The organism is Novosphingobium gossypii, assembly GCF_050433305.1.
GTDB lineage: Bacteria > Pseudomonadota > Alphaproteobacteria > Sphingomonadales > Sphingomonadaceae > Novosphingobium > Novosphingobium gossypii.
The window spans coordinates 1-44,805 of the sequence record NZ_JBNPXM010000019.1 but is presented as its reverse complement, the minus strand read 5'-3'; the positions used below and the strand labels follow the sequence as shown (position 1 = coordinate 44,805).

The following is a 44,805-nucleotide window of genomic DNA, read 5'->3' as shown; positions in this document are numbered from 1 at the left end:
CCGCTTTCTTGCGTCAGGGGGAAACCAGCTGTCCGTCCATTCAGGCGACCGCTGCAGAAGCGTGCTTCGCTGCGGTGAAACGGCCTCTAAGCGCCACAACCGAGTCGGTCAAACACTAATTTCAAAAATGTTTTCAACAGGGCGGCAAGGCACGCGATTCCGCGGATTTTGCGCTGGACGGAATGCGCAATGCATGGATCGGGGTTCTTTCATAACCGAATCAGATGGCGATTTCCTGTCGCCAAGGCGCGCGCACCGGGTCACAACACCCTTTCTTTACTCTGGAAAGCTAGGCCATGCTCGCAAGCAGGCCGCGCTTCGGCCCCAAAGACAGGAATTGAGCACCTACATGCCGTCACCGGCAATCAGCGTCGCGATGAGCGTCTACAATGGCGAACGGTTTCTCGCGTCCGCAATCGAAAGCGTGCTGTCACAGAGCTTCCGAGATTTCGAGCTCCTCATCGTCGATGACGGGTCGGTGGACAAATCCGCCTCCATCATAAGGCAGTATGCGCAGGCGGATTCCCGGGTCCGCCCGATCATCCGCGAAAACCGCGGACTCGTCGCCAGTCTGAACCAGATGCTTGATGAGGCCCAGGCACCCATTGTGGCCCGCATGGATGCCGACGACATTTGCCATCCGGATCGCTTCGCCAGGCAGTTCGACTTCCTCACCGCGCACCCCGACTATGGCGTCGTCGGGAGCTGGAGCGAAGACATCGGCGAGGATGGCGAGAACCTGATCCGGTCGGGAGCAGACCATCCCGAAACCCATGAAGACCTCATGGAAGCCATCGCCGTCGGTGGACAACTCATCTGCCATCCCGCAGCCATGTACCGCCGCGACGTTGTGCGCGGGGTCGGCGGCTATCATGCGGCGTTTCGTCATTGCGAGGATCTGGACCTGTGGCTGCGCCTCTCCAGCGTAACGCGCCTTGGCAACATTCCCGAGCGGCTTTTGCGATACCGACGATATTCCGGACAGGTCTCCTCGCGACATGCGACCGAACAGCAGATCGGGACCGCTGTGGCGCAAGTCGCCTGGCGTGAACGTGCCGCGGGGCGTCCTGATCCCACCGCCGGTCTGCAATCGCTACCACCGATCTCAGAGCTTGACCGCCTGTTCGGCAGGCAAGGCATTTCGACTGCCGTACGCGAGCAAGTGGCGATGGGCCTGCTCTATTCTGCCAGCGCCATGCGCGACGAGGGGTTCGATCTTCTCATGAGCCACGTCCGCGAAGGCGGACGACGCGATGGTATGTGGCGGACCGTGGTGCGACTGCTTCGCTTCGGGGAGCCGATGCGCGCGCTGCGCCTTGCCGGCGCGCTTGCATTTTCGCGTGCCGGTTGACGCGAATGGCTTCGGAAAATCCATCTCCCGCCGACCATCCTGCTCCCGATAAGGGGCGCGGAAGCGGCAGTGTGAAGTCCGCCGCCCTGTGGGCGGCCGCTAGCCAGTATACCCAGTTCGTGTTGCAGTTCGCGACGTCGGTGATCGTTTCGCGGTTCTTCCTCAAGCCGGAAGAGATCGGGCTGTTCTCCGTCGCCTTGGCCGCCGCGATGATCCTGTCGGTCATCCAGGATTTCGGCCTGACACGCTATCTTGGTCGTCATCCTACCGCGGACGAAGATACGGTGCGCCACTGCACGGTGATCGCCGCAGCGTTTTCGTTCCTGCTGGCCGGCTTGATCCTGGCGCTCGCATGGCCGGTGGCGCAGTTCTACGGCGAGCCGAGGCTGTTCCCCATTCTGGGGCTGATCGCCGCGTCGTACCTGCTCAATCCCTGGAGCATCGTACCGGTCGCACTCCTTTCGCGGCGGCTTGATTTTCGAGGGACTTTCATCGTTAACGCTGCCGGAGCGGTGACCAACAGCACATGCGCGCTGATGCTGGCAGCCCTGGGCTTTTCCGCCGAATCGCTGGCATGGGCAATGATTGCGCAAGCGGCCGCCCGTGCAGTGGCTGCTCAGGTGCTGCGTCCAACGCCGCCCAGCGGGCAGTTCCGCTTTGCACGGGCGAAAGAGATCATCGGCTTCGGTTCAGGCAGCGCCCTGCTCTACCTGTCTGGCGGGATCGGCATGCGTACGCCCGACCTGATCGTCGGCCGCATGCAGGGCATGAGCGCAGCGGGCCTGTTCAGCCGGGGCGTCGCCCTTGCTTCCCAGTTGCACTATCTGGTCGCCGGCGCCGTAGGGTCCATCTATTATCCCACGTTTGCCCGGCTGCGCGATGAGGGGAAGGATCTTGGCCCCTACTATGAGCGCGTGGTCGCCGCCCATGGTGCCATCGTGTGGCCGGCCATGGCGCTGCTGGCGGTTCTCAGCGAGCCGGTCATCCTGCTCCTTTACGGTGAGGGCTGGGCCGCCGCTGCGCCCCTGCTGGCCTTTGTCGCCGTTGCCGAATGCTGCTTCGTTGCGCTTCCACTGCACATGGATTTGCCGATCCTTTTGGGGCGGTTACGCACGCTGCTGTGGTTCAACCTTGCGGATACGGCGCTTTCGGTAGGAACGCTGGCCGCAGGAGCCGCTATCGGCGTAGAGGCGGCGGCGGCTTCGCGGCTGGTCTATGGCGTTGGCTGGTTCTTCCTCTACGCGATCTGGCTGCAGCGTATGATCGGCTTCCGCTGGCCTGCTGCATTGCGCATCTATCTGTCGAGCGCCGGTGTGGCGTTGATCACCATCGTCCCGGCGGTTCTCGCCGTCGGCGTATGGCGCACGCCGGCCACCCTGGGTTTTCTGGGGCTGGTGGCAAGCGGCCTGGCATCGGGCGTGGCATGGATCGGTGCGATCGCCCTGCTGCGTCATCCCGCGCGTGAAGACCTTGCAGGCATGGCCACGCACATTCTGGCGCCAATTGCCGCTCGTTTCAAAAAGACCGCCGCAACCTGACCGCGCATTGTTCCACGTAGCGTTCCACGCACATTCCTGCTATCTTTGACTTCCGCAATAAGGGCAGGGCGCGAACCTTGCCAGGAGGATGCGATGTCGGGAATGGGCATGGCGCTGGCGATGTTGATCGCCAATCCGGTAATCCTTGGCGCAACGCCGCCGCCGTTGTCTCAAGGAGTGCCTCATCCGCCTCCGGGCGCGCCGGATGACATCCTCCAGGGCAGCAGTGACCAGCACGCGCGTATGACGATCGACGTGGCCGTTCATGGCATTGGCCCCTATCGCTTCGTGATCGACACGGGATCGCAGCGCACCGTGGTTTCCACCGCGTTGGCCGGCACGCTGGGATTGGCGCAGGGGCCGCAGGTGCGCGTGATGGGCATCGCCGGCGCCCATGACGTGGCGACCGCCAGAATCGAAAGCATCGTCGTCGGCCCGCGCGCGTTCCATGACCTCACCGTCCCGTTGCTTGAGCGCGTGAACATGGGCGCAGACGGGATACTGGGCACCGACAGCCTGCAGCACCAGCGCGTCTTGCTGGACTTCGCCCGCAACACCATCGCCATCGGCGATCCTGCGGAAACCGGCGGTCGCCGGGGGTTCGAGATCGTCGTGCGAGCCAAGCACCGTTCTGGCCGGCTGATCCTGACGAATGCGCTGATCGATAGGGTGCGGACCGACGTTGTGATCGACACCGGCGCCAGCGGCACCATCGGCAACCGCGCGCTGCAACAGGCATTGGCGCGCAGCCACCGCGCAGGACGACTCAAGGGGTCGGTATCCAGCGTAACCGGGCAGGAACTGGTCGTCGATCTGGCCGTGGCGGACAAGCTGGAACTGGGCGGCATCGGCGTCGCCAACGTGCTCATTGCCTATGCCGATTCGCCCGCGTTCGCCGAACTCAGGCTTGATCGCAAGCCGGCGATCTTCCTCGGCATGCGTGAATTGCGCGCCTTCAAGCGCGTCGCCATCGACTTTTCGAGCCGCAAGGTGCTGTTCGACCTGCCGGTGAGCAGATAGCGGATCATTGGCGGATTGCGTCGCGGCGGGTTCGCCCTAAATAGCGGCCATGCCACCCGATACCGCCGTACGAGACCCTCAGGCCCGCCACGATGGCTGGCATACGCTCCTGCGTTTCATGCCCTACCTGTGGCCGCGCAATAATGCTGCCCTGCGCTGGCGGATCGTCTGGGCCTGCGTGTTCATCCTGCTGTCGACCGCCGCCCAGCTGGTGCTGCCCTACCTTTTGAAGTGGGCAGTGGACCTGATGGGTACCACCGGTCCCAAGCTGATACGGCTGGCGATGCTGATGGTGCTGGGGTACGCGGCGGGCCGCGTGGCGCAGACCGGCTTCGACAACCTGCGCAACATCGTGTTCGAGAAGGTTGGGCAGGATGCTACCCGCGAACTGGCGGAGAACGTGTTCGGCCAGCTGCATCGCCTGTCCCTGCGCTTTCATCTGGCGCGGCGGACCGGCGAGGTCACCAAGACGATAGAGCGCGGCACCAAGAGCATCGACACGATGCTCTACTTCATGCTCTTCAACATCGCCCCCACGATCCTGCAGCTGGCGGTCGTGGCCGTGATCTTCTGGATCAACTTCGGCCCCGGACTTGTGGTGGCGACCGGCGTGGCGATCACGGCGTACATCTGGGTCACGCGCGTCATCACCGAATGGCGCACCAAACTGCGCGAACAGATGAACCGGCTGGACGGACAGGCTTTGGCGCGCGCCGTCGATTCGCTGCTGAACTATGAGACGGTGAAGTATTTTTCCGCCGAACGGCGCGAACAGGAACGCTACGCCCAAGCTACGCGCGCCTACGCCGTGGCGGCGGTGAAGAGCGAAAATTCGCTTGGCCTCCTCAACATCGCACAGGGCATCGTGGTGAACCTGCTCATGGCGGGCGCGCTGGCGTGGACCGTGTACGGCTGGTGGCGCGGCAACTACACGGCGGGCCAGCTTGTCTTCGTCCAGACGTACCTGACGCAGCTGTTCCGGCCGCTGGACATGCTGGGCATGGTCTATCGCACCATCCGGCAGGGACTGATCGACATGGCGGAGATGTTCCGCCTGCTCGACACACCGGTCGAGGTGCCCGATGCGCCCGGAGCACCCGCGCTGGTAATCCGCCACCCATCGATCGTGTTCGATAACGTCGTGTTCGGCTACGAACCGGACCGGACCATCCTGCACGGCCTGTCGTTCGAGGTTCCCGCCGGAGATGCCTTCGCCATCGTCGGCCCGTCAGGCGCGGGCAAGTCCACGATCGCGCGCCTGCTGTACCGCTTCTACGATCCGCTTTCAGGCCGCATCCTCATCGACGGGCAGGATATCCGGCAGGTCACGCAAACCTCACTGCGCAGCGCTATCGGCATCGTCCCTCAGGACTCCGTGCTCTTCAACGATACCATCGGCTACAACATCGGCTATGGCCGTGCCGATGCCACGCGGGACGAGATCGAAAATGCCGCGCGCGGCGCAGCATTGTCCAGCCTGATCGACCGTCTTCCGCAGGGCTTCGAGACCGAGGTGGGCGAACGCGGGCTGAAGCTGTCCGGCGGTGAAAAGCAGCGCGTCGCCATCGCCCGCACGCTGGTCAAGAACCCGCCGATCCTGATCCTCGACGAAGCGACCAGCGCGCTGGACACCCGGACCGAGCAGGATATTCTGGCGACGCTGCACCGCGTGGCCGAACATCGCACGTCGCTGTCCATCGCGCATCGCCTGTCGACGATCGCCGACGCCGACCGCATCCTCGTGCTGAACGAAGGGCGCCTTGCCGAAAGCGGCAGCCATGCCGAACTGCTGCGGCGCGACGGCCTTTATGCAGAAATGTGGGCGCGCCAGGCTGCCGAGGCCGAAGCCATGCACGACGCGGCAGAGTGACGGTTCAGTAGCCGGACGCTTTGCACATGGCCTCCAGTTTCTGGACCTGCGGATCGTCCTCTCCGTACTGGCGGCGATAGACGGGGCGGTTGTCGCACGCCTGCTTATGGAATTCGGGCGTGCCCGGCTCCGGGTGAGCGGACGCCATCGGCGTGGGAGACGCCCCCGCATCCGGCTGGGCAGACGAATCGCCTTCGCGCGGACGGCGCGCGTCCGTCTCGGAGCGGGAGCGGCTGAAGATGCCTTCGGCAGCCTGCCCCGGCGAGATGATCGGGATGATCGTCTGGGCCGCGACCGGAGCCGGCGCGGCGAGGAGTGTCAGCGCCAGCGGGCCGACCGTCTTGAGGACCATGTCGTTCTCCGAACAGCTTCGGGCGGAATGACTTCCAAACATCCCCGTCACAGCCGGACGGGGCAACCGTAAAACCCTTGGATTGTGCCTCAATCGCGGTGAAGTCAGGCCCGCTGGAACAAGATCCCCCTTGCGCAGTTCTCCAAGGCACAGTTTTCAGGAGCATTGGTTCGATGAAGCCGTCTTTCGCGGGTCTGGGCGTTCTCATGCTGGCGGCCACGCCGTTGGCCGCCATCCCGCTGGCACTTTCGGGCACCGCTGCCCAGGCACAGGATGAAGGCACGGCAACCCCGCCCGTGCATGCCAAGAGCACGCCGATGCTTGCCGAGCGCCCAAAGCACGCCTGATAATCGGCAAGCCTGGGTTTACTTTATCACGTCAGCTTCGTGCCAGACGACGGCCTGTGCTGCCTTCATGCGGTTTTCCGCCGTATCCCACGCCAGCGACGGCGAACCATAAAGACGCCAGCCCTGCGCCAACGCCTCGGAAACGCGTTCGCAAAAAGCGCGGTCGTCCGCGCCGGTGAGCAGACGGTAAACGGGGCGGTCTTCCGGTGTCTGGTACATCTTGGGCAATCTCGCTCTGCTTGAGCCGTAAAGCGTAACGCGCCCTGCCCGGCTGGCAAGTCAATCCTTGTGCGACTGGCGAGGGACGCCGCGCAGGATCAACCCGGATAACGGTCGAAGTGCGGCAGATCGTGCGCTCCGGCCATCCAGCCGACTTGTTCCGCCACCTGAATATGCACCTGCGGCGCAAGCGCGTCGGGATCATCCAGCGTCGCCACCTGAATATCGACCAGCCCGGGCAGAACCGCTTCGTTGACGTAGTACAAACCTGAACCACAGTTCTGGCAGAAGTGCCGCACGGCATCGCCATTGGAACTGTAGCTTGCCGGCGCTCCCGCCTTCAACGCGAAATGGCTGCCCGCAAACGCCGCCCATGCGGTGACGGGGGCGCCCGATGCCTTGCGGCAATCGGAGCAGTGGCACAGCGCCACGTGTTCGGGTTCCCCCTGCACGCCGTAGCGGACCGCGCCGCACAAACATCCACCTTCGAGCGTCATCGCGAATCTCCTTGGCGCGTAGACTATCGCATCGGCAGGAACATTCAAGGAACAAAAAGGGCGGCCACCGGGGCCGCCCTTCGATGTCTGCAAAGACGCTACTGGATCAGAGAATATACTTCGACAGGTCCGCGTTTCCGGCGAGCCCTTCGAGCTTGGCGCGCACATAGGCCTGGTCGATCGTCACCGTCTCGCCGCGGCGGTCCTCGGCTTCGAAGCTGAGTTCCTCCAGCAGCTTTTCCATGACCGTCTGCAGGCGGCGGGCACCGATGTTCTCGACGCTTTCGTTGACCTGCGCGGCGATCTTCGCGACTTCGCCGATGGCATCGGGCGTCACCTCTACGGTGACCTGTTCGGTGCCGAGCAGCGCCTTGTACTGGGCGATGAGGTTGGCGCGCGTTTCCGAAAGGATCCGCACGAAATCCTCTTCGGTCAGCGCCTTCAGCTCCACCCGGATCGGCAGGCGGCCCTGCAGTTCGGGCAGCATGTCGCTGGGCTTCGCGACGTGGAACGCGCCGCTGGCGATGAACAGTACGTGGTCCGTCTTCATCGGGCCGTACTTGGTGGCGACGGTGGTGCCTTCGATCAGCGGCAGCAGATCGCGCTGCACGCCTTCGCGGGACACCGAGCCGCCGCGCACGTCGGACACGGCGATCTTGTCGATCTCATCCAGGAAAACGATGCCGTTATGCTCCGCATTGGCGAGCGCCGTGCGGGCGACGTCGTCCTGGTCCAGCCGCTTTTCCGATTCCTCGTCTACCAGCTTGTCCCAGGCGTCGGGCACCTTCATCTTGCGGCGCTTCATCTTCGGGCCACCCAGCTTGCCCATGATGTCGCCCAGATTGATCATGCCGACCGAACCGCCCATGCCGGGGATTTCCATTGGCCCGCCCGGAGCATCCTCCACCTCGATCTCGACTTCGGTGTCGTTCATCGCGTTTTCGGTGATGCGCTGATGGAAGGCGGCGCGCGTCGCTTCCGAGGCACCTTCGCCCACCAGCGCGTTGAGCAGCCGGTCCATGGCCGCCTTGCTTGCCGCCTCGCGCACCGATTCGCGGCGGCGTTCCTTTTCCAGGCGGATCGCTTCCTCGACGAGGTCGCGGGCGATCTGCTCCACATCGCGGCCGACATAGCCGACTTCGGTGAACTTGGTCGCTTCCACCTTCACGAAGGGCGCGTCGGCCAGCTTGGCCAGGCGGCGGCTGATCTCGGTCTTGCCGCAGCCCGTCGGGCCGATCATCAGGATGTTCTTGGGAGTCACCTCGTCGCGCAGATCGGCATCCAGATGCTGGCGGCGCCAGCGGTTGCGCAGCGCAACGGCGACCGCCTTCTTGGCTTCGGACTGGCCGATGATATGCGCGTCGAGCGCGGCGACGATCGCCTTGGGCGTCAGATTGTCGTTCATGGTTGTTCTTCCGCTCAGACGGTCTCGACCGTCACGCGGTCGTTGGTGAAGACGCAGATATCGGCAGCGACCTGCATGGCCTTGCGCGCGATGGTTTCTGCGTCGCTTTCATAGGCGTCGATCGCGCGGGCGGCGGCAAGGGCATAGTTCCCGCCCGAACCAATCGCGGTGATCTGGCTGTCGCCGCTGGACGATCCGGGGCCGGCGCCCTCGGGCTCAAGCACGTCGCCGTTGCCGGTCAGCACCAGCAGTGTGTCGGCATCTGCCACGATCATCAGCGCTTCGAGATTGCGCAGGTATTTGTCGGTGCGCCAGTCCTTGGCAAGTTCCACCGCGGCGCGCATCAGCTGGCCGCGATATTGCTCCAGCTTGCGCTCAAGTCGCTCGAACAGGGTGAAGGCGTCGGCGGTGGCGCCAGCGAACCCGGCAATCACCTTGCCGCCTTCCCCGATGCGCCGCACCTTGCGGGCGTTCGGCTTCATCACCGTGTTACCCATGGAAACCTGACCATCGCCGGCGATGACGGTCCTGCCGCCTTTGCGTACACCGATGATGGTCGTTCCGTGCCACTGAATGAGGCCGTGGCTCGCCCCGTCGTTGTTCATGAGCGCGGATATATGCCACGCGCATCACGGTTCAAGGTCGCCGGACGCCCCACGGTGAATGAAGCCCCGGATCAACCGCGCGATCAGCTGCCGTTCGGGCCCGGGCCGGTCGGAGCCTGGCCCATGCCACCGGCACCGACAGCACCGATGTTGCCGAACAGATCTTCGAGCAGGCTGCGCTGGCGGCCCAGCGTCGGCGTGGTGTGACCATCGGCGTCGATGCGCGCAACCTGTTCCATGCCGCGCTTGTCGATTCCGACCACGTTGTTGGCGGCATCGAAGCGGACGCGCAGCACCGTCTGGTCCGCCGTGCGGGGCCTGCGGAAGGGCGGGGTCTTCACCGTCTGCGAAACGTAGTACCAGTCCTTCTGGCCGAACTGGCTTTCGAAAGTGGGACGGCCCAGGGTCTTTTCCACCGAAAGGCGGTTGTCGACGCCCGGCTGCACCGAATCGAGTAGCGCCTGGTCGATCAGGTAGCCGCGATGGTCGCGGATCGACGTGCAGCCGCCGACCAGCCCGGCAACCGCCAGCGCCAGCCCTGCCGCTGCGACCTTGAGACCCACCTTGCGCATTTCAACACTCCAAACCGGGGGTAGCGCCCGCGTCGACCATTGCCAGCCGCTGCATTACCCATATATCGCCAGACGGCCTTAAGGCCCCGATAGCGCCCGCGCAATGGGCGTTGGGGCGTGCGGCTTGAATTGCTCCTGAACAACGGCTCCGTCACCGGAAGAAAGGCCCGTCGCCATCGTGTCCCTGATTTCCCGCCTTCTGGGCAAAAGCGACCATCGCGATGCCGTGCGCCCGCTGTGGCACCGGGTGGTGGAGATCGCGCGCGAAAAGCCCTGGTATGCCGAATGCGGCGTGGCTGATACGGTGCCGGGGCGCTTCGATGCCGTCACCATGGTCATGGCGCTGGTGATCCTGCGCATGGAGCGTGACCGGGACACCGACGACAGCCTCATCAACCCCGCCGCTCACCTGACCGAACTGTTCGTTGAGGACATGGACGGCCAGCTGCGCCAGTCCGGCGTCGGCGACCTTGTGGTGGGCAAGCGCATGGGCAAGCTGATGGGCGTGCTGGGAGGCCGGATCGGCGCCCTGCGCGATGCGCTTTCCCAAGACGACGCTGCGCTGGTGCCGGTGGTAGAGCGCAACATGACACTGGTGGAAGGTGCCGATCCCGCCCCCCTCGCCGCCCGCGTGCGCGACCTTCATGCCTCGCTGGGCGCCCTTTCCAACGAAGACCTGCTTGCCGCAAGGATTGCCCGATGACCCCTGAACTGTCCCGCCTGCTCGACGTCCGCCAAGTCGAAGGCAAGCACGTCCGCATCGTCCCCAACGAAGCCGAATGCGCGGCGCTGGCCCGGCGCTTCGGGCTGGTGCGCATCGACAGCTTCGTTGCCGAACTGGACCTTTCGACCTCGGAACGCGATGGCGGCTTCCACGTCGAGGCGCGCGGCATGCTGGACGCCAGCATCGTCCAGCCCTGCGCGGTGTCGGCCGAAGACCTGCCGGTGGAGATCCACGAACAGGTCTTCTTCCGCTTCATCCCCGAAAAGGAGGACCGAGTGGAGGACGAGGAGATCGAGCTGTCCGCCGAAGACCTCGACGACATCGAATACCGGGGCACCGACGTGGACCTTGGCGAAGCCGTGGCGCAAAGCCTGGCGCTCGCCATCGACCCGTTCCTTGTCGGCCCGGACGCGGACGCCGCAAGAAAGGCGGCGGGCATCGGCACGCCCGAGGATCAGGGACCGTTCGCCGCGCTCAAGGGCCTGAAGCTGGGCGGCGACTGACATGCGGGACCACGGCGGTTGCCTATGGGCGCAGCCGCTGTAATAGGCGCCGTCCCTTTCCAAACGCAGGAACCCTTCATGCCCATCCGCAGCGCCGGGATCGACTTTGGAACGACCAACTCGGTCGTGGCGCTATCCGGGGAACAGCCCGGCGATGCACGCATGATCGAATTCGCCGCGCCCGGCGGGGACAGTTCGGTGTTCCGCTCGGCGCTGTGCTTCTGGCAGGACGAAGGGCCGCGCGGCGCGCTGGCCCACGAAGCCGGGCCATGGGCCATCGCGGAGTTCCTCGAATTCCCGCAGGGCAGCCGCTTCCTTCAGTCGTTCAAGTCGGTCGCCGCGAACCCGCTGTTCGAAAGCGCGCCGCTATTCGAAAAGCGGATGCGTTTCGAGGAACTGGGGCAGGTGTTCCTGCGCCATCTGGTGCGACATGCAGGCAAGGCGCTGGCCGACATGCCCGAGCGCGTGGTGGTCGGCCGCCCGGTGCGCTACGTCGGCGCGCGCCCTGACGCGGCGCTGGCGCGCACCCGCTACGACGCGATGTTCGCGCTGCTGGAGCGCGAGGTTCACTACGTCTACGAGCCCATCGGCGCGGCCTACAGCTTCGCCTCAAGGCTCAGCAAGCCGGCGACGCTGCTGGTGGCGGACTTCGGCGGCGGCACCAGCGACTTCTCGCTCGTGCGCGTGCAGGAACCGGGCGCGGCGCAGCGGTGCGTGCCGCTGGGTTCGGCGGGCATCGGCATCGCGGGGGACCGCTTCGACTTCCGCATCATGGACAAGCTGGTCCTGCCGATGCTGGGCAAGGGCGGCACGTATCGCTCGTTCGACAAGGTGCTGGAAATCCCCGACGGCCACTTCACCGATTTCGGCGACTGGTCGCGTCTGGCGCTGATGCGCAATCGCAGGACGCTGGAGGAACTGGCGCGGCTTCAGCGCAGCGCCACCGATCCCTCGGCCATCGCGCGGATGATCGCGGTGGTGGAGAACGAACTGGGCTATCCGCTTTACGATGCGGTCGGCGGCCTCAAGCGCGCGCTGTCCACCGAAGAGGGCGCGACGTTCCGCTTCGAAAGCGACGACCTGACGATCGCAACCGACGTGACCCGCGCCGAGTTCGCAGAATGGATCGCGCCCGATCTTGCCCGCATCGCCGAGACGGTGGACACCGCCCTCACCCGGGCCGGGCTGGAGGCGCACGAGGTGGATCATGTGTTCCTGACCGGCGGCTCCTCGCTGATCCCCGCCGTGCGCGCGCTGTTCGTCGACCGCTTTGGCGAGGGCCGGATAGACAGCGGCGGCGAACTGACCTCCATCGCCCACGGTCTTGCGCTGATCGGGCAGGAAGCCGACCTGTCGCAGTGGACCGCCGAAGAACCGGCGGAAGCGTAAGCGCCTACGCGGCGGGAAGGCTGGCCTGCGTCATCCGCGCGGGAACGGCATGATCCGCCTGCGCCACCGCCTCGCCGATCAGGATCAGGGTGGGGCGATCCTGCGCGAATCCCCGGGCAACCAGCGGCAGCAGGTCCAGCCGCGTTCGCAGGCGCTGTTCCTGCGGCAGCGACGCGTCGCAGGTGATGAGGACGGGCGTCGCCCCCGGCAGGCCCGCCGCCATCAGCGACGTGCTGAGTTCCGGCGCCGCGTCGCGGCCCATGTAGACGGCCAGCGTACAGGCCGGATCGGCCAGCGCCGCCCAGTCGAGGTCCAGCCCCCTGCCCTGCCGGCTATGCGCAGTGATGAACTGCACGCGCCGGGCGATGCCCCGCAGCGACAGCGACAGCCCCGCCGATGCCGCGACCGCGCTGGCGGCGGTGATGCCGGGGCAGACCTGCACGGATGCGCCGACGGCACGCAGCGCGGTGATCTCCTCCGTCGCCCGCGCGAACATCGCCGGATCGCCGCCTTTCAGCCGCACCACGCGCCTGCCCGCCAGCGCCGCCGCCACCAGCATCTGGTCAATCGTGCCCTGATCGCGCGAGTGGCGACCGGACCGCTTGCCGACGCAGACCCGCTCCACACCATCGGGAATAAGGTCGAGCACGCCCGGCCCCACCAGCGCGTCGTAGAACACGACGTCGGCGGCGCGGATCAGCTTTTCCGCCTTGCGCGTCAGCAGGTCCGGATCGCCCGGCCCCGCGCCCACCAGCCACACTTCGCCGGGGGCGATAAGATCATGGGTACCATCATTCAGCGGCATCGAGGGCCTCCTCGTTGGTCTGGGTGAGTATTCGGGCAAGCGCCGGACGGCACGATCCGCAATTGGTGCCCGCGCCCAGCGCCGTGCCGATGGCGGGCACGTCCACTAGCGCCTGTTCACGGATCGCGGCAACGATCTGGTTCAGGCCGATGTCGAAGCAGACGCAGACCGTTGCACCCTTGTCGGGCTGGCTTCCCGGTCCGCGTGCTGCCAGTACGGCGGCACCGACATCCTCGGCCTGGAGCTGGTCGATCAGCCAGTCGCGCGAGGGCAGCAGGCCGCTGCGGGTGACGAACAGCACGCCCGCCAGCTTCCCCTGCGCGATCACCGCGACGCGTCGGGTGCCGCGCGTGGCATCGATGGCTTCGACGCGCTCGCCACGCGGCAGGCAGCTTTCCAGCCGCGCCGCATCGCCATTCCCCGCCACTTCGTACAGCGCGCCGCCCGGCACCGCCACCCGCGTCGCCCACAGGCAGGGGACACGCACCGGTTCCTCTGCGCGCACGATGAGGAAGCCCCTCCACTCGGTCTCTACCTTCGCCAGCGCGGCGGGCGTGGACTTGAACCCCGGCTGGCCCGAATGCGGATCGACCAGCGGGCGGGGCAGCAGGCCGGTCCGCCCGCCGGTGGACGTGCGGTCGGTCCAGTGGATGGGCGTGAAGATCTCTCCCACCCGCTGGCCTTCGCTCAGCATGACGCGGAAGGTGCTGTTGCCCTGCGGCGTGGAAACGCGGGCAAGGTCGCGATCGTTAAGGCCCAGCGCGGCGGCGTCGGCAGGGTGGACCTCGACCAGCGGCTCTTCCCGGTGGCGCGCCAGCTTCGAGGCAAGCCCGGTGCGCGTCATGGTGTGCCACTGGTCGCGATAGCGCCCGGTGTTCAGCGTCAGCGGCCAGTCGGCCAGCGGGGCCTGCAGGTCCATCTGCCCGACCTTCACCATCCGCGCCCGCCCGCTGGGCGTCGGGAAGCGTCCGTCCGCGAACGGGGTGCCGCCCCACCGGAACGGCTCCATCGCCTCATAGGCGCCGTTGCCGATGGCGGCGTGGGCGGCAAGGTTCAGTACGCGCGCGCCCTCATTCTGGTAGGCGGTCAGCCGGGCGTGTTCGCGCCAGATATCGGCGGGATGGTCGTAGGCGAACTCTCCCGACCAGCCCATGCGTCGGGCAACTTCCTTGACGATCCACCAGTCCGGCTTCGCCTCTCCCGGCAGGGCCATGAACGGCCGCTGGCGGCTGATCGTGCGTTCGGAATTGGTGACGGTGCCGTCCTTCTCCCCCCAGGCGGCGGCGGGCAGGCGCACGTCGGCATAAGCGGTGGTGTCGGTGTCGGCGATGACGTCGGACACGACCACGAACGGGCACTTCTCCAGCGCCGCGCGCACGTTTCCGGCATCGGGCAGCGAAACGGCGGGGTTGGTCGCCATGACCCACAGCGCCTTGATCCGCCCTTCGCCCATGGCGCGGAACAGGTCCACCGCCTTGAGGCCGGGCCGGGTCGCCATCCTTGGCGCGGCCCAGAAGCGGCCCACGCGCGCGACGTTCTCGGGCGCGAAGTCCATGTGTGCGGCCAGCGTGGAGGCCAGCCCGCCCACCTCGCGCCCGCCCATCGCGTTGGGCTGCCCGGTGATGGAGAACGGCGCGGCGCCCGGCTGGCAGATGCGGCCCGTGGCAAGGTGGACGTTGATGATCGCGTTGACCTGATCAGTGCCCCGGATCGACTGGTTGATCCCCTGGCTGAACAGCGTGACCGTGCGCGGATGGGCGGCGAACATCTCGTAGAATCGCAGCAACACCGCCGGGTCCAGATCGCAGGTCTGCGCCGTAGTCCACAAGTCGTGGCCCGTCGCCAGATGCTCCCAGAAACCGTCCGGCACTTCGACGTGGCTGTCCACGAACGCCCTGTCGACCATGCCCTTGTCGGCCAGCCACGCCAGCAGTCCGTTCATCAGTGCCACGTCGCTGCCGGGCCGCAGCGGCAGGTGAAGATCGGCGCCTTCGCATGTCTCGGTCCGGCGCGGGTCGATGACGACCAGCTTCGTGCCCCGTGCAGTGCGTGCCGCCTGTATCCGCTGGTAGACGATCGGATGGCACCATGCGGTGTTGGTGCCGACCAGCACGACCAGATCGGCCTTGTCCAGATCCTGATAGCTGGCGGGCACCACGTCCTCGCCGAAGGCACGGTTGTGGCCGGCTACCGCGCTCGACATGCACAGGCGCGAATTGGTGTCGATGTTGGCCGAACCGATGAAGCCCTTCATCAGCTTGTTGGCGACGTAATAGTCCTCGGTCAGCAACTGGCCCGAGACGTAGAACGCCACGCTGTCCGGGCCGTAGCGCGCGATGGTGTCTCGGAAGCGCTTCGCCACAAGGTCCAGCGCCTTGTCCCAGCGCACCTGTCTGTCGCCGATCATGGGGTGGAGAAGACGCCCGGCCAGCCCCACCGTCTCGCCCAGATGCGTGCCCTTGGAACAGAGGCGCCCCGCGTTCGCCGGGTGCGCCTCGTCCCCCCGGATCGTCACCACGCGCGGGCCGGTGGGCGTGGCCGATATGCCGCAGCCGACACCGCAATAGGCGCAGGTGGTGCGGACCGCCGCTGCCATCAGGCCGCGTCCTTCATCGCTTCCGGGCGCGCCAGCAGGATGCGCCCGTTCTCCTCGCGCACGGCAATGGTCGGGGTACAGCCGCTGTCCGATCCTTGCGCCTCGCCGCTGGCAAGGGCGATGTTCCAGTTGTGCAGCGGGCAGGTCACCGAATGGCCGTGGACGATGCCCTGACTGAGCGGCCCCTTCTTGTGCGGGCATTCGTTGACGAGCGCGAAGATCCTGTCGTCGCCGGTGCGGAAAACGGCGATCTCCGGCTCCCCTTCAAGGCGCACGGTGCGCGCGCCGCGCTGGGGAATGTCTGCAAGGGTTCCGATGTCGATCCAGTCGGTCATGGTGTTCACTCCGCCGCTTCAAGGGCCTGGGGTTGGATGTGCTGGTGAAGATCGGCGCGGTCGCCGTCGGCGCGCTCCGCCCACGGATCGTCCTGACTGAAGCTTTGCGAATAGTGGAACCGTTCGGCCAACGCCTTGCGGCCCGCTTCGTCCTCGACCACGCGAGCCTTGGCGTAGTCCACGCCGACCCGCTCGATCCACGGCGCGGTGCGTTCGAGATAGCGCGCTTCCTCGCGGTAGAGCTGAATGAAGGCAGCGCAGTATTCCAGCGCCTCTTCCTCGGTCGCGACCTTGCACAGGAAGTCGGTGGCGCGCACCTTGATGCCGCCGTTGCCGCCCACGCTCAGTTCGTAGCCCGAATCCACGCAGACGATGCCGAAGTCCTTGATCGTCGCCTCGGCGCAGTTGCGCGGGCAGCCCGAGACGGCAATCTTGAACTTGTGCGGCATCCAGCTGCCCCAGGTCATCCGCTCCGTCCTGACGCCAAGGCCGGTGGAATCCTGCGTGCCGAAGCGGCACCACTCCGACCCCACGCAGGTCTTCACCGTGCGCAGCGACTTGCCGTAAGCGTGGCCCGACACCATCCCGGCGGCGTTCAGATCGGCCCAGACTGCGGGCAAATCCTCCTTTTTGATGCCGAAGATGTCCAGCCGCTGCCCGCCCGTCACCTTGACCATGGGCGCATCATACTTCTCCACCACGTCGGCGATGGCGCGCAGTTCGCGGGGGTTGGTCAACCCGCCCCACATGCGCGGGACGACGGAATAGGTGCCGTCCTTCTGGATATTCGCGTGCATGCGTTCGTTGACGAAGCGGCTCTGCTGGTCATCCACGTATTCGCCGGGCAGCGCGCAGAGCAGGTAGTAGTTCAGCGCAGGGCGGCAGGACGAGCAGCCATCGGGCGTCGACCAGTGCAGCCTGTGCATCACTTCGGGGATCGATCGCATGTCCTGCGCCACAATTTCCCGGCGCACGTCGTCATGCGTGAAGCTGGTGCACTTGCACATCGTCTTAGGGCCGGATTCCACCTCGTCGCCCAGCCTGAGCATCAGCAGGCTCTCGACCAGGCCGGTGCACTGACCGCAGCTGGCAGAGGCCTTGCAGGTGGCCCGCACCGCGTCGAGGCTGCACGCGCCCGCATCGATGCAGCCCATGACCTGGCCCTTGGAAACGCCGTTGCAGCCGCAGATCTCGGCATCGTCCGAGAGCGCCGCAACGGCTGCCTTAGGGTCCGTCAGCCCACCTCCGGAGGCATAGGCTTGGCCGAAGATCAGCAGGTCGCGGACGTCCGAAACGTCCTCGCTCTTCTTCAGAAGGTCGAAGTACCAGCCCCCGTCCGCCGTATCGCCGTAAAGCACGGCGCCGACGATGCGGTCGTCCTTCACCACCACGCGCTTGTAGACGCCGCGCGCGGCATCGCGCAGCACGATGTCCTCGCACCCTGCCCCGCCCGAGAAATCGCCGGCGGAGAACACGTCCAGTCCCGCGACCTTCAGCTTGGTGGACGTGACCGAACCGCGGTAGCCGGTGTGCCGGTCGGTCAGGCCGTCGGCCAGGCTGCGGCACATGTCCCACAGCGGCGCGACAAGGCCATAGACATTGCCGTCATGCTCCACGCATTCGCCCACGGCCAGCACGGCGGGGTCGCTGGTGACCATGTGGTCGTCCACCCGGATGCCGCGATTGACCTCCAGCCCCGCATCGCGCGCCAGCGCCACGGATGGGCGGATGCCCACCGCCATGACCACAAGGCTGGCCGGGATCTCGCGCCCGTCCTTCAGGCGCACGCCCTCGACCTTGCCGTCACCATAGATCTCGGCGGTGTCGGCACCGGTCAGGATGGTCTGGCCCCGGCCTTCCAGCGCGGACTTGAGCAGCCAGCCAGCCGCTTCGTCCAGCTGACGCTCCATCAGCGTGTTCATGAGGTGGATGACGGTGACCTTCATGCCGCGCAGGGTCAGGCCATGCGCCGCCTCAAGCCCCAGCAGGCCGCCGCCGATCACCACGGCAGAGCCGCCGCCGGCAGCCTGCCCCGCTTGTGCCGCCGCCAGCATGGCGTCCACGTCGTTCATGTCACGGAACGAGATCACACCGGGCAGATCCTTGCCGGGCACCGGGATGATGAACGGATCGGACCCGGTGGCGATCAGCAGCCGGTCGTAGTGCACCGTCCGTCCCGAACGCGACGTGACGGCCTTTGCCGCGCGGTCGATCGCGGTCACCGGATCGGCGGTGATGAGGTCGATGCCGTTCTCGTCGTACCATTCGCGGGTGTTGATGACGATCTGGTCGAACGTCTTCTCACCCGCAAGCACTGGCGAGAGCATGATGCGGTTGTAGTTCACATGCGGCTCTGCGCCGAAGATCGTCACGCGGTAACGGTCCGCGTCGCGCGCCAGCAGCTCCTCAACCGCGCGGCAGCCCGCCATGCCGTTGCCGACGACCACCAGATGCTCGCGCACATCGTCCGTAGGCACGATCAGCGTGGCGTCGTAGTCGTCGGCAAGGGATGTTTGCGGTTCGATCCCGTCCTGAAAGTCCATGTGCGAAACTCCGGAAATGATTGGGCGGAAAAACAGAAAAAGGCCGCCATCCGGACCTCTGGAATGAACCAGAAGTCTGGATGGCGGCCTTGCCATCGTTCGGTGCCTACATGCCCCGTCAGTGGGGCGTTTCGGCGATTTTGAAGGACAACGCTGTCCCTTGCACTGCAACATAAAGGGAATCGCCGGAACGCTCAAGCGATTCCGTCAGGAATTTTCAGATCGCCCAGTCCAGCTGGATCCAGACCTTGTCGGTGTCGGTCGCCATCGTCCCGGCCTTATAGTGGGCATAACGCAGCGCTATCGTCGTCCTGCGCAGCCTGGCCGATGCGAGAAGATCGATCTCGTCACCGTAATGCTGGCCCAGCCGGTCACTGTCGAACCGGTGCCAGGTGGCCTGCAAGGCGATAGCCGACAGCGCGCCCCACTTTGCAACGCCATATCCGCCTCCAAGGTAGAGATCGCGCACCCCGTTCGCGGGCGTTGTCAGGAACTTGTCCGCCCAGCCCTGGAACTTGAAATTGGTCCCCAGCGGCGTCTGGAAGCTGGTGAAGGGCACCCCCGCGTCCGCGCCCAGCACTTCGTAGCCGCCATTTATCTTCCACCCCCGCACGTCCAGCGTCGCGTCGGCCAGCCAGTAGTCGGCGCGGTATGTGTTGGGATTGCGACGCCACTCGGACTGGCGGGCGTAGCTGGCCTGCCATGCCAGCGTCACGGCCGGAGCGAAGGCATGCGATCCGACCAGCCGCGCGCCATAGGTCTGGCTAGACAGGCGGAAAGCCTGCACTGCCGCTTCGTCCTGATCGACAAGGTAGGCAAAGCCCATCACCGTGCCGAGCGGCGTCTTCCACGACAGATTGGTCAGCATGGTGTCGCCGCCAATCGCCTGCTGGCGCACGCCGTTGCCGTCGATGCCCCAGATCGTCCGCACGCTCCAGACGTAGGAGACGTCCAGCTTGAGGCCCACTGCCGGGGTCAATTCGGCGCGTACCGCATCGAAGGTCTGCGCATTGTTGCGAAATGCGACGTTGCCGACGAAGCGTTCGTCGTCCAGCGCGATCTTCTGCCGCCCGGCGGTCAGCGTTACGCCCTTCGCCTTGTAGCGCAGTTGCGCGATGTAGAGCGCGACGTTCTGCGGATCGGCCACAAGAGGGCGGGTGGCGGAGCCGTTAAGGCCATCGTAGTAATCGTCCACCACCGCGAGATTGCCCTGCCCGATCACGGTGGCGCTGAGCGCGCCGCCGGTCGCCTCCGCCCCGCCGCGCGCCCGCATGGTCAGCGCGTCGGCGGCGGCGTCGAGGCCGTCCTGATCGACATGCTCGTAGCGTACCCGCGCTTCGGCGATCGGCTTTACGGTGATTTCCTGGGCCTGCGCGGATGTGGCGCAAGCGATCCAGCCAACGGCCAGCACGGCCGCCGCCCGTGTATTCATGGTCATGGAAAAGACGCCCCCCTCAGGACGATGGGTGAAAAGGGATGGCGCCCCCCGATGCTGCCATCCCCAGTCGGTTCAAATGCGCGCGCCGGTCTTCCAGGTCGCGCGCCAGCGGGCCTTCACCCCCGCCACGCAAGCCAGAGCCGCGACGGCAAGTCCGGCGAAGATCAGGAAGCCGGGCGCGAAGCTGCCGGTGAACTGGCGGGCAAGCCCCAGCGAGCTGGCAAGGTAAAACCCGCCGATGCCGCCCGCCATGCCGACAAGCCCGGTCATCACACCGATTTCGGCCTGAAACCGCTGGGGCACCAGCTGGAACACCGATCCGTTGCCCGTCCCCAGCGCCAGCATCGCGACCACGAACAGCGCCAGCGCGGCCGGCAGCCCGGACGCCTGCGACACCCCCACCAGCGCCACCGCGGCGACGGCATAGACCATCGTCAGCGCCTTCACGCCGCCGATCCTGTCGGCCAGCGCACCGCCCATGGGGCGCACCAGCGACCCGGCGAAGACGCAGCCCGCCGTGCAGTAACCCGCAACCACGGTGCTGAGACCGAACTGGTCGGTGAAATAGATCGGCAGCGAGGCGGCAAGGCCCACGAACCCGCCGAAGGTGACGGCATAGAAAGCCATCAGCCACCAGGCGTCGGTCTGCTTCAGAAGGGCGGCGTAGTCCATCATGCGGCGCGGAGCAGGCTGGCTGGGCGCGTCCTTCGCCAGCATGAGATACACCGCCAGCACGATCGTCAGCGGGATGCAGGCAAGGCCCAGCACCGCGTTCCAGCCGAAAAGCTTGGCCAGCGTGGGCGCGAACAGGGCGGCGAACACCGTACCCGAATTGCCCATGCCGGCCAGACCCATCGCCTTGCCCTGATGTTCGGGCGGATACCAGCGGCTGGCGAGCGGCAGGGCGACGGCGAAGCTCGCGCCTGCAAAGCCCAGTACGACGCCCAGCGCCAGCGTTCCGGCAAAGCTGCCAACGCCCATGGACCACGCCGTGAACAGGCCCAGGATCACGATCACCTGGTTGATCGCGCCGGAACGCTTGGGTCCGATACGATCCACCAGCACCCCGTTGACGACCCGCAGCAGCGCGCCAGCCAGCGTCGGAACTGCCACCATCAGGCCCTTCTGCGCGGGGGTGAGCCCCAGCGTCTTCGCGATTTCCGGCGCAAGCGGCCCCAGCAGAACCCAGACCATGAAGGCAAGGTCGAAATAGAGGAACGCGGCGATCAGCGTCGGCGGATGCCCTGCCTTCCAGAAGCTGGTAGCGGGGGCGTCCTGGGCGGGAAGCCCGGTGATGTCTTCGTCAGGTCGCAAGTATGCGGTGGCCATTGTACGTCCCCCATGAATCAGGAAAGCGGACACGAAAAAAGCCGCAGGCCGAACGTCGCTCAAGGCGAGTCCGGTCAGCGGCTTTGCTGCGAATTTTCGATGAGGATGGCATCCCGCCTTTGGGACGGCCTATCCGGTATGGTCGCGCTTCATCGAGCGACGCCTACATAGTCACGCAATCCGCGAAATCTGGCAAGACACAAAATTCGTAAAGATTACAAGGCGAAGGTGCCTGCACCAGCAGCTCAATGCTGCGGTGCAAAACCGGCAAGGTAATCCTCGATCCGTTCGGGATCGAAGATTCGTCCGTCGAAGAACCGGTCTGGCCCCAATGTCAGGTCGCCCTTGCGCGATCCGACGCCCAGCGGCGCCTCCACCGCGCCTTCCAGCTTCATGCTGGCGCCGGGCATCGGCAGGTCGCTGCCCGCCAGCGCCCGCCGGTAGATATCGGGACGGAACACCGCCGCTGCCTTTGCCGCCGTCTCGATAGAGGGATCGACCATGTTCCAGCGCACCAGCTGCGAATAGATCCACAGCGCCTGGCTGCGCCACGGAAACGGCGTCGCCTCACGCGAAAAGAGCAGGAAGTCGGGGGACGGCACTGCGTTCTCGCCCGCTCGCGGCACGATCTGGCCACGCAGCGCGCGCGCGATCAACTCGGTCGGCTGACCCACATAACGCTCTTCCGCCAGCATCTCGGCAAGTGCATCGTGGTTTTCCGGGGCATCGCACCAGACGGCGGACCGGGCCAGCGCGCGCAGCAGGCGGTCGGTGACCTCGGGGTTTTCGTCCAGCCAGCTTTCCCGGAACGCCAGCACCTTCTCCACCCCGCGCCGCCAGATCCGCTCGCCGATGGCGACGGCTTCGGCGCAGCCCGATTCGATGGCAGCGCTGCCCCACGGTTCCCCGGCGATGAAACCGTCGATCTCACCGGCGTGAAGCGCCTCTCCGGTCAGCGACGGCGGCAGCACGCGCAGGACCACGTCGCGGTCCGGATCGACGCCCGCGCTTGCCAGCCAGTACCGCAGCATCAGCGCATGGCTGGAAAAGCGATGGACGACGCCGATCACCGGCTTGCGACGCCACAGCCCGATCGCAGCGGCAAAATCGTGCGCGGTGCCCAGCGGGTCCGCCAGCCGCGCCACCGGATCGGGCGCCAGCGCCGCCGCAAACTCCGTGGCCATGACCAGCATGTTGCCGTTGACGCCCAGCTTGAACGGAGCCGCCAACGCGGCGGGCTGCTGGCTCAACCCCAGCGTCACCGCTACCGCCAGCGGCGCCAGCATGTGCGCGGCCTGCACCTGCCCGTAGATCAGCCGATCGCGCAGGGTGGCCCAACTGGTCGTCCGCACGAGGTCGAGCGAGAGGCCCTCCTCCTCGGCAAAGCCCCGCTCGCGCGCGGCGGCAAGCACCGCGACATCGTCGAGGGGAAGGAAGGCGATGCGAAGGTTCGTCGTCATAAGGCCCCTCCCAGCAGGTCGCTGGCAGTGATGAGCGCCTGCGCCACGTCCACGATCCTGCGCCCCTGGTTCATCGCGCTGCTACGAAGGAGGGCGTAGGCATCCTGTTCGGACAGGCCGCGCTGGTTCATCAGGATCGACTTCGCGCGGTCTATCACCTTGCGGTCGGCAAGCGCGGTGCGCGCCTCCTCCAGTTCCGACTGCATGCGCGAAAAGGCGTTGAAGCGGCGCACCGCCAGTTCCAGCACGGGCTTCACCCGCTCCTTGCGCAGGCCATCGACGACATAGGCGGAAACGCCCGCGTCGATCGCGGCGCCGATCATCGCCTCGTCCGACTGGTCGACGAACATCGCAATGGGCCGGGCCAGTGCGCGGCTGACGGTCAGCATTTCCTCAAGCGTGTCGCGGCTGGGGCTGCCAAGGTCCATGAGCACGACGTCCGGCGCCATGCGTTCCAGCCGGGCGACGAAGGCCCCACGCGGCGGCACGATGTGAATGTCATCGTACCCCGCGTCGCGCAGCCCTTCCTCAAGCACTGTCGCGCGCAGGCCGCTGTCGTCGATGATGACAATTCGCATGGAGGCCCCTTCGGTCGCACCCCTTGCCGCAGTTGCCCCGGCCTCGTCAATGGCGGCTGACGGGCTGCTACAACAGCTATCGGCGATATGGCGAAATGCGTGCAATCCATGCGCGCCCGATGATAATGCATGGCGCTTCACACACGATCATGCGGGACGTCTGCAACATCATGCCCAATGCTCTGGATGCCATCGACCGATCGATCCTGCGACTGCTGCGCCTCAATGGTAGACGCCCCAATTCCGAGATCGCTGAAGACATAGGGCTTTCGCCCTCGGCCTGCCTGCGCCGCATCCGCATGCTGGAGGATAGCGGCGTCATTCGCGGATACACCGTGCTGACCGGCCCGGAAGACGATGACGAACGGGGCGTGGACGTGGTCGTGCAGGTCACGCTGGACCGCCAGACAGGGGATTACCTCAACCGGTTCGAGCAGGCCGTGCGTCAGTGCCCCGAAGTGCGCGAATGCTTTCTGATGACGGGCGACGTCGATTACTGGCTGCGCCTGCGCACCGAAAGCGTGGCCGCCTACGAGGCGATCCATGGCGAAGTGCTGTCGCGCCTGCCCGGTGTCACCCGTATCAACTCCAGCTTCGCCATGCGCGATGCCATGCACCCCCGTAAAGCGCGAAAACAGGGCGGCTAACATACGGAAATCTGCGTGGGAATGCGTTCAAATCGGAGCGGGTCTTAACCAATAAATAGGCATAACAGGGTATGTGCGCGGCATGGTCCGTTCCGAATCAATACCTACCGCAGAGTCGGGAGGGCGCCTTCTCGACTATTTGCCCGCAGCCGCCCTGCTGTTCTGCGGCCTTGCCGCGCTGGCCGTCAGTTGGCTGCTGTCCGGCGCGGCCTCCGGACAGTATCTGGTCATGACGCGGCCCGGCTTCACTCTGGCGCAGAGCATCGATCTGGTCACCACCGATCGCGGGCGCATCGCGGCCACCACCCGTTTCGAGAACGTCGTGATCGCAGGGTCCGACGACGCTCACTTCACCGCTTCCATGCGCATGGCGGGCGCATGGCTGGCCATCCCCGTGCCCGCGGTTGCCGGCTGCGGTAATTCATCAAGTCAGGAGCAGTCGCTGTGACCGTCGAACTGGATCAGTTGCGCCATCAGACAGGGCGCCTTCTCACGGTGCTGTTCTGGATCCATGTGCCCCTGTTCGCCGCAGCCGCGTTGCTGGCGGGCAAGCCGCCGCTCGCCGCCGCGCTGGCCGGCGCGGTGGTCGCGGGCAGCTATCACCTGATGTGGTGGCGCAGCGGCACCGTTCCTGCCACGCGCTACCTGTCCGCCGTGGCGCTGATGGCGGAACCGGCCATCCTGCTGGTCATCCTGCGCGGCCATGCGTGGCAGATGGACATGCACATGTACTTCTTCGCCATGCTGACCCTGACCATCGGCTGGTGCGACCGGCGTGTGGTGCTGGTGGCGGCGACGGCGGTGGCGCTGCATCACCTGCTGCTGCTGTACCTGCTGCCCTCCGCCGTGTTCACGGGCAAGGGCAATCTTGAGCGCGTGATCCTGCACGCCGCCATCGTCATCTTCCAGGCTACGGTGCTGGTATGGTTGAGCGACCGGCTTGTGGAATCCTTCGCCCTGCGCGAACGCACCCGCGAGGCGGAGGAAGCCAACCGCGCCAAGAGCATGTTCCTGGCCAACATGAGCCATGAGATCCGCACGCCGATGAACGCGATCCTGGGCTTCTGCCACCTGATCGCGCGCACCGACCTCGACCCCCGGCAGAAGGACTATGTCGGCAAGATCAACCAGGCCGGCGTTTCGTTGCTGCGACTCATCAACGACATCCTCGACTTTTCCAAGAACGAGGCCGGCAAGCTGACGCTGGAAGCGAACCCGTTCGACTTGCGCAACGCCATCGCCAACCAGCTTCAGCTGGTGGCCAACGATGCCGATGCGCGCAAGGTGCGCGTCATCTCCAACATCGCGCCGGATCTTCCGCACCGGCTGCATGGCGACGAACTGCGCTTCAATCAGGTCGTGCTCAACCTTGTCAGCAATGCCGTGAAGTTCTCCGAAAACGGCACCGTCACCGTCGGCCTCGCCCCGGTTTCCGAGGAAGACGGCAAGGTCGAGATCGAGCTGACCGTTCGCGACACCGGCATCGGCATGACGGCCGAGCAGCAGGCGTCGCTGTTCCAGTCCTTTACCCAGGCGGACAGTTCCACCACCCGCCGGTTCGGCGGCACCGGCCTCGGCCTCGCAATCTGCCGCCAGATCGTGGAGCAGATGGACGGCTCCATCGCGGTCGAAAGCGCCCCCGGTCAGGGCAGCACCTTCGTCGCCCGCATGACGATGGCCCACGAAGAAGATGAAAGCGTCCTCGACGCCGTGCTGCCGCCGCGCATCCGCGCCTTGCGCGTCCTTGCCGCCGACGACAACGCCGCATCGCGCCAGGTGCTGCAGGGTATCTTCGCCGGCTGGCAGATCACGCTGGACCTTGTGGCGTCGGGTGACGAGGCGCTCAGCGCCATTACCGCCGCCGATCAGGGCGGGCGCACCTACGACCTGGTGCTGCTTGATTGGAAGATGCCCGGCATGAACGGCATGCAGACGATCGAGGCGATGCAGTCGCTCGACCACGACGCGCCGCTGCCCCGCACGCTGATCGTAACCGCCTATGGCGCGGACAGCCTGACCCCTAACGGCACGCCTGCCAATGTGTCGGGCGTGCTGACCAAACCGATCGCGCCCCGTGCCCTGCTGGACACCATCGTCGAGCTGTTCTCGCACGAGGTCGAGCCGGGCCGTCCGGTCCTGCCCGAAGCCACGCCGATGGTCGCGGATCGCCTGCGCGGCGCGCGCGTTCTGCTGGTGGAAGACAACGAGATCAACCGCGAGATCGCGCTCGAACTGCTCACGCAGGCGGGTCTTGTGGTGGACTATGCCGAGAATGGCCGTGTCGGCTGCGATCTGGTCCATGCCGCCAACGGCACTTATGCGGCGGTGCTGATGGACGTGCAGATGCCGGTGATGGACGGCATTGCCGCCACCCGCCTGCTGCGGGAAACGTGGTCCGCCAACGTCCTGCCGATCATCGCGATGACCGCCCACGCGCATGAGGAGGAACGGCAGCGCTGCTTCCGCGCCGGGATGAACGACCATATCTCCAAGCCGGTCGAACCTGCCGCACTGGTGCAGACGCTGGAGCGCTGGCTGCGACCCGATCGCACGGCGGCTTCGGCAGCCATCGCCGTCACACCGCAAGCGGCCACTGCTCCAGCGCTCGCCGTGCCTGCGGCGCCGGCAGCGGCCACAAATGCCGACCTGCCTGACAGCCTGCCACCCTTCGACCTTTCCGCGGCGCTGCGGCGGGTCAACGGCAAGGCATCGCTGCTGCGCAAGCTGATCGTCACCTTCGCGGAGACGTATGCCAACGTCGGGCAGGATCTGCGCACGCAGCTTGCCGGCGGGCTGACCGCCGATGCCCGCCGCCTTGCCCATAGCCTGAAAGGGGTGGCAGGATCGCTGGAACTGTCGGCAATCCATCGTGCCGCAGCCGATCTGGAACGCATGCTGGCGGCGGATGAGACGGAACAGGCCTCTGCCGCAATCGCGGACCTCGAAGCCGTTGTTGCGCCGGCCGTCGCTGCCGCGCGGAGCCTGACTTCCGGCTCGGCCGGAACTGCCCCTGCGGTGCAGGCAAGCGCCGACATCGACGCGACCGTAGCGGCACGCACCGAACTGCGCGACCTCGTCCGCAGGCGCAGCCTGGGCGCGCGGGCGGGCTTTGGCCGCTATGCGCGGACCATCGGCCTTGGCGATGACGAACGCGCCGCCCATCCTATCAATCACGCGCTGGAACGGCTGGACTACGACACGGCGCTTGCCCTGATCGATGCCGAGGCGAGCGCCACCAGCGACACCGCAGGAGCCGCAGCATGACCAGGGCCACGATCCTGATCGTCGATGACGAAATCTCCAACATCGAAATCATGAACGCCGTGCTGGAGGACGACTACGAGATCTGCTTCTCGCTGTCCGGCCAGCAGGCGCTGGACACCGCGCGCGCAGCGCCGCCAGACCTTATCCTGCTGGACGTGCTGATGCCTGGCATCGACGGCTTCGAGGTCTGCCGCCAGCTGAAGGAAGACCCGGTGCTGGCCGATATCCCGGTCATCTTCACCACGGGCCTTGGCGATACGGAAGACGAAATCCGCGGCCTGTCGCTGGGCGCGATCGACTATGTGACCAAGCCGATCCAGCCCGCCGTCCTGCAGGCCCGGGTCAGCAACCATGTGGAACTGAAACGCCTGCGCGACCAGCTTGCCAGCATGGCGGTGACGGACGCGCTGACCGGCCTCAGCAACCGCCGCCAGATGGAGCGCGCGCTGAAATCGGAAGTCGGCCGCCTGGCCCGCACCGGCGACTGGCTCACCGTCGTCATGATCGACATCGACTTCTTCAAGCAGTTCAACGACACGTATGGCCACCCGGCGGGCGACCGCTGCATCACCATGGTCGCGGCGGCGCTGACCCGCGCGGTCAAGCGTGCCTCGGACCTTCCCGCGCGCTACGGCGGCGAGGAATTCGCCTGCATCCTGCCTGGCGCGGACCCGGCCGGCGCGGCGCTGGTGGCGCAGGAGATCGGCCTGCATGTCCAGTCGCTCAACATCCCCCACGAACAGTCGCAGATCAGCCCGTTCATCACCGTCAGCATCGGCGTGGCCAGCGCCCGGTGCCTGCCCGACATGACGCCCGACCTGTGGATCCAGCAGGCCGACCTGCAGCTGTACAAGAGCAAGCAGGAAGGCCGGAACCGCACGACCTTCATCCAGTTCGGCGCATCCGAAGGGCTGGTGGAGGGCTGACGGTCAAGCCCCGGATGCTTGAACGGTACGACCGTGGTCGCAAACGGGCGCGGATGACTCTCGATTGAGGGCAAGGGCTGGAGCGCTCTTCATCCGGTATTGCTGCGCCTTGCCCTTTCCCTTGCGGCCGTCTCGCTCTAGACAGCGGGCATGAACCGAGTTCGTCTATTGAGCGCCTGCGCGCTGGCGGCGCTGCCAGCCTTCGCAGCCAGTCCCGCCCTTGCCGCCCCATCCTCTGCTGCAACGTCCCCTGCCGCCGCAATCACGCCCGACCGGAGCCTTCCCACGATGTCCGAAGCCGCCCGCACCCTCTCGTTCGAGCGCGTCTTCGCCAGCCCCTCGCTGGATGGGCCCCAGCCGCGCGCGGTCAAGGTGTCGCCTGACGGGCGCTACATCACCCTGCTGCGCAACCGCACCGACGATCGGGAGCGCTACGACCTGTGGGCGTTCGACCGCCGCAGCGGCAAGTGGCGGATGCTGGTCGATTCACTCAAGCTGGGTTCGGGCCGCGCGCTGAGCGAGGCGGAGAAGATGCAGCGCGAACGCCAGCGCGTGGGCAGCCTGAAAGGCATCATATCCTACGACTGGACGGAGGACGGCAACGCCGTTCTGGTCCCGCTCGACGGTGACCTTTATCTTGCCGGCGTGGACGGCAATGTCCGCCGTCTGACCAATTCGCCCCAGGACGAACTGAACGCCGCGCTCAGCCCCAAGGGCAGGTTCGTGTCCTTCGTGCGCGACGGGCGGCTGTGGGTCGGCCCGCTGACCGGCGCCGAGCACAGGCCGATCACCCCGCAGGAAACGTCCGACACCGTTCACTGGGGCGAGGCCGAGTTTGTCGCGCAGGAGGAAATGGCGCGCATGGACGGCTACTGGTGGTCGCCTGACGAGGGCCGCATCGCGGTGGAACGCTATGACGAGGCGCCTGTCGGCGTCGTCACCCGTACCGCAATCGGCGCGGAAGGGGCGCATACCTACCAGCAGCGCTACCCCGCCGCAGGCACGCCCAACGTGCTGGTATCGCTCCACGTCATGAAGCCCGACGGCAGCGACAGCGTGGAGGTGGACCTTGGCCCCGACCGCGACATCTACCTCGCCCGCGTGAACTGGGCGCGCGACGGCAAGACACTCTACGTGCAGCGCCAGAACCGCGAACAGACCCGGCTCGACATGCTGGCGGTCGATCCCGACACCGGCAAGGCCCGCATCCTCTTCACCGAGACGGCGGCAAAGGGCAGCTGGACCAACCTGACCGACAACTACCGTTTCCTGAACGACGGCAGCCTGGTCTGGTGGTCGGAACGTGACGGGCACGGCCATCTCTACCACTTCCGCGACGGCAAGTGGCGGCAGCTGACTTCAGGCGACTGGGTGGTGACGAAGCTGGTTTCGGTGGACGAGGCCAGAGGTCGCGTGCTGTTCACCGGCAACCGCGACGACGTGCTGGCCCCGCAGCTTTACGCCATCGACCTTGCGAAGCCCGGCATACCCAAAAGCCTGACCGAAGCGGGCTGGGTGAACGCCGCTTCCGGCAGCCGCGACGGCACGACCGTGCTGGTCACCCGTTCCTCCCCGACCCAGCCCTCGCAGACCTACATCGCCGACGAGAACGGCAAGCGCCTGGCATGGGTGGAAGAAAACAGGCTGGACGCCGCGCACCCCTATGCGCCCTATGTTGCCAGCCACCGCGAGACGACGTTCGGCACCATCAAGGCCGCCGACGGTTCTGACCTGCACTGGATGATGATCACGCCGCCCCTCAAGCCCGGCAAGCGTTACCCGGTGTTCTTCGAGCATTATGGCGGTCCTCACGTCCAGACCGTCACGCGCGGCTGGAAGGGCGGGCTGGCGCAGGCCATCGTCGACCGCGGCTACATCTATTTCGAGATCGACAACCGCGGCAGCGCCAATCGCGGCGTCGCCTTCGAATCGCAAATCAGCCAGGCGATGGGCACCGTCGAGGTGCAGGACCAACGTTCGGGCGCGCAGTACCTCAAGACGCTGGACTTCGTCGATCCCGCCAAGATCGCCACATACGGCTGGTCCTACGGCGGGTACATGACGCTCAAGATGCTGGAAACCGATCCCGGCCTCTACGCCACAGGCATCGCGGGCGCGCCGGTGACGAAGTGGGAGCTTTACGACACCCATTATACCGAGCGCTACATGGGCGATCCGCGCAAGGTGCCCGACGCCTACCGCAAGGCGGACACTCTGGACGATTCCGGCAGGATCGCCGACCCGCTGCTGCTGATCCACGGCATGTCGGACGACAACGTCGTGTTCGAGAACAGCACCACCCTGATCGCGAAGATGCAGGGGCAGGCGACCCCGTTCGAGATGATGCTCTATCCCGGCCAGACCCATGCGGTGCGCGGTCCCGGCATCAGCGTTCACCTGTGGAACACGATCTTCGCCTTCCTCGACCGCCACGGGGTGACGCCGCCCCGGTGAGTTCCTAGATAGCACCCCGCCCCCCTTTGACTGACGTGAGCCTGTAGCATGACCGAAACCCGTGACCCGCAAACCCGCCCCGAAGGCGTCAGCGACTACAAGGGACCGGCGGGGGGCTGGGGCGCGCTGAAGGCGGTGGCGCGCACCGTGCGCGAACAGATGAAGGCCAGCCCCGACACCCGCGCGCTGCTGCAGATGAACCAGCCCGACGGGTTCGACTGTCCCGGCTGCGCCTGGCCCGATCCACGTCACACGTCCTCGTTCGAATTCTGCGAGAACGGCGCGAAGGCGGTGACTTGGGAAGCAACCGTCAAGCGCGTCGACCGCGCCTTCTTCGCGCGTCATTCGGCCACCGAACTGTGGGGCTGGAGCGACCACAAGCTGGAAGACGCGGGCCGGCTGACCGAACCGCTGCGCTACGATCCTGAAACCGACCACTACGTACCCATCACGTGGGACGAGGCGTTCGGCCGCGCCGGTGCCGCGCTTCAGGCTCTGGCCCACGCCGATCAGGCGGAGTTCTACTGCTCGGGCCGCGCATCGAATGAAGCGGCGTTCCTCTACCAGCTGTTCGCGCGCGAATTCGGGACCAACAACTTCCCCGACTGCTCGAACATGTGCCACGAAGCTACCAGCACCGGCCTGCCGCAATCCATCGGCATCGGCAAGGGCACCGTGACGCTGGAGGACTTCGACCTCGCCGATGCGATCTTCTGCATCGGCCACAACCCCGGCACCAACCACCCGCGCATGCTCTCCACGCTGGCCGCTGCATCGAAGCGGGGCGTGCCGATCGTCGTCGCCAACCCGATGCGCGAACGCGGGCTGGAACGCTTTAAATCGCCCCAGCACCCCACCGAGATGCTGTCCACAGCCTCCACCCCGCTGGCGTCGGCCTATCATCAGGTGCGGATCGGCGGCGACATGGCGATGCTGAAGGGCATGATGAAGCTGGTAGTGGAAGCCGACGCGCTCGACCACGCGTTCATCGCCGAACATACCGAAGGTCTGGGCGCACTGAAGGCCGACCTCGACGCGACGTCATGGGACTGGATCGAGGTCGCCTCCGGCCTCACCCGCGACGCCATTGAAAGCATGGCGCAGGTCTTCATGAAGGCCGAGCGCGTGATCGTGTGCTATGGCATGGGCATTACCCAGCACAAGCATGGCACCAGCAACGTCCAGGCCATCGCCAACCTGCTGCTGCTGCGCGGCCAGTTCGGCAAGCCGGGCGCCGGTATCTGCCCCCTGCGCGGCCACAGCAACGTGCAGGGCGACCGCACCGTGGGTATCACCGAACTGCCCGCAGAGGACATGCTCGAACGGCTGGACGCCGCCTTCGGCATATCTTCCCCGCGCCATCACGGGCACAACGCGGTCGAGGCGCTGGCCGCCATGCACAAGGGCGAATCGCGTGCGCTGATCTCGCTGGGCGGCAACCTTGCCGTGGCCATGCCCGACCCTGACGCCTGCTTCGAAGCGGTGCGCAAGCTGGACCTGTCGGTCAACATCGTGACCAAGTTCAACCGCACCTGCCTGCTCCACGCCCGTGAAACGCTGATCCTGCCCTGTTTGGGCCGCACCGAACTGGACGTGCAGGCCGCTGGGCCGCAGTGGGTCACGGTGGAGGACAGCATGTCGATGGTCCACGCCTCACGCGGGAAGCTGGCGACGCCGGGCCCCGAAGTGCGTTCCGAACCCGCCATCGTCGCCGGGCTGGCCAAGGCCGCGATGCCGCACACCCGCATCGAATGGGATGCCCTCGTCGCCGATTACGACCGTATCCGCGACAAGATCGAGGCCGTCTATCCCGATTTCCGCGACTTCAATATGCGCGTGCGCGAACCGGGCGGCTTCCGCCTCACCATCGGCCCTGCCACGCGCACCTGGAAGACGCCCAGCGGGAAGGCGCAGTTCATCGCTCACCCTCAAGCCGAGGATACCGGCGCGGCAAGGCCGCTGCTGCTCACCACGATCCGCAGCCACGACCAGTACAATACCACCATCTACAGCCTCGACGACCGCTATCGCGGCGTCAAAGGCCGCCGCGACGTGATCTTCGCGAACGAGGTGGACCTTGCCATGCTGGGGCTGGTCGAGGGCGACAAGGTGGACGTCACCACCCCCGCGGGGCGGCGTCTGGAAGGCTTCACGCTAGTGCGCCACGCCATCGCGCGCGGATCACTGGCCGCCTATTATCCCGAAGCCAACTGCCTGATTCCGCTGGACGACTACGACGCCGCCAGCGGCACCCCGGCTTATAAATCCATCCCCGTCACCCTCAGCCGCGTGGCCGATCAGGCAGCCTGACCCGCAGGCAAGAGAACGCCCCCGAGGGCGAGTGGGCTCTCACGGGGGCGTCGATCGCGCGCGTCTTGCGGGGGATGGAGATAACGCGGCGGTATCGGTGCCTTTCTGTCGAAGGCTGCCTTCAAGCCGGCCTTAACGCCGATAACGCGGCCTTACTGGTCGTTGTTGCCCACGTTCACGCCAAGGCTGGCAGAGCCATTGGCGCCGTCCCTGGACGCGGCCCCGCTGCCCGAACCGGTTACGCCAGCGTTGCGCTTGCCTGCAGTGGCGTTGGCCGAACCGTTGCCCGCACCCGAAGCGGAGCTGTTCGAGGCATTCGTCGCCGCCTCGCGGGCGCGGCTGCCCAGCGCCTGGCTCTGCTCCGCCGCTGCCGAACGGGCCGTCGAACCGGCGAACTGGGCCGTACCGGTAACCTGCGACGTCACGCCGGACGCATCGGGCAGCGTGCCGGAACCAGCCAGGTTGCCGCTGCCGGAAGCCGCGCCGCTACCACCGTTTCCGTCGAGCGCACCCGTCAGCGATCCCGTGGCCGAGCCGGCGCCGGTGGCCGAGCCGCTACCTGCGGTCGAACGGGCCGAATCGACCAGACCGCGCGCCTGCGATCGGGCACCGTCGACCACGCCCGGCGCCGCCGACCCGTCCGGAGCCGAAACGGAGGGCTTCTTCACCGACTTGCTGGCCCGGCCGCTTCCCGAAGCATGCGAGGACACGCTACGGCCTGCGCGTGAGGCGCTGATGTCGCCCGCACCGCTGGCTGCGCCGTCGATAGAGCTGTCGACACCGCCAAGAGCGCCGCCCAGCGATCCGCCGATCGATCCACCCAGACCGCCGCCGAGACCGCCGCCGCCCAGCAACTGCGTATTGGCGACGCCCGGCGCAGCGACCAGAGCGAGAGTGGCGATGGCCGTCGTAAAAGTCAGCTTGTTCATGTCTATGCTCCTTCCATTGCCGTTGCCCCGCAGGTTCGTTCGATCGGGGCGGTTCTGATGGAAGGAACGGATGGCCCACCCGCTTTCATCCGTGCGGACGTGCATTTTCTTTCAAGAAGTCTTCAAAGACCCGAACGGCAGATGTTGCACAGTAAGCCCCGGCCTGTCCCCCGGCGCCCCGTAACCAATTCGGAATCACCATTTTTGATTGCCACGCCGATCGTGTCTGCCGCCGTCCGCCGGGCAGCGATGCGCGATGCGACCAGCGGCGCGGCGTAGGACGTGCCCCGCAATGCCACCCTCCCCTTGCCCGGCACCAGCGCCGATGAGCCGGTTCCGGAAAGCCTTACTCTGCTGGTCGCCACCATTGCCGCACAGGATGCGGAAGACGACATGACAGACGCGTCGCCTTCCGAGCCACCCAATCACCCTGCACCGGCCTTCGATCTCGCCGCCCATCGGGCGCGCCGTGACGAAGCGACGCGCAAAGACAAGTCGGCTACCTCGGGAAAGCGCAAGATGCCGGGCTGGTGGAAGACTGCCATCGCGATGGCAGCCTGTGTTACCCTCGGCGTGGGGCTGGGCGCCCGGCTGCCACAGGGCAGTGCGCACATGGAGCAGGACGGCACGTTGTCGGCCACCGGCACGCTTGCGACAGGTCTGGAAAGCCATCTTGCCTCAGGAGATACACGACCGGAAACAGACGGCAACTTCAGGATCATCGCGTCCTTCCAGCGCAAAGATGCCCGCTATTGCCGCGTCTACGACGCAAGGGCCACGTCAGGGATCGCGTGCAAGGATGGCGGCCACTGGATACTGGAGCGTACCATGGCCAGCCCCGATCGGGAACGCGGCGATTATCGCCAAGCCGGATCGTCCGCAGGTGAACTCATGGCTGCGGCTCAGGACATGGCCGAGGGCACTCTGCTCACGCCAGCGCAAGAGCAGGCCGCGCGAAAGGCTGGCTGGCAAAGCAAGCTCTGAGCGCAGACTTACCAACATCGCAGGCGACAAAAGCGGTTTGGGAAGAATTTCAGGCAAGGACGCATTCAGGGAACTCAGAGAACGCCGAAGCGGCGCCGTTCGTTGATGTGTTCTGAAGGTTCAACGGCAAGGTTATGTAAAAACGGGGATTCGCAGCGCGTCGCATCTGTGGAGAGCATGCGGAGACGATTAAATAAAACACCAGAGCGGCGAATGCCTATGTCGCGAATATCATCGAATCAGGTCCGGCGCCGTCCGAATCTCCCCCTGAGTGAGCGCCCCTTCGACATAATAGCGATCCAACGTCGCCCAGCCCCCGACGACATTTAGCCGGCACATTTTTGCGATGCTGCGCCCTTCATGCAAAGGGCGCATAAGTACGCTGATCTGCAAGCACCGTGATCATCTTGCGATGCATAGAGCCATGAACAAGCTGCCTCACAAAAGATTACCAACCAAGGCAATGACGCGAGGATGGAGCCACTAGCACTATCGGGCATCGCACTGAGTATTTAAGAAGGCTTCTCGCGCATTTGTAGATCATGATGCGCTAGCTCAACCTAGGCGGCAAAGCTGACAGAAGAGACTGCGGTCAACGACGCTCACTCGAACACTAACAACATTTATACTGCAAAGATGCGGCAGCACCTATGTCTTCAAGGCAGAGAGAGACATCGGCCAAGAACGCATCCTCAAATGGTCACTGCCAATTCCGTCGTCCCACTGGGATGACCTGCCTCAGGGACAACGGGAAGTGCTTCCCCTGAAGCATCGGTCGTGCAGATGTGGGCAGGCTCGAGCACCAATGGTAAGGGCGAAGACGGAAGTTGGCGGCGGCTCAGGGCTACCTCAATGAACCCCAATGACCAGGCCATGTGCATCGTCATCGCGGCGAACCCCGCCCCCGCGGCACAGCGGCAACCTGAGCGCCAACCCAGCCACGCACCCACCGCAATCGCGGCAACCATCCAACACAATGCCGGCAGCATCAACAGGAATGCCGCCGGGTGCTGCGCCAACAGCACCAACCCGGCTACGGCGGAGCATGCTGCCGGCATGACGGCCAGCGGCAACATCTGGCGCAGCTTCACAGGGGATGGGTGACGCCGCAGATTGCGCGCACGACCCTTACCATAATTACGATACTGCCGGAAAAGGGCCCTCGCTGAAGACCGTGGATAGTACGTAATTGCGGCCTGCGGTTCCAACCAGATACGCCCTCCCGCATTCAGCAGACGGCGATCGAGTTCGGCATCTTCATTGGCAGCGAAGTTCTCGTCATAGCCCCCGACCGCCATGAACAGCTCAAGATCGAAGAAGGCGTGGTGACCATGTTCCACCCATTGCCCGCGGCCAAGGTGTCGATGCGGTGCGCCTCCCGTACCGAGCACCGAATTTTGGGCTGCTGCAGCCGCCTTCTGAAAGCAGACGCGCCCCTTGGTAACCATCGGAACCACAACCGAGGTGGCCTGTCTGACGTCAGCTGCAGATCGCAGCTGTATGATAAAATCTTCGGGATAATCGGCGTGGGCATCGATACGCAAAAGCCATCGGCGTCCCGCACCGTATCGCCGTGCCGCCAGGTTCACGGCTGCACTTTGAATCTGTTTTGGATTATCGAGAAGGATCAGATTGGCGTTCCGAACCGCGAGCTGGATTACGATCTCGCGACTACGATCACGGCTGCCGCCATCGACCACAACGACCGTAGCGCCATCAGCCTGGCGCAGCAGCGTTGCCAGCAGAGCCGACAGATGCGCCTCTTCGTTCAGGCAGGGCACGATTATGAGCATATCCGCGTTACGCATGGCAATACCCCGCGATCGCATCGATTATAGAGCGGCATTCGGGCTCTGTTTGATACAGTGCATCCTCCGGCAGAGCTGCGATTGCCACCCGCATCATCATGTACTGGTCGTGCGTCATTGTTTCCACTAATGCGGGGATTTCCTTCGATGCCTCATCGACGAGCAGCCCCACCTGTCGTTGATCAAGCCATCTTCCCGTCTCAACCGCGCGCAATGCTATGGGGATCGCACCGTGGGCAAGGCCTTCGTAAAGCCGATTTGGCAGCAGCCAAGCAGAATTGAGGCCTTCTTCAAAGTAGTCGATCGCCCAAACGAAATCGACCCCGGCGTAAAGTTCCGCCAGTTCGGCAGGGCGATAAGCCCCTAAATAGCGCACGTTGGCGCGGCCAGTGACAACTGCAGGAAAGTCTGGAAACTCAGCAGGGCTGGGCATGCCGGCGATCACGATTTCGATCCGCCCGCCCAATTGGTCTGCCAATGTAAGGAGTTCCTGCAAGCTTCGGCGACACCGCAGCATTCCGAACCATCCGATCACGAACGGCCGATCCGCATACTCGCCTGACGACTTCTTCTCTAGTATCCGGTCGCCGCTAGCGCTTCTACCCGGCACTCTTGGGACCTTGTTCTCAATCAGCAGGACACGGTCTGGTCGGCCTTGACGTCGTTCAAAATACTCGCGCGCAAATGCCGGGGAGCTGACGATCACCAGGTCAGTCCGTTTTAGCAGCTCCCGTTCGATCCACCGCAACAATCGTGATTTTCCGCCCCCCCCGAGCATCAACCGATGAATGTCGAGGCATTCGTAGACCAGCCGCTGACCCGGACGACGAACACGCCACGCCAGCGCCAGCATCTCGAGATTGCGGGCCACGATGACAGATGCGCTATCGCAAAGTGCCCTAATGCTGCGGGGCAACATCAGATGCCTTAACACGATCAGTATCCGGCGGCCCAGTGCAGCGTCACGGGTTCGGCCAAGATCGACAGTTCTAACCCACCCAGCAATATCGATCACCGGCGATCGCCGGTGAAAACCGCCTAGTTCCACTGTAAATCCTTCGGATACCAGAAAATCGATGCGCCGGCGAACTGCGGCGTCGTCGACATCATGCACCAGATAAGCCAAAGACTGCGGGACAGTTTGATCCATATCCATCGGAAAACCTCAAAACTCTCTCACAAACGGACTGAAATTCTGTTTCCAGCGACCAGTCTCACCGGCATTACACCTAGAGGACGGGTAGCGAGATATGGCCTTACACTTAGCCCTGTGCGGCTACCTCTCAACATCTACATGATCCTATTTGGAGCAACGGCGTGAGCAACAGGAACCATGACGCCGCAGCGGACGAAATCGCGCATCCTTCGGCCCGAAGATTACTCCCTGACGCATCAGAGATCGCCGCCAGCTTCATGCGCCGTCGCCGGCTATTTATTGGCGTATTTCTGACGACGCTGGCGCTGACGATCACTGTGCTTGCCTTGTTGCCCCGAACTTACACCGCAACCGGTTCTTTATTGCTCGAACCGAGAGAGGCAGAGCCGGTCAAGGTGAACGATCGGGGCTTCGTGCCTCCCGCGGATGACAACCTCATCGACACCGCCGTACAGATCATCCGTTCGCCTACGCTGACGCTGGATGTAGTGCGCGATCTTCACCTGGACCGGCATCCAGAGTTCGGCGGAGAGCCGTCTTCTTTCGTTGCTTCATCGCCATCGCCGAAACAATTGCCGCCTGACGCGATCACCCCGCGCGAACGCCGGGCCGCAGGCGCTTTGCTGGCGCGCAGTTACGTAAAGCGCGTAGGGGTGACGTACCTTGTGGAAATTTCGGTTTCTGCAAAGGATCCGGCGCTCGCCGCCAGCATCGCAAATGCGCTGGCTCGCCGCTATATCGAACTAGACGCCGCGAAGAAGCAGCAGCGTAACTCGCAATCGGCACATTACGTCGAGACACAAGCATCGAGCTTGCGGCGGCAGGCGGTGTCGGACGACGCGGCGTTGCAAGACTATATGATCCGCAACAACCTGATGAGCGCGCAAGGTGCTACGATGGCGGAACAGGAAGTCTCTGAACTCAACCGCCAGATCGCCGACGCACAAGCTCAACTAGCCGAACAACGTGGCAAGCTGGGCGCGGCTCAAGCCCAGATTTCTCGCGGCGGCGGCGGTGCCGACATCGGTGCTGCACTGGCATCGGAAACAGTCCGCCAGTTGCGCCAACAGGAAGCGCAGGCAAGCGCACGTCTGGCCCAGTTGGACGCCCGCTATGGCGCCATTCACCCAGACGTTGTGGAAGCGAAGGATGAACTCGCGGACATACACAGCCAGTTGAACGCTGAACTTACGCGCATCGTCTCCGGCCTTCGCGGAGACGTCCAAATCGCAGAGTCGCGGCTGGACTCTCTGCTGGCTAGTCGTTCGCTAGCTAAGGGGTCCCTTGCGCAGAACAGTTCTGCTCAAGTGGGTCGGCTTGAACTGGAACGGCGTGCGGAAGCCAGTCGCGCCATCTACAACGCCTATCTGACGCGCGCCAAAGAAACCGCGCAGGCGGGGGAACTGCCCAACGCCGACGCCAGTATTGCGTCCGTGGCCCGCGCGCCCGGCGCGCCTTCATCTCCCAACTATCTGGTGGGAGGCGTCGTCGGTCTTGCAGCCGCGATCATTCTTGCGGCGACTGCGACCGGCCTTGCAGAGTATCTGGAGAACGCTCTTGCTACACGGTCCGACATCGAAACAGGTTTGGGCGCTGCTTACGCAGGGGCCATTCCCACGCTTAAATCCGCCACCCGTTCAAAAGCTGGAAGTATCGCTCCGCAGGATTACGTCATCGCCAGGCCGATGTCGCTTTTCACCGAAAGCCTGCGCAATTTGGCGACGTATTTGGGCCTGACAACCGGCGACGGCACCGTGCTCACCGTTACGTCGGCTCTCCCACGTGAAGGGAAGTCCACAACTTCGATGTGCCTGGCCCGTACGCTGGCTATGGGCAAGCGAACTGTTGTCCTTGTCGATGCCGACGTGCGACATCATACCGCATCGGACGTGCTTGCTCCTAACCATAGGGCGGAGGGCCTGTTCCGCGTCCTCGATGGCTCACGCTCGCTATCGGAGGCGTTGATCGTCGATGAACGCACCGGACTGCAGATACTCACGACCTTAGGCCCGAACGGTCCAAACGACGTCATTACCGATACCGCGATGGCGTCACTAATCGCCGAGCTCCGAACTCGATTCGACCTAGTCATCATCGACTCCGCGCCAGTGCTGGGCGTGGCGGAGACAAGGCTGGTATCACAGCTGTCTGACGCCACGCTCGTAATCGCACGATGGAGGCGCACGCCTGAGAAAGCGGTTCGTACCGCGCTCGACATGCTTGCGCAAAGCCACAGCACCGTCGGCGGAGTGGCCCTCGGCATGGTGGACATCAAGGAATTCGCCAGCGCGGGACTAACGGACGCATTTGGCTACTACAAGAAGTTCAAGGGCTATTATGTCGATTGAGAATAGCGCGCCTCCAGTGCGCTACGTCGCTCTGGATGCTGTGCGGGGCAGTGCGGCATTCGCGGTGCTATTCTATCATCTGGTGCCGCATGGCGCTACAGCAGCGGGAACGCCGTTGCGGTTCGCCAGCGGGTATCTTGCGGTAGACCTGTTCTTCATTCTCAGCGGATTTGTCATCTCCCATGCTTACGAGCGGCGGTTGCAGAATGGTCTGGAGTTTTGCACTTTCATGAAAGCGCGTTTTGTGCGGCTGCAGCCGGTCCTGGCGATAGGAACGATTGCGGGCTTTGTTGTCGCTTTGTGGCAGCGGAGTATGCATCTGGAAGGGGCTCCCGGCGTCTTTGAAATCGCGACGTCGCTTCCAGCAAACCTCATGATGTTTCCCAACGTTCTGGTCCCCTGGGGTATATTCCTGTTCAATCCGCCGGCATGGTCTCTGTTCTACGAACTGCTTGCAAATATCGTTTACGCAATGGGCCTCAAATGGGGCTCCAATAACCCTTTGCGCATAAGGCCCGACATCATCCTGACCACAATGTGCGGACTGGGGTTATGCGGGCTGACCGTTTCGGCACTTATCCTGGGAGATCTGGATCGCGGAGTGGTGCTGCAAGACTGGCCTGTTGCGGTCAGCCGCGTAGGATTCGGCTTTCCGCTAGGGGTTCTGCTTCATCGCACGCGAGGAATCTGGATGCGGTACATACCCGCGGTACCTTTACCCGTCTTGCTATTGGCAAGCCTGGCACTGCTGTCACTGGACTTTTCGGCGGCGGGTCGAGTGGCTTACGACCTTTGCTTCGTGGTACTTTGTGCCCCCGTCCTGGTCATGCTGGCCGTATTGGCCGAGCCCCATGGCCTGTTCATGCGCTTGGCTGAATGGCTAGGCATGATCTCCTACCCGCTATATGCGCTGCAGGCACCCATAAAACACGCCCTCGCTATTACGCTGCCCCTTAGTCAAGAGCCGCTGCTAGCCGTTACAACGCTCACCGCGGTAAGTGCAGCATGGGCTCTCGCTCTTGTGGAGCCTGAATTACGCGGCCGACTAGACCGACTTTTGACACCGCGCCCACCATCGCCCGCCGACACTTCCGGTGCTCAGGCGCCGTCCTCCAACAATCCATAGGTGCGCTTTGCATATAGCATCACGAAAACCTGTCACGAGCGCTCGAGCCTGCTGGATTGATCGCTTCAACACGCGAGGGATGCACAAAAGCGCTTCCAAAAAAAAGCCAAAGCTGCGCGTTGACCCATTAACGAAAGGGCATGTGGTTTTCATAAGCCGACAGCGCATAGTCGGTCGCACCAACGGCAGCAGCGCCTACCTACTGGACCTCGCTCAGGCCGCACGTGACGCCGGCTTTACGCCGCACCTCATCCAGCCTTCTCCCGACATCATGGGACGTTGGCCGGTAATGCGCTTGCTTCCGGATATGACCACCTTCGAAAGCCATGTCATACGAGGAGTGCTGCGCGGCGGACAATGGATCTTGTCCTGCGACCCTTCGGTCTACCTCGACGCGTTTAGAGGTGCGGTGTCACACATTGCGCGCCGTCTGGGGCTTAAGAGCACCTTTTGGGCGGATCGGCCAAGACCTTATTCCATCGCGGCACCATGGACACAGGCTGATCACTGGTTCGTCGCGAAACATCATGAAACCGCCGATCTTGTGGTAGCGGATTATGCCTTTCAAGCCGAAGCGTTGCGCCATTTCAGCGCCCGACCAACGGCCATCATCATGCATGACCTGTTTCATCGCCGGCGGCCATACGCACAAGGCCGGGACTCTGTTGCCAGCATTGATCAGAACGCTGAAGTGGAACTATTGGCGCGCGCGCATGCCCTCATTGCCATCCAATCGGATGAAGCGCAATTTGTCGTACAGCATATACCCCATGCCCAAACCATTCTCGCGCCGATCGCTGTCCGGTCGGTAGAAAGCGCGCAGCCCGGCAACGCGAACCGGCTGCTGTTCGTGGGAAGCAATACTGCTCCGAACGTCGTAGGACTTGAATGGTTCTTCGAGCACGTATGGCCTTTGCTCAAAGCTGAGGCGCCCCATCTCAGACTGGATATTGCCGGATCGGTAGCCAAGTCATTTTCATCCCGTCCGCCCACCGATGTAGTATTTCACGGACTTGTGCCCGATCTGGCGCCGCTTTACTCAGATGCCGGCATAGTAGTTTCTCCGCTTACATTCGGCTCCGGGCTAAAGATCAAGCTCATCGAAGCTCTAGCGCATGGCAAGGCGGTGGTGGCCACGGGCGTCACGCTACAGGGCGTGGAGCAGCAATGCGGCACGGCTGTAATGCAGGCCGATGATCCGGTGCGGTTTGCCGAATGCATTCTCATCTTGCTGGATGATGATCGACGGCTTCGCCTGGCTCAGGCTGCGTTGGAAACCGCCGAGAGATGCTTTTCCCCCCAAGCGAGCCATGCCCAATTTGTCAGATGGCTGGATGATAACCGGCCTGATCGACTTGGAGCCGGGAGGCAGTCCGCATGACTGTGGCGCGCGGTCTAATAGGCAATTCGCTGGCATGGGCCACCGCGTCAAGCTTGGGGACACAGGCACTTTCCTTTGTAACTTTTGCGGTTCTGGCCCGACTTCTGGGCGCAGAGGCTTTCGGCCTCGTAGCGCTGGCGACGCTCGCTATCGATCTCTTGTTGGTCGTCAGCACTGCAGGCATGAGCGAAGCCGTGATTCAAAGATCCACGCTTGAAGAAGAAGACGCCGATACGGCATTCTGGACAAATGTTGTCTGCGGCGCCAGCTTCTGCCTCATAACCTTTGCGGCCGCCCCGCTGGTTGCTCGACTATTCGGCCAGCCGCAGCTCGACCCCATCATCAAGGCCCTTGCCAGCATCTTTGCCATAACGCCGCTCGGTGCGATTCATAACGCCCGCTTGACGCGCGATTTGCACTTCAAATCGGTAGCCTTGCGCAACATGGTAGCCTCGCTCGCCGGGATTGCGATCGGTCTGCCGCTTGCGTTTGCGGGGTACGGAGTGTGGGCGCTTGTCTGGCAGCGCATCGCCGTGGCGCTTGGGCTTGCCCTCAGCGCCTGGATCGGAATGCCATGGGTACCCCGAATGAGATTTCGATGGCAAAGCTGCAAGCAGATGCTCCGCTTCGGCGCTTCCATCGGCGCATCTACCACATTTAATCAGATCAACATTCGCGCAGCGGAGGTTATATCAGGCGCTCTATTTGGCCCAATCGCCGTCGCCTTCATCCGGGCTGGATCGCGCATTGTCGAGGTACTTAATCAGATTACCTATATGCCGTTCCAGCAGATCGCAATGCCGTTGCTTGCCCGCACCACGAAGGATCGTGACCAGACGCAAGCTACTTACCTGCGCCTTAGCCGCCTGTCGGCTTTCATCATGTTTCCTGCCTTCTTTGGGTGCTTTGCACTTGCTGAAGAGATTGTCGGAATCATTTTTGGGCCCAATTGGGCCTCTGTGGCGGATGCTTTGCGCATATTTAGCTGTGCCGTTGTTGCTTCGCAGATGAACAACCTCATCATAGCGGCGATAACTGCCGCCGGGGCATCGCGAACCGTGCTGTCATGGACTGTGACGCAGATCGCTTTGGGAATTACCGCAGCCGTTGCTGTCAGCCACTGGGGCTGGCAAGCTATGCTCATGACGGGCGTGTTGCGTGGATATCTGGTGCTGCCCTATGCCTTCTGCCTACTGCACAGACATGTGGGCATTCGCTTCCGCGACGTTCTGGTCAGTTTACGTCCCGGATTAGTCAGCGCCATCACGATGATGATCGCGGTGAGCCTCGGAGCCCAGGTCAGCCGTGAAGTTCTGACAGGGCCGACCACAATCGCAATCTGGATGCCTGTCGGATTGCTCACATACTTCTGCCTCTATATATTACAGGATCGCAGTATCCTGACGCAGATGCGCAATGTATCCGACACCGCCCTACACCGCTTTTCAAGTTCCCGCCCAACTAACTAATCGATTATATAAATCCACGTAATTTTGGAAACACACCTTCGGCGCATACGGAAACACAAATGCGTCACCTTTATTTGCGTTGATGGGGGTGATACAGCGAGCCACAGAGCATCTCAAAACAGTGAGCGTGTTCATGGAGTTATCTTTTGCGCGCCCAGCTCAGAGACCGTTTGACAATGGGTTGCTGCGGCAGTTTGAAAAACACCGAGATTGCCGGGGCCCCAACTCCTGAGAGTGAAGGCTTATGATAAGCAAGCCAATGTGCTTGCGGCTGTCCACTTCGGACTTCTTCACCCGTTTGAGCAGCGTGCCGATGGGGACTGCGGAGAAGTTCGAGGCACTGTAGCATGAAGCCCGCGACTGCGGTTCGCCAAAGAGATTCTTTGCAAGGCGTCGGCATATTTTGCCCGCGTAGAGCACGACCGCCCTTTCGTACGCATCCGCTAGCTGGCGCGGAGCTGAAGTCAGGCAGCGATTTCCGGTGTGAGCTGCTGCTGAGCGGCCTTCCAATTCCATGGGAGGAGTTC

37 protein-coding genes are annotated in these 44,805 nt (G+C 64.4%); 19 read left to right on the top strand and 18 right to left on the bottom strand.

Annotated elements, in window-relative coordinates; genetic code table 11:
• Positions 1-193 precede the first annotated feature (193 nt).
• The 4 genes from GGR40_RS21360 (at position 194) to GGR40_RS21345 (ending at position 5,779) form a co-directional block, all read left to right on the top strand.
• Positions 194-1,351: a glycosyltransferase gene (locus GGR40_RS21360; RefSeq protein WP_429278281.1), complete on the top strand. Its 1,158-nt coding sequence runs from the start codon at positions 194-196 to the stop codon at positions 1,349-1,351.
• 71 nt (positions 1,352-1,422) lie between these two features.
• Positions 1,423-2,889 carry an oligosaccharide flippase family protein gene (locus tag GGR40_RS21355; protein ID WP_429278280.1) on the top strand — a complete coding sequence of 489 codons (1,467 nt, stop codon included), beginning with the start codon at positions 1,423-1,425 and terminating at the stop codon, positions 2,887-2,889.
• Between the two features lie 93 nt (positions 2,890-2,982).
• On the top strand, positions 2,983-3,909 hold the full coding sequence (locus tag GGR40_RS21350) for an aspartyl protease family protein (protein WP_429278279.1): 927 nt from the start codon (positions 2,983-2,985) through the stop codon (positions 3,907-3,909).
• Between the two features lie 49 nt (positions 3,910-3,958).
• Positions 3,959-5,779, top strand: a complete 1,821-nt coding sequence (locus GGR40_RS21345; RefSeq protein WP_429278278.1) for an ABCB family ABC transporter ATP-binding protein/permease — start codon at positions 3,959-3,961, stop codon at positions 5,777-5,779.
• Between the two features lie 4 nt (positions 5,780-5,783).
• On the opposite strand, the gene GGR40_RS21340 is transcribed toward GGR40_RS21345, so the two are convergent.
• Positions 5,784-6,131, bottom strand: a complete 348-nt coding sequence (locus tag GGR40_RS21340) for a hypothetical protein (RefSeq protein ID WP_429278277.1) — start codon at positions 6,129-6,131, stop codon at positions 5,784-5,786.
• Between the two features lie 173 nt (positions 6,132-6,304).
• Here GGR40_RS21340 and GGR40_RS21335 point away from each other — a divergent pair, with 173 nt between their 5' ends.
• Positions 6,305-6,478 (top strand): hypothetical protein, encoded by a 174-nt coding sequence (locus GGR40_RS21335; RefSeq protein ID WP_429278276.1) that lies wholly within the window; start codon positions 6,305-6,307, stop codon positions 6,476-6,478.
• An 18-nt stretch (positions 6,479-6,496) separates the two neighbouring features.
• Here the strand turns inward: GGR40_RS21335 and GGR40_RS21330 are convergent, their stop codons facing one another.
• From GGR40_RS21330 to GGR40_RS21310, 5 genes are all read right to left on the bottom strand, one after another.
• Positions 6,497-6,697 (bottom strand): DUF1737 domain-containing protein, encoded by a 201-nt coding sequence (locus GGR40_RS21330; RefSeq protein ID WP_429278282.1) that lies wholly within the window; start codon positions 6,695-6,697, stop codon positions 6,497-6,499.
• A 98-nt stretch (positions 6,698-6,795) separates the two neighbouring features.
• Positions 6,796-7,194, bottom strand: coding sequence for a GFA family protein (locus GGR40_RS21325; RefSeq protein WP_429278275.1), 399 nt, complete (start codon positions 7,192-7,194; stop codon positions 6,796-6,798).
• Positions 7,195-7,300: 106 nt separating this feature from the next.
• Complete coding sequence (gene hslU / locus GGR40_RS21320) at positions 7,301-8,599, bottom strand: ATP-dependent protease ATPase subunit HslU (protein ID WP_429278274.1); 1,299 nt, start codon at positions 8,597-8,599, stop codon at positions 7,301-7,303.
• Between the two features lie 14 nt (positions 8,600-8,613).
• Entirely contained in the window at positions 8,614-9,204 is a 591-nt protein-coding gene (gene hslV, locus GGR40_RS21315; protein ID WP_429278273.1) for an ATP-dependent protease subunit HslV, read from the bottom strand.
• Positions 9,205-9,287: 83 nt separating this feature from the next.
• Positions 9,288-9,776: an outer membrane protein assembly factor BamE gene (locus tag GGR40_RS21310; RefSeq protein ID WP_429278272.1), complete on the bottom strand. Its 489-nt coding sequence runs from the start codon at positions 9,774-9,776 to the stop codon at positions 9,288-9,290.
• Between the two features lie 178 nt (positions 9,777-9,954).
• On the opposite strand from GGR40_RS21310, the gene GGR40_RS21305 reads away from it, so the two are divergent.
• From GGR40_RS21305 to GGR40_RS21295, 3 genes are all read left to right on the top strand, one after another.
• Positions 9,955-10,479 (top strand): ubiquinol-cytochrome C chaperone family protein, encoded by a 525-nt coding sequence (locus GGR40_RS21305; RefSeq protein ID WP_429278271.1) that lies wholly within the window; start codon positions 9,955-9,957, stop codon positions 10,477-10,479.
• Positions 10,476-11,003 (top strand): YceD family protein, encoded by a 528-nt coding sequence (locus GGR40_RS21300; protein WP_429278270.1) that lies wholly within the window; start codon positions 10,476-10,478, stop codon positions 11,001-11,003. Before GGR40_RS21305 ends, GGR40_RS21300 begins: the two co-directional genes overlap by 4 nt.
• Before the next feature lie 78 nt (positions 11,004-11,081).
• Positions 11,082-12,392, top strand: a complete 1,311-nt coding sequence (locus tag GGR40_RS21295) for an Hsp70 family protein (RefSeq protein ID WP_429278269.1) — start codon at positions 11,082-11,084, stop codon at positions 12,390-12,392.
• Positions 12,393-12,396: 4 nt separating this feature from the next.
• Here GGR40_RS21295 and cobA read toward each other — a convergent pair whose 3' ends face one another.
• The 8 genes from cobA to GGR40_RS21255 all read right to left on the bottom strand — a co-directional run bounded on the left by cobA (position 12,397) and on the right by GGR40_RS21255 (position 23,476).
• The gene (cobA, locus tag GGR40_RS21290) at positions 12,397-13,197 is read right to left on the bottom strand and encodes a uroporphyrinogen-III C-methyltransferase (RefSeq protein ID WP_429278268.1); all 801 of its coding nucleotides are present in this window, start codon (positions 13,195-13,197) and stop codon (positions 12,397-12,399) included.
• A complete protein-coding gene (locus GGR40_RS21285; RefSeq protein ID WP_429278267.1) occupies positions 13,184-15,793 on the bottom strand; it encodes a molybdopterin-dependent oxidoreductase in 2,610 nt (869 codons plus the stop codon). Before GGR40_RS21285 ends, cobA begins: the two co-directional genes overlap by 14 nt.
• Complete coding sequence (gene nirD / locus GGR40_RS21280; protein ID WP_429278266.1) at positions 15,793-16,128, bottom strand: nitrite reductase small subunit NirD; 336 nt, start codon at positions 16,126-16,128, stop codon at positions 15,793-15,795. Before nirD ends, GGR40_RS21285 begins: the two co-directional genes overlap by 1 nt.
• Before the next feature lie 5 nt (positions 16,129-16,133).
• Positions 16,134-18,671: a nitrite reductase large subunit NirB gene (gene nirB / locus GGR40_RS21275; protein ID WP_429278265.1), complete on the bottom strand. Its 2,538-nt coding sequence runs from the start codon at positions 18,669-18,671 to the stop codon at positions 16,134-16,136.
• Positions 18,672-18,888: 217 nt separating this feature from the next.
• Positions 18,889-20,109, bottom strand: coding sequence for an alginate export family protein (locus GGR40_RS21270; RefSeq protein WP_429278264.1), 1,221 nt, complete (start codon positions 20,107-20,109; stop codon positions 18,889-18,891).
• A gap of 72 nt (positions 20,110-20,181) precedes the next feature.
• Positions 20,182-21,438, bottom strand: a complete 1,257-nt coding sequence (locus GGR40_RS21265; protein WP_429278263.1) for a nitrate/nitrite transporter — start codon at positions 21,436-21,438, stop codon at positions 20,182-20,184.
• A gap of 245 nt (positions 21,439-21,683) precedes the next feature.
• On the bottom strand, positions 21,684-22,898 hold the full coding sequence (locus GGR40_RS21260; protein ID WP_429278262.1) for a CmpA/NrtA family ABC transporter substrate-binding protein: 1,215 nt from the start codon (positions 22,896-22,898) through the stop codon (positions 21,684-21,686).
• Positions 22,895-23,476, bottom strand: a complete 582-nt coding sequence (locus tag GGR40_RS21255) for an ANTAR domain-containing response regulator (RefSeq protein WP_429278261.1) — start codon at positions 23,474-23,476, stop codon at positions 22,895-22,897. The genes GGR40_RS21260 and GGR40_RS21255 overlap by 4 nt, the downstream gene beginning before the upstream one ends.
• Positions 23,477-23,625: 149 nt before the next feature.
• On the opposite strand from GGR40_RS21255, the gene GGR40_RS21250 reads away from it, so the two are divergent.
• The 6 genes from GGR40_RS21250 to GGR40_RS21225 all read left to right on the top strand — a co-directional run bounded on the left by GGR40_RS21250 (position 23,626) and on the right by GGR40_RS21225 (position 33,077).
• Complete coding sequence (locus tag GGR40_RS21250; protein ID WP_429278260.1) at positions 23,626-24,123, top strand: Lrp/AsnC family transcriptional regulator; 498 nt, start codon at positions 23,626-23,628, stop codon at positions 24,121-24,123.
• A gap of 82 nt (positions 24,124-24,205) precedes the next feature.
• Entirely contained in the window at positions 24,206-24,571 is a 366-nt protein-coding gene (locus GGR40_RS21245) for a hypothetical protein (RefSeq protein ID WP_429278259.1), read from the top strand.
• Entirely contained in the window at positions 24,568-27,387 is a 2,820-nt protein-coding gene (locus tag GGR40_RS21240) for a response regulator (RefSeq protein WP_429278258.1), read from the top strand. The genes GGR40_RS21245 and GGR40_RS21240 overlap by 4 nt, the downstream gene beginning before the upstream one ends.
• Complete coding sequence (locus GGR40_RS21235; RefSeq protein WP_429278257.1) at positions 27,384-28,313, top strand: diguanylate cyclase; 930 nt, start codon at positions 27,384-27,386, stop codon at positions 28,311-28,313. The genes GGR40_RS21240 and GGR40_RS21235 overlap by 4 nt, the downstream gene beginning before the upstream one ends.
• A gap of 150 nt (positions 28,314-28,463) precedes the next feature.
• Positions 28,464-30,767 carry a S9 family peptidase gene (locus GGR40_RS21230; protein WP_429278256.1) on the top strand — a complete coding sequence of 768 codons (2,304 nt, stop codon included), beginning with the start codon at positions 28,464-28,466 and terminating at the stop codon, positions 30,765-30,767.
• Positions 30,768-30,815: 48 nt separating this feature from the next.
• Positions 30,816-33,077 carry an FdhF/YdeP family oxidoreductase gene (locus GGR40_RS21225; protein WP_429278255.1) on the top strand — a complete coding sequence of 754 codons (2,262 nt, stop codon included), beginning with the start codon at positions 30,816-30,818 and terminating at the stop codon, positions 33,075-33,077.
• Positions 33,078-33,229: 152 nt separating this feature from the next.
• Here GGR40_RS21225 and GGR40_RS21220 read toward each other — a convergent pair whose 3' ends face one another.
• Entirely contained in the window at positions 33,230-34,006 is a 777-nt protein-coding gene (locus GGR40_RS21220) for a hypothetical protein (RefSeq protein ID WP_429278254.1), read from the bottom strand.
• A 282-nt stretch (positions 34,007-34,288) separates the two neighbouring features.
• Here GGR40_RS21220 and GGR40_RS21215 point away from each other — a divergent pair, with 282 nt between their 5' ends.
• Positions 34,289-34,990: a transcriptional regulator gene (locus tag GGR40_RS21215; RefSeq protein ID WP_429278253.1), complete on the top strand. Its 702-nt coding sequence runs from the start codon at positions 34,289-34,291 to the stop codon at positions 34,988-34,990.
• Between the two features lie 692 nt (positions 34,991-35,682).
• On the opposite strand, the gene GGR40_RS21210 is transcribed toward GGR40_RS21215, so the two are convergent.
• On the bottom strand, positions 35,683-36,798 hold the full coding sequence (locus GGR40_RS21210; protein WP_429278252.1) for a glycosyltransferase family 2 protein: 1,116 nt from the start codon (positions 36,796-36,798) through the stop codon (positions 35,683-35,685).
• Positions 36,791-37,924 carry a glycosyltransferase gene (locus tag GGR40_RS21205; protein WP_429278251.1) on the bottom strand — a complete coding sequence of 378 codons (1,134 nt, stop codon included), beginning with the start codon at positions 37,922-37,924 and terminating at the stop codon, positions 36,791-36,793. Before GGR40_RS21205 ends, GGR40_RS21210 begins: the two co-directional genes overlap by 8 nt.
• Before the next feature lie 191 nt (positions 37,925-38,115).
• On the opposite strand from GGR40_RS21205, the gene GGR40_RS21200 reads away from it, so the two are divergent.
• The 4 genes from GGR40_RS21200 (at position 38,116) to GGR40_RS21185 (ending at position 44,278) form a co-directional block, all read left to right on the top strand.
• On the top strand, positions 38,116-40,302 hold the full coding sequence (locus GGR40_RS21200) for a GumC family protein (protein ID WP_429278250.1): 2,187 nt from the start codon (positions 38,116-38,118) through the stop codon (positions 40,300-40,302).
• 16 nt (positions 40,303-40,318) lie between these two features.
• Entirely contained in the window at positions 40,319-41,428 is a 1,110-nt protein-coding gene (locus tag GGR40_RS21195; protein WP_429278249.1) for an acyltransferase family protein, read from the top strand.
• A 79-nt stretch (positions 41,429-41,507) separates the two neighbouring features.
• The gene (locus GGR40_RS21190; protein WP_429278248.1) at positions 41,508-42,809 is read left to right on the top strand and encodes a glycosyltransferase; all 1,302 of its coding nucleotides are present in this window, start codon (positions 41,508-41,510) and stop codon (positions 42,807-42,809) included.
• Positions 42,806-44,278: a lipopolysaccharide biosynthesis protein gene (locus GGR40_RS21185; protein ID WP_429278247.1), complete on the top strand. Its 1,473-nt coding sequence runs from the start codon at positions 42,806-42,808 to the stop codon at positions 44,276-44,278. The genes GGR40_RS21190 and GGR40_RS21185 overlap by 4 nt, the downstream gene beginning before the upstream one ends.
• 159 nt (positions 44,279-44,437) lie before the next feature.
• On the opposite strand, the gene GGR40_RS21180 is transcribed toward GGR40_RS21185, so the two are convergent.
• Positions 44,438-44,805, bottom strand: a 368-nt coding sequence (locus GGR40_RS21180) for a hypothetical protein (RefSeq protein ID WP_429278246.1), incomplete at its 5' end; no start/stop codon positions are given.

What these genes read in the sequence shown, in the direction of transcription:
- GGR40_RS21255 (WP_429278261.1), bottom strand. Translation starts at nt 23,476, where the DNA reads ATGCGAATTGTCATCATCGACGACAGCGGCCTGCGCGCGACAGTGCTT.
- GGR40_RS21310 (WP_429278272.1), bottom strand. Translation starts at nt 9,776, where the DNA reads ATGCGCAAGGTGGGTCTCAAGGTCGCAGCGGCAGGGCTGGCGCTGGCG.
- GGR40_RS21235 (WP_429278257.1), top strand. Translation starts at nt 27,384, where the DNA reads ATGACCAGGGCCACGATCCTGATCGTCGATGACGAAATCTCCAACATC.
- GGR40_RS21360 (WP_429278281.1), top strand. Translation starts at nt 194, where the DNA reads ATGGATCGGGGTTCTTTCATAACCGAATCAGATGGCGATTTCCTGTCG.
- GGR40_RS21185 (WP_429278247.1), top strand. Translation starts at nt 42,806, where the DNA reads ATGACTGTGGCGCGCGGTCTAATAGGCAATTCGCTGGCATGGGCCACC.
- GGR40_RS21335 (WP_429278276.1), top strand. Translation starts at nt 6,305, where the DNA reads ATGAAGCCGTCTTTCGCGGGTCTGGGCGTTCTCATGCTGGCGGCCACG.
- GGR40_RS21340 (WP_429278277.1), bottom strand. Translation starts at nt 6,131, where the DNA reads ATGGTCCTCAAGACGGTCGGCCCGCTGGCGCTGACACTCCTCGCCGCG.
- GGR40_RS21300 (WP_429278270.1), top strand. Translation starts at nt 10,476, where the DNA reads ATGACCCCTGAACTGTCCCGCCTGCTCGACGTCCGCCAAGTCGAAGGC.
- hslU (WP_429278274.1), bottom strand. Translation starts at nt 8,599, where the DNA reads ATGAACGACAATCTGACGCCCAAGGCGATCGTCGCCGCGCTCGACGCG.
- GGR40_RS21260 (WP_429278262.1), bottom strand. Translation starts at nt 22,898, where the DNA reads ATGACGACGAACCTTCGCATCGCCTTCCTTCCCCTCGACGATGTCGCG.
- GGR40_RS21295 (WP_429278269.1), top strand. Translation starts at nt 11,082, where the DNA reads ATGCCCATCCGCAGCGCCGGGATCGACTTTGGAACGACCAACTCGGTC.
- GGR40_RS21270 (WP_429278264.1), bottom strand. Translation starts at nt 20,109, where the DNA reads ATGACCATGAATACACGGGCGGCGGCCGTGCTGGCCGTTGGCTGGATC.
- nirB (WP_429278265.1), bottom strand. Translation starts at nt 18,671, where the DNA reads ATGGACTTTCAGGACGGGATCGAACCGCAAACATCCCTTGCCGACGAC.
- nirD (WP_429278266.1), bottom strand. Translation starts at nt 16,128, where the DNA reads ATGACCGACTGGATCGACATCGGAACCCTTGCAGACATTCCCCAGCGC.
- GGR40_RS21210 (WP_429278252.1), bottom strand. Translation starts at nt 36,798, where the DNA reads ATGCGTAACGCGGATATGCTCATAATCGTGCCCTGCCTGAACGAAGAG.
- GGR40_RS21225 (WP_429278255.1), top strand. Translation starts at nt 30,816, where the DNA reads ATGACCGAAACCCGTGACCCGCAAACCCGCCCCGAAGGCGTCAGCGAC.
- GGR40_RS21325 (WP_429278275.1), bottom strand. Translation starts at nt 7,194, where the DNA reads ATGACGCTCGAAGGTGGATGTTTGTGCGGCGCGGTCCGCTACGGCGTG.
- hslV (WP_429278273.1), bottom strand. Translation starts at nt 9,204, where the DNA reads ATGAACAACGACGGGGCGAGCCACGGCCTCATTCAGTGGCACGGAACG.
- GGR40_RS21250 (WP_429278260.1), top strand. Translation starts at nt 23,626, where the DNA reads ATGCGGGACGTCTGCAACATCATGCCCAATGCTCTGGATGCCATCGAC.
- GGR40_RS21345 (WP_429278278.1), top strand. Translation starts at nt 3,959, where the DNA reads ATGCCACCCGATACCGCCGTACGAGACCCTCAGGCCCGCCACGATGGC.
- GGR40_RS21285 (WP_429278267.1), bottom strand. Translation starts at nt 15,793, where the DNA reads ATGGCAGCGGCGGTCCGCACCACCTGCGCCTATTGCGGTGTCGGCTGC.
- GGR40_RS21350 (WP_429278279.1), top strand. Translation starts at nt 2,983, where the DNA reads ATGTCGGGAATGGGCATGGCGCTGGCGATGTTGATCGCCAATCCGGTA.
- cobA (WP_429278268.1), bottom strand. Translation starts at nt 13,197, where the DNA reads ATGCCGCTGAATGATGGTACCCATGATCTTATCGCCCCCGGCGAAGTG.
- GGR40_RS21230 (WP_429278256.1), top strand. Translation starts at nt 28,464, where the DNA reads ATGAACCGAGTTCGTCTATTGAGCGCCTGCGCGCTGGCGGCGCTGCCA.
- GGR40_RS21190 (WP_429278248.1), top strand. Translation starts at nt 41,508, where the DNA reads ATGCACAAAAGCGCTTCCAAAAAAAAGCCAAAGCTGCGCGTTGACCCA.
- GGR40_RS21245 (WP_429278259.1), top strand. Translation starts at nt 24,206, where the DNA reads ATGGTCCGTTCCGAATCAATACCTACCGCAGAGTCGGGAGGGCGCCTT.
- GGR40_RS21330 (WP_429278282.1), bottom strand. Translation starts at nt 6,697, where the DNA reads ATGTACCAGACACCGGAAGACCGCCCCGTTTACCGTCTGCTCACCGGC.
- GGR40_RS21265 (WP_429278263.1), bottom strand. Translation starts at nt 21,438, where the DNA reads ATGGCCACCGCATACTTGCGACCTGACGAAGACATCACCGGGCTTCCC.
- GGR40_RS21220 (WP_429278254.1), bottom strand. Translation starts at nt 34,006, where the DNA reads ATGAACAAGCTGACTTTTACGACGGCCATCGCCACTCTCGCTCTGGTC.